General features: G+C 67.9%; 55 protein-coding genes (1 of these 55 cut by a window edge). 12 read left to right on the top strand and 43 right to left on the bottom strand.

Features of this window, described 5'->3' with window-relative positions; translation table 11 throughout:
- The 14 genes in view from ABE571_RS02700 to ABE571_RS02635 are tightly spaced (at most 43 nt apart) and all read right to left on the bottom strand, a layout consistent with a single transcriptional unit that may run on beyond the window.
- Positions 1 to 129: the beginning of a DUF3261 domain-containing protein gene (locus ABE571_RS02700; RefSeq protein WP_313219313.1), read on the bottom strand. 423 nt of this gene lie to the left of the window's left edge; only the first 129 of its 552 coding nucleotides appear in the window; its start codon is at positions 127 to 129; its stop codon lies off the left edge, out of view.
- On the bottom strand, positions 117 to 1,358 hold the full coding sequence (locus ABE571_RS02695; protein WP_313209496.1) for an NAD(P)/FAD-dependent oxidoreductase: 1,242 nt from the start codon (positions 1,356 to 1,358) through the stop codon (positions 117 to 119). The genes ABE571_RS02700 and ABE571_RS02695 overlap by 13 nt, the downstream gene beginning before the upstream one ends.
- 43 nt (positions 1,359 to 1,401) lie before the next feature.
- Positions 1,402 to 3,747, bottom strand: a complete 2,346-nt coding sequence (locus ABE571_RS02690; protein ID WP_346493137.1) for an MMPL family transporter — start codon at positions 3,745 to 3,747, stop codon at positions 1,402 to 1,404.
- Positions 3,740 to 4,360 carry an outer membrane lipoprotein carrier protein LolA gene (locus ABE571_RS02685; protein WP_346463428.1) on the bottom strand — a complete coding sequence of 207 codons (621 nt, stop codon included), beginning with the start codon at positions 4,358 to 4,360 and terminating at the stop codon, positions 3,740 to 3,742. The genes ABE571_RS02690 and ABE571_RS02685 overlap by 8 nt, the downstream gene beginning before the upstream one ends.
- Entirely contained in the window at positions 4,357 to 4,779 is a 423-nt protein-coding gene (locus ABE571_RS02680) for a thioesterase family protein (protein ID WP_313219306.1), read from the bottom strand. Before ABE571_RS02680 ends, ABE571_RS02685 begins: the two co-directional genes overlap by 4 nt.
- The gene (locus tag ABE571_RS02675) at positions 4,766 to 6,322 is read right to left on the bottom strand and encodes an aromatic amino acid ammonia-lyase (RefSeq protein ID WP_346463430.1); all 1,557 of its coding nucleotides are present in this window, start codon (positions 6,320 to 6,322) and stop codon (positions 4,766 to 4,768) included. Before ABE571_RS02675 ends, ABE571_RS02680 begins: the two co-directional genes overlap by 14 nt.
- Complete coding sequence (locus ABE571_RS02670; protein WP_313209506.1) at positions 6,312 to 7,259, bottom strand: acyltransferase; 948 nt, start codon at positions 7,257 to 7,259, stop codon at positions 6,312 to 6,314. The genes ABE571_RS02675 and ABE571_RS02670 overlap by 11 nt, the downstream gene beginning before the upstream one ends.
- Positions 7,256 to 8,041, bottom strand: coding sequence for a glycosyltransferase family 2 protein (locus ABE571_RS02665; protein ID WP_346493136.1), 786 nt, complete (start codon positions 8,039 to 8,041; stop codon positions 7,256 to 7,258). The genes ABE571_RS02670 and ABE571_RS02665 overlap by 4 nt, the downstream gene beginning before the upstream one ends.
- Complete coding sequence (locus ABE571_RS02660; RefSeq protein ID WP_346463437.1) at positions 8,034 to 9,719, bottom strand: AMP-binding protein; 1,686 nt, start codon at positions 9,717 to 9,719, stop codon at positions 8,034 to 8,036. The genes ABE571_RS02665 and ABE571_RS02660 overlap by 8 nt, the downstream gene beginning before the upstream one ends.
- On the bottom strand, positions 9,712 to 10,263 hold the full coding sequence (locus tag ABE571_RS02655) for a hypothetical protein (RefSeq protein WP_346472246.1): 552 nt from the start codon (positions 10,261 to 10,263) through the stop codon (positions 9,712 to 9,714). The genes ABE571_RS02660 and ABE571_RS02655 overlap by 8 nt, the downstream gene beginning before the upstream one ends.
- A 22-nt stretch (positions 10,264 to 10,285) precedes the next feature.
- The gene (locus ABE571_RS02650) at positions 10,286 to 10,543 is read right to left on the bottom strand and encodes an acyl carrier protein (protein ID WP_019185496.1); all 258 of its coding nucleotides are present in this window, start codon (positions 10,541 to 10,543) and stop codon (positions 10,286 to 10,288) included.
- 20 nt (positions 10,544 to 10,563) lie between these two features.
- Complete coding sequence (locus tag ABE571_RS02645; RefSeq protein WP_019185497.1) at positions 10,564 to 10,824, bottom strand: phosphopantetheine-binding protein; 261 nt, start codon at positions 10,822 to 10,824, stop codon at positions 10,564 to 10,566.
- Entirely contained in the window at positions 10,811 to 11,614 is an 804-nt protein-coding gene (locus ABE571_RS02640) for a lysophospholipid acyltransferase family protein (RefSeq protein WP_313209526.1), read from the bottom strand. The genes ABE571_RS02645 and ABE571_RS02640 overlap by 14 nt, the downstream gene beginning before the upstream one ends.
- Positions 11,607 to 12,341, bottom strand: a complete 735-nt coding sequence (locus tag ABE571_RS02635) for a beta-ketoacyl synthase chain length factor (protein ID WP_313209528.1) — start codon at positions 12,339 to 12,341, stop codon at positions 11,607 to 11,609. Before ABE571_RS02635 ends, ABE571_RS02640 begins: the two co-directional genes overlap by 8 nt.
- A gap of 180 nt (positions 12,342 to 12,521) precedes the next feature.
- Between ABE571_RS02635 and ABE571_RS02630 the strand changes: the two genes are divergently transcribed.
- Complete coding sequence (locus ABE571_RS02630) at positions 12,522 to 13,544, top strand: pteridine-dependent deoxygenase (RefSeq protein WP_346493135.1); 1,023 nt, start codon at positions 12,522 to 12,524, stop codon at positions 13,542 to 13,544.
- A 463-nt stretch (positions 13,545 to 14,007) separates the two neighbouring features.
- Here the strand turns inward: ABE571_RS02630 and cydB are convergent, their stop codons facing one another.
- Together cydB and ABE571_RS02620 are read right to left on the bottom strand one after the other, a co-directional pair.
- Positions 14,008 to 15,021: a cytochrome d ubiquinol oxidase subunit II gene (gene cydB, locus ABE571_RS02625; protein ID WP_313212568.1), complete on the bottom strand. Its 1,014-nt coding sequence runs from the start codon at positions 15,019 to 15,021 to the stop codon at positions 14,008 to 14,010.
- A gap of 1 nt (position 15,022) precedes the next feature.
- Positions 15,023 to 16,420: a cytochrome ubiquinol oxidase subunit I gene (locus tag ABE571_RS02620; RefSeq protein ID WP_313212569.1), complete on the bottom strand. Its 1,398-nt coding sequence runs from the start codon at positions 16,418 to 16,420 to the stop codon at positions 15,023 to 15,025.
- A 328-nt stretch (positions 16,421 to 16,748) separates the two neighbouring features.
- Here ABE571_RS02620 and ABE571_RS02615 point away from each other — a divergent pair, with 328 nt between their 5' ends.
- The 5 genes from ABE571_RS02615 to hemF all read left to right on the top strand — a co-directional run bounded on the left by ABE571_RS02615 (position 16,749) and on the right by hemF (position 22,825).
- The gene (locus ABE571_RS02615) at positions 16,749 to 19,115 is read left to right on the top strand and encodes a S9 family peptidase (RefSeq protein WP_346493134.1); all 2,367 of its coding nucleotides are present in this window, start codon (positions 16,749 to 16,751) and stop codon (positions 19,113 to 19,115) included.
- Between the two features lie 28 nt (positions 19,116 to 19,143).
- A complete protein-coding gene (locus tag ABE571_RS02610; protein WP_313212585.1) occupies positions 19,144 to 19,563 on the top strand; it encodes an NUDIX domain-containing protein in 420 nt (139 codons plus the stop codon).
- Between the two features lie 123 nt (positions 19,564 to 19,686).
- A complete protein-coding gene (locus tag ABE571_RS02605; protein WP_346465658.1) occupies positions 19,687 to 20,193 on the top strand; it encodes a hypothetical protein in 507 nt (168 codons plus the stop codon).
- Positions 20,194 to 20,244: 51 nt separating this feature from the next.
- Positions 20,245 to 21,876: a hypothetical protein gene (locus ABE571_RS02600; protein ID WP_346493133.1), complete on the top strand. Its 1,632-nt coding sequence runs from the start codon at positions 20,245 to 20,247 to the stop codon at positions 21,874 to 21,876.
- A gap of 52 nt (positions 21,877 to 21,928) precedes the next feature.
- The gene (hemF, locus tag ABE571_RS02595) at positions 21,929 to 22,825 is read left to right on the top strand and encodes an oxygen-dependent coproporphyrinogen oxidase (protein WP_313212573.1); all 897 of its coding nucleotides are present in this window, start codon (positions 21,929 to 21,931) and stop codon (positions 22,823 to 22,825) included.
- A gap of 87 nt (positions 22,826 to 22,912) precedes the next feature.
- Here the strand turns inward: hemF and ABE571_RS02590 are convergent, their stop codons facing one another.
- Both ABE571_RS02590 and polA read right to left on the bottom strand, forming a co-directional pair.
- A complete protein-coding gene (locus ABE571_RS02590; RefSeq protein ID WP_313212574.1) occupies positions 22,913 to 23,389 on the bottom strand; it encodes a YetF domain-containing protein in 477 nt (158 codons plus the stop codon).
- Positions 23,390 to 23,771: 382 nt separating this feature from the next.
- The gene (gene polA / locus ABE571_RS02585) at positions 23,772 to 26,543 is read right to left on the bottom strand and encodes a DNA polymerase I (protein WP_346493132.1); all 2,772 of its coding nucleotides are present in this window, start codon (positions 26,541 to 26,543) and stop codon (positions 23,772 to 23,774) included.
- Positions 26,544 to 26,640: 97 nt separating this feature from the next.
- Between polA and ABE571_RS02580 the strand changes: the two genes are divergently transcribed.
- Together ABE571_RS02580 and ABE571_RS02575 are read left to right on the top strand one after the other, a co-directional pair.
- Positions 26,641 to 26,922: a DUF2782 domain-containing protein gene (locus ABE571_RS02580; RefSeq protein WP_070470027.1), complete on the top strand. Its 282-nt coding sequence runs from the start codon at positions 26,641 to 26,643 to the stop codon at positions 26,920 to 26,922.
- Positions 26,923 to 27,005: 83 nt separating this feature from the next.
- The gene (locus tag ABE571_RS02575; RefSeq protein WP_346493131.1) at positions 27,006 to 27,245 is read left to right on the top strand and encodes a hypothetical protein; all 240 of its coding nucleotides are present in this window, start codon (positions 27,006 to 27,008) and stop codon (positions 27,243 to 27,245) included.
- Between the two features lie 50 nt (positions 27,246 to 27,295).
- Here the strand turns inward: ABE571_RS02575 and ABE571_RS02570 are convergent, their stop codons facing one another.
- The 3 genes from ABE571_RS02570 to ABE571_RS02560 form a co-directional block, all read right to left on the bottom strand.
- Positions 27,296 to 27,742 carry a universal stress protein gene (locus tag ABE571_RS02570; RefSeq protein ID WP_313212577.1) on the bottom strand — a complete coding sequence of 149 codons (447 nt, stop codon included), beginning with the start codon at positions 27,740 to 27,742 and terminating at the stop codon, positions 27,296 to 27,298.
- 75 nt (positions 27,743 to 27,817) lie between these two features.
- Positions 27,818 to 28,387 (bottom strand): sugar O-acetyltransferase, encoded by a 570-nt coding sequence (locus ABE571_RS02565; RefSeq protein ID WP_313212578.1) that lies wholly within the window; start codon positions 28,385 to 28,387, stop codon positions 27,818 to 27,820.
- Between the two features lie 49 nt (positions 28,388 to 28,436).
- Entirely contained in the window at positions 28,437 to 28,694 is a 258-nt protein-coding gene (locus ABE571_RS02560) for a hypothetical protein (protein WP_346493130.1), read from the bottom strand.
- Positions 28,695 to 28,917: 223 nt separating this feature from the next.
- On the opposite strand from ABE571_RS02560, the gene ABE571_RS02555 reads away from it, so the two are divergent.
- Positions 28,918 to 29,649, top strand: a complete 732-nt coding sequence (locus tag ABE571_RS02555; RefSeq protein WP_346493129.1) for a ThuA domain-containing protein — start codon at positions 28,918 to 28,920, stop codon at positions 29,647 to 29,649.
- On the opposite strand, the gene ABE571_RS02550 is transcribed toward ABE571_RS02555, so the two are convergent.
- The 7 genes from ABE571_RS02550 to rpmB form a co-directional block, all read right to left on the bottom strand.
- Complete coding sequence (locus ABE571_RS02550; RefSeq protein ID WP_346493128.1) at positions 29,650 to 30,204, bottom strand: hypothetical protein; 555 nt, start codon at positions 30,202 to 30,204, stop codon at positions 29,650 to 29,652.
- A 166-nt stretch (positions 30,205 to 30,370) separates the two neighbouring features.
- A complete protein-coding gene (gene uvrD / locus ABE571_RS02545) occupies positions 30,371 to 32,560 on the bottom strand; it encodes a DNA helicase II (protein ID WP_313212581.1) in 2,190 nt (729 codons plus the stop codon).
- A 34-nt stretch (positions 32,561 to 32,594) separates the two neighbouring features.
- The gene (bla, locus tag ABE571_RS02540; protein WP_346465648.1) at positions 32,595 to 33,596 is read right to left on the bottom strand and encodes a subclass B3 metallo-beta-lactamase; all 1,002 of its coding nucleotides are present in this window, start codon (positions 33,594 to 33,596) and stop codon (positions 32,595 to 32,597) included.
- 125 nt (positions 33,597 to 33,721) lie between these two features.
- Complete coding sequence (locus ABE571_RS02535) at positions 33,722 to 35,104, bottom strand: FAD/NAD(P)-binding protein (RefSeq protein WP_346493127.1); 1,383 nt, start codon at positions 35,102 to 35,104, stop codon at positions 33,722 to 33,724.
- A gap of 54 nt (positions 35,105 to 35,158) precedes the next feature.
- Complete coding sequence (cls, locus tag ABE571_RS02530) at positions 35,159 to 36,577, bottom strand: cardiolipin synthase (RefSeq protein ID WP_313212587.1); 1,419 nt, start codon at positions 36,575 to 36,577, stop codon at positions 35,159 to 35,161.
- A 155-nt stretch (positions 36,578 to 36,732) separates the two neighbouring features.
- A complete protein-coding gene (gene rpmG / locus ABE571_RS02525) occupies positions 36,733 to 36,900 on the bottom strand; it encodes a 50S ribosomal protein L33 (RefSeq protein ID WP_172407465.1) in 168 nt (55 codons plus the stop codon).
- 10 nt (positions 36,901 to 36,910) lie between these two features.
- On the bottom strand, positions 36,911 to 37,147 hold the full coding sequence (gene rpmB / locus ABE571_RS02520; RefSeq protein WP_019185625.1) for a 50S ribosomal protein L28: 237 nt from the start codon (positions 37,145 to 37,147) through the stop codon (positions 36,911 to 36,913).
- Between the two features lie 306 nt (positions 37,148 to 37,453).
- Between rpmB and ABE571_RS02515 the strand changes: the two genes are divergently transcribed.
- Positions 37,454 to 38,671 (top strand): glycosyltransferase, encoded by a 1,218-nt coding sequence (locus ABE571_RS02515; RefSeq protein WP_346465644.1) that lies wholly within the window; start codon positions 37,454 to 37,456, stop codon positions 38,669 to 38,671.
- Positions 38,672 to 38,932: 261 nt separating this feature from the next.
- Here ABE571_RS02515 and ABE571_RS02510 read toward each other — a convergent pair whose 3' ends face one another.
- The 13 genes from ABE571_RS02510 to ABE571_RS02450 form a co-directional block, all read right to left on the bottom strand.
- Positions 38,933 to 42,106, bottom strand: coding sequence for a CusA/CzcA family heavy metal efflux RND transporter (locus tag ABE571_RS02510; protein WP_346493125.1), 3,174 nt, complete (start codon positions 42,104 to 42,106; stop codon positions 38,933 to 38,935).
- A 35-nt stretch (positions 42,107 to 42,141) separates the two neighbouring features.
- Complete coding sequence (locus tag ABE571_RS02505) at positions 42,142 to 43,131, bottom strand: efflux RND transporter periplasmic adaptor subunit (protein ID WP_313211903.1); 990 nt, start codon at positions 43,129 to 43,131, stop codon at positions 42,142 to 42,144.
- Positions 43,128 to 44,408, bottom strand: coding sequence for a TolC family protein (locus tag ABE571_RS02500; RefSeq protein ID WP_346481574.1), 1,281 nt, complete (start codon positions 44,406 to 44,408; stop codon positions 43,128 to 43,130). Before ABE571_RS02500 ends, ABE571_RS02505 begins: the two co-directional genes overlap by 4 nt.
- Before the next feature lie 55 nt (positions 44,409 to 44,463).
- The gene (locus tag ABE571_RS02495) at positions 44,464 to 44,844 is read right to left on the bottom strand and encodes a DUF2946 family protein (protein WP_346493124.1); all 381 of its coding nucleotides are present in this window, start codon (positions 44,842 to 44,844) and stop codon (positions 44,464 to 44,466) included.
- A 99-nt stretch (positions 44,845 to 44,943) separates the two neighbouring features.
- Positions 44,944 to 46,731, bottom strand: a complete 1,788-nt coding sequence (locus ABE571_RS02490; protein ID WP_346482703.1) for a DUF885 family protein — start codon at positions 46,729 to 46,731, stop codon at positions 44,944 to 44,946.
- 173 nt (positions 46,732 to 46,904) lie between these two features.
- Complete coding sequence (locus ABE571_RS02485; protein ID WP_088432293.1) at positions 46,905 to 47,246, bottom strand: lipid-A-disaccharide synthase N-terminal domain-containing protein; 342 nt, start codon at positions 47,244 to 47,246, stop codon at positions 46,905 to 46,907.
- Positions 47,246 to 47,968: a glycosyltransferase family 2 protein gene (locus ABE571_RS02480; protein ID WP_313211908.1), complete on the bottom strand. Its 723-nt coding sequence runs from the start codon at positions 47,966 to 47,968 to the stop codon at positions 47,246 to 47,248. The genes ABE571_RS02485 and ABE571_RS02480 overlap by 1 nt, the downstream gene beginning before the upstream one ends.
- Positions 47,969 to 48,055: 87 nt before the next feature.
- Positions 48,056 to 49,021 carry an SDR family NAD(P)-dependent oxidoreductase gene (locus tag ABE571_RS02475; RefSeq protein ID WP_313211909.1) on the bottom strand — a complete coding sequence of 322 codons (966 nt, stop codon included), beginning with the start codon at positions 49,019 to 49,021 and terminating at the stop codon, positions 48,056 to 48,058.
- Between the two features lie 87 nt (positions 49,022 to 49,108).
- Positions 49,109 to 49,417: a helix-hairpin-helix domain-containing protein gene (locus ABE571_RS02470; protein ID WP_019185615.1), complete on the bottom strand. Its 309-nt coding sequence runs from the start codon at positions 49,415 to 49,417 to the stop codon at positions 49,109 to 49,111.
- A 35-nt stretch (positions 49,418 to 49,452) separates the two neighbouring features.
- A complete protein-coding gene (locus ABE571_RS02465) occupies positions 49,453 to 50,376 on the bottom strand; it encodes a ParB/RepB/Spo0J family partition protein (protein WP_313211910.1) in 924 nt (307 codons plus the stop codon).
- Positions 50,376 to 51,173, bottom strand: a complete 798-nt coding sequence (locus ABE571_RS02460) for a ParA family protein (protein ID WP_019185613.1) — start codon at positions 51,171 to 51,173, stop codon at positions 50,376 to 50,378. The genes ABE571_RS02465 and ABE571_RS02460 overlap by 1 nt, the downstream gene beginning before the upstream one ends.
- A gap of 201 nt (positions 51,174 to 51,374) precedes the next feature.
- On the bottom strand, positions 51,375 to 52,013 hold the full coding sequence (gene rsmG, locus ABE571_RS02455) for a 16S rRNA (guanine(527)-N(7))-methyltransferase RsmG (protein ID WP_313211912.1): 639 nt from the start codon (positions 52,011 to 52,013) through the stop codon (positions 51,375 to 51,377).
- A 50-nt stretch (positions 52,014 to 52,063) separates the two neighbouring features.
- Positions 52,064 to 52,663, bottom strand: coding sequence for a 4'-phosphopantetheinyl transferase superfamily protein (locus tag ABE571_RS02450; RefSeq protein WP_346493123.1), 600 nt, complete (start codon positions 52,661 to 52,663; stop codon positions 52,064 to 52,066).
- Between the two features lie 90 nt (positions 52,664 to 52,753).
- On the opposite strand from ABE571_RS02450, the gene ABE571_RS02445 reads away from it, so the two are divergent.
- Entirely contained in the window at positions 52,754 to 53,005 is a 252-nt protein-coding gene (locus tag ABE571_RS02445; RefSeq protein ID WP_123729793.1) for a GlsB/YeaQ/YmgE family stress response membrane protein, read from the top strand.
- A gap of 63 nt (positions 53,006 to 53,068) precedes the next feature.
- On the opposite strand, the gene xth is transcribed toward ABE571_RS02445, so the two are convergent.
- Complete coding sequence (xth, locus tag ABE571_RS02440; RefSeq protein WP_282262233.1) at positions 53,069 to 53,836, bottom strand: exodeoxyribonuclease III; 768 nt, start codon at positions 53,834 to 53,836, stop codon at positions 53,069 to 53,071.
- 258 nt (positions 53,837 to 54,094) lie between these two features.
- Here xth and ABE571_RS02435 point away from each other — a divergent pair, with 258 nt between their 5' ends.
- Positions 54,095 to 54,328, top strand: a complete 234-nt coding sequence (locus ABE571_RS02435) for a hypothetical protein (RefSeq protein ID WP_346482708.1) — start codon at positions 54,095 to 54,097, stop codon at positions 54,326 to 54,328.
- A gap of 163 nt (positions 54,329 to 54,491) precedes the next feature.
- Here the strand turns inward: ABE571_RS02435 and ABE571_RS02430 are convergent, their stop codons facing one another.
- A complete protein-coding gene (locus ABE571_RS02430; RefSeq protein ID WP_346482709.1) occupies positions 54,492 to 55,907 on the bottom strand; it encodes a coniferyl aldehyde dehydrogenase in 1,416 nt (471 codons plus the stop codon).
- Between the last annotated feature and the right edge of the window lie 98 nt (positions 55,908 to 56,005).

The raw sequence follows: 56,005 nt of genomic DNA, 5'->3' as shown, positions 1-56,005 counted from the left end.
CACCGGTTGCGGCAATGCCGACGGCGCCAGCTGCAGCGTGGGCAGCTGCACCAGCGGTGTGGGCATGCGGGTGCTGGCACACGCGGCCAGCAGCAGGCTCAGCAACAGGGTCAGGATCAGGCGCTGCACAGTTCCTCCAGCACGCGCAGGCGCCGGCCGCTGGCATCGGCAACATACGGGTTCTGCGTGTCCCAGGCGTAGCCGGCCAGGATCGAGGAGATCATGCGGCGTACCTCCGGCTGCGGATCGGGATGGTAGATGATCTTCTGGAAGCCACCGGCGTACCAGGCTTCGACAAAGCGACGGAAGGTCTTCACCCCGGCGCGCAGCGGCACCGAGAACGCCTGCTCCCAATCCACCGTCTCACCGGCATGCTCGCGCGCCAGGCACTCGCTGGCCAGCTGCGCCGACTTGAAGGCAATGGTCACGCCCGAGGAGAACACCGGGTCCAGGAACTCGCCGGCATTGCCCAGCAGCGCATAGCCCTCGCCCCACAACGAGGAGACATTGGCCGAGTACCCGGTGATGGTGCGCACCGGCAGCACCGCCCATTCGGCGTTGCTGAGCAGGCGGGTCAGGTTCGGGTCTTCGCCGACGATGGCCTGCAGCTTCTCCAGATCGGTACCGGGGTAGCGCTCGAAGAAACTCGGCTCGGCGACCACGCCCAGCGAGCAGCACCCATTGGAGAACGGAATCGTCCAGTACCACACGTCCACGTGCTCGGGATGGGTGGTGATCAGGATCTTGTTGCGGTCAAACCCCGCGCCGGCCGGAATGTGGTCACGCACGTGGCAGAAGATCGCGCCGCGCACCGGGAAGTTCGACGGCGACTCCAGCTTCAGCAGGCGCGGCAGCAGCCGGGCGAAACCGCTGGCGTCGAGGATGAAACCGGCCTCGATGGTGTACTCGCTGCCATCCGGGCGGCGCACCTGCACCTGTGCCGGGCGGCCGGGCTGCACCGAGAGCACTTCATCGCCGAAGCGCAGCGTGGCACCCATGCGCTCGGCACCGCGCGCCAGCACATCATCGAAGTCGGCGCGCTGCACCTGGTAGGTGGTGCCCCAGCCCGGCGAGAACTTGTCGCGGAAGTCGAACTCGGTGGTCGCTTCGCCGCGCACGAACGCGGCGCCGTTCTTGTACTGGAACCCGGCCTGCACCACATCCTGCAGCAGCCCGGCGGCCTCGATGTACTCCATGCTCTGCGGCAGCAGGCTCTCGCCGATCGAGAAGCGCGGAAACTGCTGGCGCTCCAGGATCAGCACCTGGCGGCCCTGCCTGCGCAGCATCGCGGCGGCCACGGAGCCGGCCGGGCCGGCGCCGATGACCAGGATTTCAGTACGTTCCACCTGCGGGTTCATCGATACATCCTTGATCAGTGCATGAAAGGAAAAACGCGGTCGCTCAGTGCGGGGCGTCGTGCGGTGGTGGGCGGAACAGCGGCGAAATCAGCCAGACCAGGCCGATGCCGAACAACAGGGTCAGACCGAACGCGCGCAGCGCCGGCGTGGCCGACAGCCCGAGCAGGCCGAACGACAGCCAGGTACTGGCCGCGCCGACGCACACGGCCAGCCAGGCACTGGCATCGCCGCGGTGCTCGATCAGGAAGATGCCGTAGTCGATGCCCATGCCCAGCAGCAGCATGAGCGCGAGTACGTTGAACAGCTGCAGCGGTTGCCCGAACAGGCCCAGCAGGGCCAGCGTCAGCGCACCGGCAACCAGGGTCGGGGCGAGCACGCGCCAGGCCTGCCCGCGGTAGCGCCAGTACAGCACCGCGAACACCAGCGCGATGCCGATCAGCAGCAAGCCGCTCATCAGCTTGCGATAGTGCTTGAGCAGCTGCGAGAAATCGGCGGTACGGTCGACCCAGCGCACCCCATCAATGCCCTTGGCCTGTGCTTCCAGCACAGCCAGTGCATCGGCGCGGGAGAGGTCATCGACCATCACCACCGAGGCCACGCCCTGCCCGACCGTCCCCAGCCACAGGTGGCGGAACGGCATCGCCGCCGGCGATGCGAGGAAGGCCTCGGCCTGCAGATCCTGCGCGGCATAGGCCGGGCGCAGCAATGGCTCGCCCACGGCCTCACCGACCCGGGCCAGCACCTGCGGCTCGACCTTGGCCGTCAGCGCGGCATCAGCATGCTGGCGCTTCTGCGAAGGCAGCCAATCGCTGATCGCGCGGTAGCCGCCGATCTGCTTGTCTGCTTCCAGCACGCGCAGGCGGTCGATCAGCGCTTCTTCGCGCTCGAGCACCTGCTCGGCGGTATCACCCTGGACCAGATAGAACTGCGCCGGGCTGGGCATGCCCAGCATCTGGCTGATGCGGATCTGCTGGGCGATCAGCTCCGGCGGCGACGACTGCAGGCTGCGCAGGTCATCGTTGGTCTGCAGGCGCGCGATGCCGATCGCCGAGAGCAGCGTCACCACGCCCAGGAACATCGCGGCCTTGCGCCCATGCAGGCGCGGCCAGCGCTCCAGCGTGGCGCCGAGCCAGCGGGCGAAGCCGGTACGACGGATTTCGCCGCCATCCAGCCACGGGAACCAGAAGATCACGGTCAGGAAGGCGGCGGCCAGGCCCACCACCGAGAACAGCGCCATCTGGCGCAGCCCCGGGAACGGGGCCAGCCCCAGCGCGAGATACGCCAGCGCGCTGGTCAGCAACGCCAGCCACAGGCCCGGCAGCAGATGCCGCAGCAGCTTCCAGCGACGGTCAGCCGGCTCCGCCTGGCGCGAGGCGAACCAGTGGATGCCGTAGTCCTCGGCAACACCGACCAGTGACGCACCAAACACCAGCGTCAGCACATGCACCTTGCCGAACACCAGCACCGTCACCGCCAGCGCGACACCGCAGCCGATCAGCAGCGAGGCGGCCACCAGCAGGATCGGGCGCAGCGAGCGGAATGCCAGCCACACCAGCAGCAGCACGGCGGCCAGCGAGCCCCAGCCGATCGTATTGATTTCCCAATTGGCCTGCACCGCAGCCGCCTCGGCATGCAGCGGCACACCGGCACGCAGCACCTCCAACCCCGGCGCCTGCCTGGCGGCGGCCTCGGCGGCGGTGTCCAGCAGCAGATCGATATGGCGCTCGCCATCGAGCTGGAACGCCGAACCGACCGTGTCGTACTGCACGATCGACCAGTGCTTGCCATCGGCCTCCAGCAGGCCGTCGTCGCCCATCTGCAGGCCCGAGCCCAGCGCGCGCTCCTGCCACCACTGCGGCCACAGCGACAGCGGATCCTGGCGCCATTCGGTCAGGCGCGGTGCGCCCATCGGACCGTACAGCGCCGCCAGTGCCGACTCGGCCAGGCCTTCGGTGGGCTCGTTCTGCAGCCGCTCGCGCTGTGCGCTGGTCAGCAGACGGTCGCGGTAGGGAGCGTAGAACGCACGCGCCTGATCGAACCAGCCTTCGATCGAGCCGCTCTCGTGGAGCAGCGCCTTGCCGTCGGCGCTGTCGCGCAGGGTGGTGCGGAAGGCCGCCTCGGCCGCCTTGGTCTGCGCCGCATCGGTACTGCCCAGCAGCACCACGATCTGGCGCGCATTGGCATCGGCGATGCGCCGGGTGACATCGGACAGCAGGCGATCATGCGCGTCCTGCGGCAGCAGCGCGAGGATGTCGGTGTCGATCCGCGATTCGCTCTTCCACAGCTGCCACTGCTGCACGCCCAAGCCGACCAGCACCAGCAGCCAAACGATGGCCAGCCAGCGCCAGAGGCGCTGCAGGCGGCCGTTCGAGGTCAGCACGTCATTCAAACCTGCGACCCTCGTCGGTGCTCAGCGTGGCCGGCGTATCGCTCATGCCGGCAAAATGGATGCGGGTGACATCCTGGTTGGCCTCGTTGATCTGGACCTCGCGCACGTAACGGTCGCCGCTCAGGGTGAGCTGCGCGAACACCTTGCCGAGCATCGCCGAGCGCGGGGTCAGCTGCATTTTCCAGGCGTTGCCAGGCAGCACCTCGACCTTGACCGTGAACTGGGCCGACAGCGCCTGCGCATCGCCGCTCATCAGCGCGAACATGATCGCGTTGACCGAGCGCATCGCCGGCTGCTGGCGGCCATCCAGTTCGACCCGGCTGCTGCCATCGCTTTGCCGGCTGAGGATGCGGTCACGGGTGACCACCACCTCGGACGGGAACGGCTTGAGCGTGGTCCAGATCACCCCGTGGTCCTGGGCCAGCACGAAGCGGCCCTGCGAGCGCAGCGGGTTCTTGAAGCCGGCGACCTGTTTCTCCTGGGTGAACTCGCCACGCAGCACGTCGACCTTGGCCACGCGCTGTTTGACGGCCTCCACATCGGTGGCGGCAAGCGCCGGGGCGACCACGGCCAGCATCACCAGCACGCACAGCGTGCGCAGCAAACGGTTCATTGCGGTTGCACTCCCAGACGCTCCCACAGCACCGGCGGGCACAGGTAGAGCATTTCATTGGTGGCCGCGTCGACCGCGACCTGGATGGTGTGGGCGCGGGTCAGCGTGGTACCGCTTTCCGCATCCACGATGTCGTAGGCGATCTTCAGGCGGTTTTCCCACTCGGTGATCGTGGCGCGCACGCGCAGCGCCTGGCCGTACAGCAACGGCCGGATGTACTTGACCCGCGCATCCACCACCGGCCACAGGTAGCCGGAATCGCGCATCTGCGGGTAGTCGTAATCGTGGCGCTGCAGCAGTGCGCAGCGCGCGATCTCGAAATACTTGAAGTAATTGCCATGCCAGACCACTTCCATGGCGTCGCAGTCATGGAAGGCCGGCGACAGCGTCACCTCGAAGCTCAGATCAGGCGTGGACATACAACTCCCAGCGCTGTGCGCGGATGTCATCCAGCAGGGCGCGCAGCTCGCCATCCAGCGCGCGGTCTTCCTCGATCAGCGCGATGCGCTCGGACAGGTCCTGGTACATCGCGGCCAGATCGCCGTGCAACGTCGCTTTCATGCCGACACGCTCGCGCAGGGCCACGCCCTGGCGGGCAGTGATCAGCAGCGCGGCGACGACCTGTTCGGTCAGTTCGATCACGCGCAGGCAATCGCGCGCGGCGATGGTGCCCATGCTGACCTTGTCCTGGTTGTGGCATTCGGTGGAACGCGAGAACACCGAGGCCGGCATGGTCTGCTTGAGCGCTTCGGCGGTCCACGCCGAGACACTGATCTGCAGCGCCTTCAGGCCATGGTTGATCGCGGCACGCTCACCGGTGGCGGCCGACAGGTTGGCCGGCAGACCGTGGTTGAAGCGCGCATCCACCACCAGCGCCATCTGCCGATCAAGCAGATCGGCCAGGTTGGCGATGGTGTTCTTCAGCGCATCCATGGCGAAGGCGATGTGGCCGCCATAGAAATGGCCGCCGTGCAGGATGCGCTCGCCCTCGACATCGATCAGCGGGTTGTCGTTGGCGCTGTTGAGTTCGGTTTCGATCAGCTGGCGGAAGAACGGCAGCGCGTCCTGCACCACCCCGATCACGTGCGGGGCGCAGCGCAGCGAGTAACGGTCCTGCAGCCGCTGTTCGTTGCGCGGCGGGCGATCGCTGTGCAGGTCCTGGCGCAGGCGCGCGGCGATCTGCGTCTGCCCCGGGTGCGGTTTGGCGGCGAACAGCATTTCATCGAAGTGGTGCGCGTTGCCGTCGCTGGCCAGCACGTTGAACGCGGTCAGGCGCGTGGCCAGCCTGGTCAGGTAATCGGCACGGTCATAGGCCAGGCAGGCCAGCGCGGTCATCACGGCGGTGCCGTTCATGATCGCCAGGCCTTCCTTGGGGCGCAGCCGCAGCGGGGTCATGCCGATCTCGGCCAGCACCTCGGCCGCCGCGCGGCGCGCGCCCTGGTACATCACCTCGCGCTCGCCACACAGCACCGCAGCCACGTAGGACAGCGGGGTCAGATCGCCACTGGCACCGACCGAACCCTCGGCCGGGATCAGCGGCAGCACGTCGTGGCGCAGCAGCGTGGCCAGGCCCTGCAGCAGCGGATGGCTGACGCCGGACATGCCACGCACCAGCGAGGCCAGGCGTGCAGCGATCACCGCACGGGTCTCCTGCGGATCCAGGAAACGGCCCAGGCCACAGCCGTGGTAGGTGAACAGGTGGTGCGGCAGCTCGGCCACCAGCGCCGGCGGAATGTTCACCGTGCACGAATCGCCGTAGCCGGTGGTCACCCCGTAGATGACGCCATCCTCGCGCAGCAGGCGATCAAGGAAATCCGCGCCGCGCTGGATGCGCGCGGTGAATGCCGCATCGTCGGTGACGACGGCCTGGGCCTGGCGCTGCGACAGCGCGACCACGTCTTCGATGGTCAGCGGCGCATCGCCGAAGCGGACGGAGGGTGCCTGATCGGCCTTACTTGCCATGAGATGCCTGATCCCAGAAGGGGAAGAAATTGAACCAGTCCAAGGGTGCCTGGGTGACCTGAACTTCCAGCCACCGGGCGAAATGTTCAGCCTGCGCGGTCAGCGCGGCGTCACGCGAACCGCGCGGCAATACGATGCGATCGGTGAACTGTTCAAAGCGCACCTGGTAGCCGCGGCCATGATGCAGGCAGGCCATGGTGTAGACCGGACAGGCCAGCGCCGCAGCGAGCACATAGGCGCCGATCGGGAACTGCGCGGTGTGGCCGAGGAACGAGGCCGGTACCGTGCGCCCGCCGCGCAGCGGCACGCGATCGCCGACGATGGCCACAAAGCCCCCCGCCTCGACCCGGCGCTGCAGCTCGACGGCGGTGGCCGGGCCCATGTCGGTCACCTGCAGCAGTTCCACCGAAGCCAGTGGATCGAGCCGCTGCATCAGCCGGTTGAAACGCTGCGCGTGCGCGGTGTGCACCAGCACGGTGATGTGGAAGCCGGGCACCTGCTCGGCCAGCACCTGGCACAACTCCAGGCAGCCGATATGCGCGGTGAGGATCAGGCCACCTTCGCGGCGCGCGATCCTGTCCAGCACCAGGTCACGCTGCAGATAGATGCGCTCGGGCGGATAGCGGCCGCCCAGGCCCAGCAGCTTGTCGAGCATGGTGTCGGCAAACAGCGCGAAGTGCTTCAGGCTCTGCCAGCGGCCCGGCGGCGTGGCAAACACGCCGGTGTGCGCCTGCAGACGCTGCAGATACTGCAACGAAGACTCGCGCGCGAGCCGGTTGGTCAGCCAGTGGCACAGCACCACCGGATACACGCACAGGCGGAACGGCCAACGGCCGAACCAGCGGTGTACCCAGCACAGGAACAGCACGCCGGCGGCCGAGGTCGACTCGCCGATGTCGGCCCAGTGCGGGGCGCTCCCAGGTGCAGGCGTGGTCATGGGCGAGGACCTGCGAGGCGTTGCCACAGCAGCCGCGGCGCACGCCACAGCATCCCGAAGAACAGGCGCGCGTGCATGCGGCTGATGCGTACGTTGTCGCGCCACACATCAAAGTGCGAGACGCCATCGCTGGGATAGGTGACGGCCGTCGGCACGTTGATCACCTTGACCCCGCGCCAGAACAACCGCACCAGGATCTCGCTGTCGAAATCCATGCGACGGCCGATGGTTTCCTCACCGATCAGGCGCGTCACCGGCGCCAGCGGATACAGACGGAAGCCGCACATCGAGTCGCGGATCTGCAGCGACAGTGTGTTGATCCAGACCCAGATATGCGTGGCATAACGGCCGTACAGGCGCGCCTTGGGCACGCTGGCATCGTAGGCGGGCGTGCCGCAGATCACCGCGTCCGGCTGCGCCTGCGACAACGCGACGAAGCGCGGGAGGTCACCGGTGTTGTGCTGGCCATCGGCATCGATCTGCAGCACGTGGCTGTAATCCAGACGCGCGGCCTCGGCGAAGCCGGCCAGCATCGCACCCCCCTTGCCCTGGTTGACCGGCAGCCGCAGCAGCGTCACCTGCGGTGCATGCGCGTGCGCCAGGGCATCGAGCACCTGCGCGCAGTCCAGATGCGAACCATCGTCCACCAGCAGGCACGGCAGGCCACTGGCAAGCACGCCCTGCACCACCGCGCCGATCGCATGCGCGTGGTCGTATACCGGGATCACCACCAACGGGGCGAAGGCCGGCCTGCTCACGCCACTACCGGTGTCATCATGCATCGCCGAACACCACCCGGCCGCTGGCATGCACGCCATGGTCGGAGACGTATCGGAAGCTCATCGCCGATTTGGCCGCGTCCCAACCCAGGCTCAGCTGCAGGCAGTCGCCCGGCCGCGCCACGTGCTGGAACTTCACCGCATCCATCCGTACGAACCGCGGCGGCATCGTGAAGGCGCTACGGCCGTAGTGGATTGCCCAGTCCAGCTGGACCACGCCGGGCAGGATCTTCGCCTGCGGGAAATGCCCGTCGAACGCGACCAGGTCAGGATCCAGAACGAACTGCAGCGACGCGGTGGTGTCATCGCGCTGCTGCCACTCGGCCATCGGCATCAACGGACGGAACAGCGCCGCCAGTGCCGCGGCGGTGACCTTGCCCTGCGCATTGAAGGGAAGTTCGTCGATGAAGCGCCAGCGGCGCGGCCGGGTCACCGCGTCATGGCTGCGGGCCAGATGCGCGCTGAGCTGCTGCGCCTGGCGGCGACGCTCGGCGTCATCCCACTGCGCGGCGCCCGTCGCCTGCGGCACCACCACGGCGGCCAGCTGTTCGCGCGCGCCCGGCAACACCAGCACGCGCACCTCCTGCACGGCCGGGTGCGCGCGCAGCTGCTGCTCGAGGGCATCCAGCGAGACGCGCCGCTCTTCGATCTTGACGATGCGATCGGCGCGGCCGAGCAGGCGGAAGCTGTGGCCGTCATCGGCCACGGCACGGTCCTGGGTCAGCCACCAGTCTTCGCTCGCCAGGTGCGGCGAGCGGACCGCCAGGCAGCCCTCGTCGATCCGCCAGGCGACGCCGGGCAACGGATGCCACTGCGGCCGCGCTGCACTCCAGCGCCGCCACGCAACGCCACCGGTTTCGCTGCTGCCGAAGACTTCGGTCGGGGCCACGCCCATCAAGGCGCGCACCTGCAGCGCCGCCTCGGTCGGCAGCGGACCGCCAGAGGAGAACACCGCGCGCAGCTGACCGCCCAGCGAGGACCAGTCCAGCTGCTCGGGCAGGCGTTTGAGATGGGCCGGGGTGGCCACCAGCACCGACGGCTGGCCGCCCAGCGCGCTGACCAGGTCTTCGTGGAAGAACCGGCGCGGCTGGATCGCGCGTCCGGCCACCAGCGGCCACAGCACCCGGAACAGCAGCCCGTAGATGTGCTGGTGCGAGACCGTGCCCTGCACCTGGGCGCCGTCGAACTGCTCGCCGAAGGCGGCCTGCAGCGCATCCACCTCGCGGGTCAGCTGGCGCATGCGTTTGACGATGGCGCTCGGCGCGCCGGTGCTGCCGGAGGTGAACACCACCAGTTCCAGCGCCGCGTCGTCCAACGGCTGCAGCACCTGCTCCGGATCGGCCGCCGCATCGGGCTGCAGCGGCGCATACCGGGCCGGCACGTCGCCGGCGAACCCGGCCACGCGCGGGCTCAGTCCTTCCAGCGTGGCCGGCAGGTTGTCACCGCCCAGGAACACACGCTTGCCGGCATGCCAGGCCCCCAACAGGGCGGCGGCGAAGGTCAGCGTGTCATCGAAATACAGCGCCCAGTCGGTGCCGGGGGCACGCGCGAACGCCTGCTGCCAGCACAGTACCTGCGCGCGGAACTGCGGGTGCTCCACCACGGTGTCGCCGGCGATGCCGACGATGCGGCCCGGGCGCGGGGCCAGCGCCAACCGGTCCAGTGCGATCCACTCAGCCATGGGCATGCGCCGCCTTTACCCGTCGCCGGACCAGCCATTCCCCGCCAAACAGAGCACCCATCATCACGTACGCCAACAATCCGTTGTAGAACGCCCAGACCTGGTTGGACGCCCACAGCGCCGTGGCCAGGGCCAGACTTCCGTTGAGAACAAAGAAGCCGCACCAGATCCACGTGACGCGACGGGTATAGATCACGGCGAACGGCGGCAGGTCCGGCTCACTCAGCCGCGCCAGGCGCTCCACGGCACTGGGCCCGAAGCGCAGGCTGGTGGCGAAGATGACCAGCATCACCGCGTTCACCAGCGCCGGGTACAGCTTCAGCGGCAGGGCCTGGTTGAAGGCCGTAGCCACCAGGGCGAGCACACCGGTGCCGAGTGCGGCCACCCACCACACCGGCTGGCGGGTGGTCAGCGCGCGCAGCGCGGCCAGGGTGAACAGCAGCAGCGACAACCAGCGCGGCTCGAACCGGCCCAGCGACAGGTAGACCACCAGCGGGTATGCCAGCGACAGCAACGCAAACGCCGCGACGCGTACCCGGACCATGGTCAGTCTTCAGCGATGGCCGTCAGGCGGCCGCTTGACCAGGCAACAGCCCGTGCACCACATCCACGATGTCCTGCACGGTGCGCACCTGCTTGAACGCTTCCGGCTGCAGATTGCGGCCGAGCAGCGGCTTGAGCTGCACGATCAGGTCGACCGCGTCGATGCTGTCGATGTCCAGGTCGTCATACAGCCGCGCGGCGGGCGTGATACGGCTCGGCTCGATCTCAAAGCTGTCCTTGAGGATCTTGACGATGCGCTCGAAAAGTTCGTTCTTGGTCATGGGTAAATCCTGACGCGCCGTTAGGACGGCTGGCGTGCGGCGACAAACTCGCTCAGGGCACGCACGCTGGAGAAATGGCGACGGGTCTCTTCCGAATCGGCTGACAGGCTGACACCGTACTTTTTCTGCAGGGCCAATCCAAGTTCCAGCGCGTCGATCGAATCCAGGCCCAACCCCTCTACAAACAAGGGCGCGGCGGAATCGATGTCTTCGGGAGTGATGTCTTCCAGTGAAAGCGATGAAATGATCAATTCCTTGATCTCGTGCTCAAGTGCCTGCACGGGTCGGGTCTCCAGCGAAGTCGAAGTAATGGGCAAGATGATCGGTCACACGCCTGGCCGCCAAGGCATCCCCCCTGGGCGCATCGCCGGTCTCGTTCAGAAACGGGGCAATCGGGAGATCCTCCCCGACTTCCAGCTGAACGTGAAATCGCCGTGATGGCACACGATACCATTTCTGGCCCTTGGTCAGGGTCAGCGGGGTGCAGGTGATCCGCACCGGGGTGATGTCCAGCCGGCCCCGCACCGCGATGTTGGCCGCCCCGCGCTGCAGGCGCAGCGGCTGTCCCGGCACGGTGCGGGTGCCCTCCGGGAAGATGACCAGGTTGCCGCCGGCCTGGACCGCCGCGATGCAGTCATCGATCAGGCCCGCTCCGTCGTCGTTGGAGACATAGCCGGCCGCGCGGACCGGGCCGCGCATGAACGGGTTGCGCGCCACGGCCTGCTTGACCACGCAATCGGCATTGGGCAGCTGGGCGATCAGCAGCACCACGTCGATCAGGGTCGGGTGGTTGGCCAGGATCAGCAGGCCGTTGCGTTGCAGGCGCTCACCCCCGCGGATCTCATAGGTCATCAGCCCGAGCCGGCGCATCAGGCCGACGTGCGTGGCGAAGCTGCCCTGGACCAGGCGCCGCGCCAGCACGCGCCGGCGCACCGGGTCGCGGATCAGCAGCAGCGACAGGAACAGCAGCCCGCCCAGCACCAGCCCGCCGAGCCCGAAGGCGGCAAAGCTCAGCCCCGTGCCCAGCACCCGCCAGGCATGGTTGATCCGGGCCGGCCAGCGCTCAGCCATGGCGTTGCCAGGTCCAGCGTTGGCCATCGGCCTCCAGCCCCAGCGAAGGCGCACCGGCCAGCAGGAAACGCAAGGCTTCCAGGCCATGCGGCAGACCGTCGGAGGGGCGATCCTCGCCGCCTGCCCCCCAACCCAGCGACAGCCGGGTGCCCGGACCGTCGGCCGGTCCCAGCCGCCAGCACCAGGCGAAGAACGGATCGGGCTCGTCGGCGAAGCCGGCGTAGATCGGTGGCAAGGGCGATTCATAGACCACCAGTCGCACCTCGGGCGCGCCATCGGCGAGCAGGCCGAAGGCCTCCATGCAGGCGGTCTCGACCGTGGCCCGGCCGGCCGCGAGGGCCAGATAGTTGCCGCGATGGCCGCGGGCGATCGAATACAGCGCGGCGATCGCGTTGTGCACCGACAGCCCGAAGCCGGTTGGCGACATCGGCTGGTCTGCGCTCAGGGTATTGAGCAGTTCCATCGAACGGGCCACGTCGCCATGCCGCGAGGCGAACACCAGCGGCACCTGGCCACCGTCGTCGGGCTGCTCGCACCAGCACGCGGTCTGGATCGCCATGCGCCCCAGCCGCTCGATCCGGCGGCGCTGCATGGCCGGCACTTCGGACAGCGCCGGCGTGTCCTCACCGGTCGGCAGCCAAGGGGCCTCTGCCCACGCCTGCCACTGCTCCCGGGTGGTGATGCCTGGCGCCCAGGCCGACCAATCCACTACTGAAAACTCGATCATTCACGCCAACATGATGGATGGGTACCAGGACGGGCACGAGCCAGGGTGGCCACGCGGATCGGCTCCCCATGCCAGCCGGACCGCGCCTGTCATCGACATCGTCCGGCGCCGGACGCGGTGCCGAGAAAGGAGCGCACGCTATCATGACACTCTCGGCACTGGCAGCATTCACATTCTGAAATGAGCAACATGATCGACCACGCAACGTCCCCGGCAATCGCTTTCCCTTCCTCCGGACCTGCGTGGTTCCATGTCGCCTACGCCCCGGCGGCGCACCGTGATGCCGCGCTGGCCGACCCGCAGACGCTGGCGGTGTTCGGCTTCGGCCTGCGTCACGCCGCGCTGGACGACCCGCGCTGGCTGCAGGTCCCGCTGGCCGAACAGGGTCCGGCGCAGATCGAGGTCTGGCGTGGCGGCACGCCGGTCGCGCACGGCACCACCGATGGGGTGCGCTGGTCGCACACCGACAGCCTGCTGTTCGGGGTGCTGGAGATTGACGAGGTCGACAGCGATATCGAGTCCGCCGCAGCCGAGGCCTATGCGCGGATGAGCGCGTTCCTGTCGCGCTGCGGCTATCCGCATCTGCTGCGCACCTGGAACTATCTGGACGCAGTGACCGAGGGCGATGGCGACGATGAACGCTACCGACGTTTCTGCGTGGGCCGCGTGCGGGGCCTGCGGGAACTGGATGAAGCCGCACTGCCGGCGGCAACCTGCATTGGCCGCTTCGACGGTGAGCGCCGGCTGCAGGTGTATTGGCTGGCAGCCCGCGAGCCGGGCCTGCCGCTGGAGAATCCGCGTCAGGTGAGCGCGTTCCGTTATCCACGCCAGTACGGGCCGCAGTCGCCGAGTTTTTCGCGGGCGCTGTTGCCGCCGTTGGCAACGGGGTTGCCGTTGCTGCAGTCCGGGACGGCGGCGATCGTGGGGCATGTGTCGCAGCACACGGGGGCGGTGGATGAGCAGTTGCGGGAGACGTTGACGAATCTGCAGAGTCTGGTGGATACGGCGCGCGGTCAGCGGCCGTCGCTGTCACCGGCGTTGGGGTCGACGTCGGTGCTGAAGGTGTATGTGCGGCGCGCGGAGGATATGGCGGCGGTGGCGGCGCAGATGGCGGCGCTGCCGACGGCCCCGCCGTTCGTGGTGTTGCATGCAGAGGTGTGCCGGGCGGAGTTGCTGGTGGAGATCGAGGGGCTGCACGGCTGAGTCAACAGCCTTGGTTTGCCGGGCGCGCCTGGCCTGGGTCGGTGTGGGTGGGGTGTCGGGACCCGCTGCAAGTACGTCCTTGTAAGCTCATGTGTTGCCATCCATGGCAACACATGGTCCCGCCACCCCACCCACACCGACCCTTCGACAGTTGGCTGGTGCGCATCGGAAAGATCAACGGCAGGTCGAATCGGCCGCCTGACGTTTCTTCTTGATCAATCAAGCAGCTTTCATGCTGGGGTAGAGCCGACCGTTGGTCGGCTGCTCTTGACCCGTTTTTATGCGGTTGACTCTTCCCACCGACGACGCAGACCTTTCAGGGCGAGGGCGGTCGGACCCTGCCGGGACCGTCGGGCGCCATGGATGGCGCCCGTCGAGCCCCCAGGGATGGGTTTACGGCGCGTCCCGGCAGGGTCTGACCGCCCTCGCGCACACGGAACCGGGAATAGCCACCGTGCTTTCCTCAGTGATACCCCACATCCGCCCGCACCTTGCCGCGGAACACCCGGTACGACCAGGCCGTATAGCCCAGGATCACCGGCAGCAGGATCACCAGCCCGACCAGGCTGAAGCTCAGCGACGAGGCCGGCGCGGCGGCCTGCCACAACGTCATGCTCGGCGGCAGCAGGTACGGCCACATGCCCAGCACCAGGCCGATGAAGCCGAGGATGAACAGGGCCAGCGTCAACAGGAACGGCGGCAGATCGCGCTTGGGATGCATCGCGCTGCGCCACAGCGCGGTGGCGACCGCCAACGTCAGCAACGGCACCGGCGAGAGCCACCAGAAGTTGCCATCGCTGAACCAGCGCGCCATCAGGCGCGAATCCAGGAACGGCAGCCACGCGCTCACCAAGCCCATGAACACGATCACCGCCACCACCAGCGGGCGGGTCAAGGTGCGTGCGAAGGTCTGCTCGCGGCCTTCGGTCTTGAGGATCAACCAGGTGCTGCCGAGCAGCGCGTAACCGAACACCACGGCTGCGCCGGTCAGCATCGAGAACGGGCTGAACCAGCTGAAGGCGCCGCCGACATAGCGGCCATCCACGACCTGCAGGCCCTGCACGAGTGCGCCGAGGATCACGCCCTGCGCGAAGGCGGCCAGCAGCGAGCCCAGGCCGAATGCCACGCTCCACAGCTTGCGCGAGCGGTGCGCCTTGAAGCGGAATTCGAAGGCCACGCCGCGGAACACCAGCGCGACCACCAGCAACAGGACCGGCAGGTACAGCGCCGACAGCAGCGCCGCGTAGGCCTTCGGGAAGGCCGCCATCAGCCCGGCCCCGCCCAGCACCAGCCAGGTTTCGTTGCCGTCCCAGATCGGGGCGGCGGTGTTCATCATGATGTCGAGCTGTTCTTCATCCTCGGCCATCGGCGCGAGGATCCCGATGCCAAGCACGAAGCCATCCAGCACCACGTACATCAGCACACCAAAGCCGATCACCGCGAACCATGCCACCGGCAGCCAGGTCGTCATCTCCATCTCAGCGCTCCTCCAGCGGTTCATCGGCACCGGACAGCGGCCGCGCCGGGGTGTGGCTGCCGGCATCCAGGGCCGGGGCCGGGTCATGCGGCTTGGGACCGGTGCGGATGATCTTCACCAGGTACCAGACACCCCAGCCGAACACGAACGCATAGCCGACGATGTACACGCCCAGCGAGAGCGCCGTCATCCACGCGCTCTGCGGACCCACGGCATCGGCGGTGCGAAGCACGCCATAGACCACCCACGGTTGCCGCCCCATCTCGGTCACGAACCAGCCGGAGATCAGCGCGATGAAGCCACTGGGCAGCATCCAGTTCCAGCCGCGGATCAGCCAGCGCGACTGCAGCAGTTTGCCGCGCCACCACTGGAACGCCGAGACCCAGGCCAGCAGCAGCATCAGCGTGCCCAGCCCGACCATCACCCGGAACGCAAAGAACACCGGCACCACCGGCGGCCGGTCGCTGGCTGGCACCGAGGTCAGCGGATCGAACGTGCCCTCCAGCGAATGGGTGAGGATCAGGCTGCCCAGGCGCGGGATCGCGATTTCGTAATCGTTGCGCTCTGCCTTTTCATTGGGCACCGCGAACACCACCAGCGGCACGCCCTTGCCCTCGCCTTCGGAATGCCAGTGCGCTTCCATCGCCGCGATCTTCATCGGCTGGTGCTTGAGGGTATTCAGGCCATGCATGTCGCCGACGAAGATCTGTACCGGCACCGTCAGCGCGGCGAAGCCCACCGCCGCCAGCAGCATCTTGCGGCCGGCTTCGCGGTGCACGTCCTTGCGCAGGTACCACGCCCCCACGCCGCCGATCACGAAGCACGTGGTGATGAACGAGCCCAGGGCCATGTGCGCCAAGCGGTACGGGAAGGACGGGTTGAAGACGATCTGCCACCAGTTCTGCGGGTGCACGATGCCATCGACCATCGCGTAACCGGCCGGCGTCTGCAGCCAGCTGTTGGAGGACAGGATCCAGAACGTGGAGACCAGCGTGCCCAGCGCCACCATGCAGGTGGAGAAGAAATGCAGGCGCGGCGAGACCTTGCCCCAGCCGAACATCATCACGCCCAGGAAGCTGGCTTCCAGGAAGAACGCCGTGAGCACTTCATAGGTCAGCAGCGGGCCGATCACCGTGCCGGCGACCTCGCTCAGCCGGGGCCAGTTGGTGCCGAACTGGAAGGCCATGACGATGCCGCTGACCACCCCCATGCCGAAGGAGACCGCGAAGATCTTCTGCCAGAAGAAATACAGCTCGCGCCAGACCGGATTGCCGGTGCGCAGCCAGCGCGATTCGACAAAGGCCAGCCAGCTGGCGGTACCGATCGTGAAGGCCGGGAACAGCACGTGGAAACTGATGACGAACCCGAACTGGATCCGGGACAACAACAACGCGTCCAAGAGACGCCTCCGACTGGCTTCTGAAATCCGCACCAGTCTGGGCCTGTATCCGTGAAAGGCACATGCGACCCGGTGACGCGCTGCTTCACTTTGTCGCAGGTGGGTCGGGCGCTGGGCCCCCATACCCTTTCCGGCGAATGTCCCCCGGCGTCGGCCTGCGGCCGCCCCCTCCTCCTTTATTTCGCCTCCAAGGGTATGGGGGCCCAGCGCCCGACCCACCGACCACCGTTTGCCTTCCGCATGAGCGCACGCCCATGACCTGTGGCCCCTTCCTGCGGTCCTTGCGGCTGCTACGCTTGCCGGGTTTTCTACTACGGTGCCGCCCGCAATGCCCAGAACGCTGCCTTTGTCCCTGCTGCTGCTCGCCGCCCTCGGCGGGACCGCCCACGCGGCGCCCACGCCGATCACCATCGAGCAGGCCATGGCCGACCCCGACTGGATCGGCCCGCCGGTCGAAAGCGCGTGGTGGTCCTGGAACAGCCAGCAGGTCGAGTACCAGCTCAAGCGCAACGGCAGCCCGGTGCGCGACACCTTCCGCCAGCCGGTGGCCGGCGGCGTGGCCGCACAGGTTGGCGATGACCAGCGCGGCACCCTGGATGTGGACAGCCCGGTCTACGACAGCGCGCGCCAGCGCTCGGCCTTCGTGCGCAATGGCGATGTGTTCGTGCGCGACCTGCGCAGCGGCGCGCTGACCCAGCTGACCCGCAGCACCGAGAAGTCCGGCGCGGTCAATTTCGCCCGCGACGGCGGCGTGATCTGGCGCACCGGCCAGAACTGGTTCCATTGGACCGCCGCCGCCGGCGTGCAGCAGGTCGCCAGCCTGAAGGCCGAGAAGAATCCGGACGACGCGCCCAAGGCCGATACCCTGCGCGAGCAGCAGCTGCGCACCCTGGCCACGCTGCGTAACGATCGCGCCCAGCGCGAGGCACTCAAGGCGCAGGAAGCCAGCTGGCGTCGCGCCGATGGCACCCGCGCACCGGGCCCGGTGTATCTGGGCGCGGATGTGGAGATCGTCGACAGCGTGCTCTCGCCGGATGCGCGCACGCTGATCGTGGTCACCAAGCCGAAGAGCTTCGATGAAGGCCGCGGCGGCAAGATGCCCAAGTACGTGACCGAGTCGGGTTACGAAGAGTTCGAAGAGACCCGCACCCGCGTGGGCCGCAACGACCCGGAGCCGAACGCGCTGTGGCTGGTCGATGCCGTCGCCGGCACGGTCAAGCCGCTGTCGCTGGACGGCCTGCCGGGCATCGGCACCGACCCGCTGGCCGCGCTGCGCAAGGCCGCCGGCAAGGACGCCCTGAAGGGCAACCGCCCGGTGGAAGTACTCGGTGGCCCCGGCGCGCCCGGCATCCGCTGGAGCGCCGATGGCCAGCAGGCCGCGATCATGCTGCGCGCCAACGACAACAAGGACCGCTGGATCGCCAGCGTGACCCCGGCCAGCGCCAAGCTGGAGACGCGTCATCGCCTGACCGACAGCGCCTGGATCAACTGGAGCTTCAACGATTTCGGCTGGTCCAACGACAACCGCACGCTGTGGCTGCTGTCCGAAGAATCCGGCTATTCGCACCTGTACACCCAGCAGGGCACGGCCAAGCCGCAGGCACTGACCGGCGGCAAGTGGGAAAGCTCGATGCCGGTGCCCAGCGCCGACGGCCGCGGCTTCTACTTCCTGTGCAACCAGCAGTCGCCGGGCGACTACGAAGTGTGCACGGTCGACACCGCCAGCAAGCAGGTGCGTGAGCTGACCTCGCTCAACGGCGTGGAAGACTTCTCGCTGTCCCCGGATGGCCAGCAGCTGCTGGTGCGTTACTCCGGCGCCTACCTGCCGACCCAGCTGGCCGTGGTGCCCGCTGCCGGTGGCCAGGCCAAGGTGCTGACCGACACCCGCACGGCCGAGTTCAAGGCGCGCGAGTGGATCCAGCCCAAGCTGGTACAGGTGCCGTCCAAGCACGGCGCGGGCGTGGTCTGGGCCAAGTACTACGGACCGGAGACCTTCGAGCCGGGCAAGCAGTACCCGATCGCCATGTTCGTGCACGGCGCCGGCTATCTGCAGAACGTGCACCAGCAGTACCCGGCCTACTTCCGTGAGCAGATGTTCCATAACCTGCTGGTGCAGAAGGGCTACGTGGTGCTGGACATGGATTACCGCGGCAGCGCCGGCTACGGCCGCGACTGGCGCACGGCGATCTACCGCAACATGGGCCACCCGGAACTGGAAGACTACAAGGACGGCCTGGACTGGCTGGTCGCCACCAAGCAGGGCGACCGTGACCACGCCGGCATCTACGGCGGCTCCTACGGCGGCTTCATGACCTTCATGGCGCTGTTCCGCTCGCCGGGCACGTTCAAGGCCGGTGCCGCGCTGCGCCCGGTGGTCGATTGGCACCAGTACAACCACGGCTACACCGCCAACATCCTCAACACCCCGGACATCGACCCGGAGGCGTACCGCAAATCGTCGCCGATCGAGTACGCCGACGGGCTGCAGGACCACCTGCTGATCGCGCACGGGATGATGGATGACAACGTGTTCTTCCAGGATTCGGTCAACCTCACCCAGAAGCTGATCGAACTGCACAAGGACAACTGGTCGATCGCGCCGTACCCGCTGGAACGCCACGGCTATGTGCGTGCCGATTCCTGGCTGGACCAGTACAAGCGCATCCTCAAGCTGTTCGAAGAGAACCTGAAGTAATCCAGCGATGACGTCGGTGCCCACTGACGTGCAGCACGCCGCGGCGACGATCGATATCGTCGCCGCGGTCGTTTTCGATCCCGACGGCCGCGTACTGGTGGTGCGCAAGCACGGCTCGGACACCTTCATCCAGCCCGGCGGCAAACCCGAGCCCGGCGAAGCGCCCTTGGCCGCGCTGGCGCGCGAGCTGGAAGAAGAACTCGGGGTCACGGTGGACCCCGCCAGTGCCGTGCCGTTGGGCCGGTTCGAGGCCTGGGCGGTGCACGAAGCCGGACACCGCGTACGGGCCCACGCCTATCTGGTGACGGTGACCGGTTCGCCCCGCGCACAGGCGGAAATCGCCGAACTGGCCTGGGTGCCGCTGCGCCCGCCGCATGGCGTTTGCTTGGCACCGCTGAGCGCAGACCATATCCTGCCCGCGGCCGCGAACGCGGTGGCTGGGACCTAGACGTCGCGGCCTGCCCAACCAGGACACCGGATGTCAGCCTCGCTTCCCCCGCAATTGCCTTCCTGCACGCCCCGCCCCAGCAGGGAGGGTGCGCCTGCGTTTCTCGCCCCCCTGCTCAAGTCCGTGCTGCTGGTCTGCCTGGTCACGGCCGCGATGTGGGGGGTACTGGCCCTGATTGCGATCCCCCTGTCAGGCTCGGAGGCGCTGCAGGCGCTGCTGGCCGATGAGGACCTGCACTGGCTGCCTGGCTCGCTGCGCTGGCTGCTCACCCACCCGGTGCTGGCCAACGTGCTGCTGTGCGTGTCGAGCCTCTTGGGCGTTGCCGCATGCTGGGGCATGCTGCGTCGCTGGCGCTGGGCATGGGCACTGTTCATCGTGCTGCTGGCGGTCACCGCCGTGCTCAACGTGGTCGCCGCGTGGCTGCTGGACGATGCGTTCCGCCACCTGCTGGCGCAGATACCCGGTGACACCCTGTCGATCGAACTGCTCAAGCTGCGCAGTGAGCTGCGCGTACAGCGCGTGATCTGCAGCGGCCTCGCCGGCGTGACCGCACTGGCGTTCGCGGTGCTGCAGGGCTGGCTGATCGTGCGCCTGTGCGCGGCCGATGTACGTGCGCTGTTCCGCCGCTGACCTGTTTCCCGCAGCGCCACGGTGCGCTGCACGACCTGCAAGGATGATCGTGTGACTGTTTCCCTCCCCCTTCTGCGCCGCCACGGCTGGCGCGCGACCCTGTTCACCCTGCTCACGGCGGTCAGCCTGCCGGCGGCGGCCCAGGCCATGGTCTGTGGCACGTTCGTTGCCAAGGACAGCGGCACCACGTTGACCCTGCACAGTGCGAACGAGGCGGTGCGGCAGATTCCCGGCCAGGCGCCCGAGCCTTACCTCCTCAGCCGCCTCGGCGACGAACTGAAGCTGGCCGACCTGGACAACGGCGGCGTCAGCTCGCTGAACGTGCAGGAGGGCGGTCGCCTGCTCAGTGACCGCTTCAACGACTACCGCTTGCAGAAGGCGGCCACATGCCGCCGCGCGACGGTGTTCCCGGCGGCATCGTGCCGGGCCGAGATTGGCACCTGCCTGAACGACACGCTCTTCGCCAGCAACGACCGCCTGCGTCAATGGTGTCGGGAGGATGTGCCGGCTGCCTGCAAGCGTCTGCTGGCCAATTTCCAGTCCGAAGCGCGCGAGGCCAGGACGCTGGCGACGACCCGGGACGATGCGCCGGAGCTGCCCGAGCCGGAGGTCTGCAAACCTGCGTCCACGCAGTACGACCAGGCTGCCTGTCTGGAGGCCGCGCGCGACGCGATGGGGCAAGCGCTGGCCAAGGCGCTGCTTGGCGGGCTCAGCGCAGCCAAGGCGTCACCGCTGCCGGCCATACAGCTCGATGAGATCACCACCCTGTGCCGGGCACAGACCGGCGGCACGTTCTGCGCCAACGCTGCCGAGGCGTTGTGGGACGCCGGCCGCCTGATCCCGGCCCGCGATGCACTGCAGCGGGCGTGCACCCTGGGCAAGGACCCGCGCGCCTGCGAGCGTGCGGCGCCGCTGGCCACGCTGGAGGCCAAGGCACTGACCCCGGTGGCAGCCACCGCCCTGCCCTGCGGCAGCTATGTCGCCAGCCAGGGCCTGATGGACCATCTGCCGTTCGGCGATGGCGGCATGCTCGACAGCGGCTTCGGCGGCAAGCTGCGCGCGCGGCTGGTCGATGGCGACATCCGTGTGCGCCATGACCAGGGCGACGACTTCGTGTTCAAGCGCCTGGCCAACGGCAACCTGATCGGCATGGACAGCTGGAACCGCTTCAGCTATTACGAGCGCACCGGCGAGGCGCAGCAGTGCAGCGCGCCGGTGGTCTTCGTCGAAACCCCGCTGCCGCAGGATTGCCCGACCTTGGGCCGCGAGGGCGGTGCGCAGGCGTGCTGCGCGGCCGGCAAGCTGCAGGGCTGCAATGCCGCCGGTCACCAGCTGGCGCTGCGCAACCGCTGGGCCGAGGCGGCGCCGTTCTATCTCAAGCTCTGCGCCGCCGGGGTACGCGAGGGCTGCGAGAACCTGGCCAGCGTCTACGAACACACCGGTGACGAGGCGCTGCCCGAGCAGATGGCCTCGATCTGCGCCAAGGATGGAAACGGCACGCACGTGGCCTGCGATGTGCACGCGACCCGCAACTGGGGCCTGATGCGGGTCAGTGCCGGGCTGGAACAGATCGCCGAGCGCATGGCGACCGAGCCCGATGCCGAGGCAGACGACGCCGCACCGGCCGAGGCGCCCGCCGCGGCGAAGAACAGCAAGAGCAGCACCCGCAAAAGCGGTCACTGAGCGCCAGTGAGCACACGCAGGCCGTGCACCGGCCTGCGGTAAAGTAGCGCCCATGAACGACTTCGACCGCGTCCGCGCGTATCTGACCGACCTGCAGGACCGCATCTGTGCGGCGATTGAAACCGCCGACGGCCAGGCCCGCTTCACCGAAGATCTCTGGCAGCGCGCGGAGGGCGGCGGTGGCCGGACCCGCATCCTGCGCGATGGGGCGGTGTTCGAGCAGGCCGGGATCGGGTTCTCCGATGTGGCCGGCACGCGCCTGCCGCCATCGGCCTCGGCGAACCGGCCAGAGTTGGCCGGCGCGTCATGGCGCGCGACCGGCGTCTCGCTGGTCTTCCATCCCGCCAATCCCTACCTGCCGACGACGCACGCCAACGTGCGCTACTTCCGCGCCGAGCGTGATGGCGTGGCGGTGGCCTCGTGGTTCGGAGGCGGCTTTGACCTCACTCCGTTCTACCCCATCGACGAAGACGTGCGGCACTGGCACCAGGTTGCGCACGATCTGTGCGCGCCCTTCGGCGAAGAGCGCTATGCGGCGCACAAGCGCTGGTGCGATGAGTATTTCTTCCTGCGCCACCGCAATGAAACGCGCGGCGTGGGCGGGTTGTTCTTCGACGACCTGCATGGCGACTTCGAGCGCGATTTTGCGTATCTGCGTGCGGTCGGCGATGGTTTCCTGGATGCCTATCTGCCGCTGGTCGAGCGCCGCAAGGACACGCCGTATGGCGAGCGCGAACGCGAGTTCCAGCTGTACCGCCGTGGCCGCTATGTCGAGTTCAACCTGGTCTATGACCGCGGCACGCTGTTCGGGCTGCAAAGCGGTGGGCGCAGCGAGAGCATCCTGATGAGCCTGCCCCCGCGCGTGCGCTGGGAATACGGTTTCCAACCTGAAACCGGCAGCGACGAAGCCCGCCTGGCCGACTACCTGGTTCCGCGCGACTGGGTGTAACCCAGCGCGCCACCGCATGGGCCGGCATGGATTTCGCATGCGGTGCATGGGTGGCACCCGTCGGGTAGAGCCACCCATGGGGTGGCTCTACGCCTTCTTCGGCACGATGGTGATGTGCCCGTTGATCTCCAGCACCGCCAGGGCGACATCGTCGATGGACAGGCAGCCCTGCTGACGCATCGCTGCGTCCAGATCGGCCGGGGTCACGAGCTCGCGCTTGAGCACGGAATCGAGCACCTTGCCATCACGGGCGATCAGGATCGGCTCGCCTTCGACCAGCGTTTCCACGCGCCGACTGCGCGTGCTGAGCCAGCCCACGCCGTAGTTGATCGAGATCAGGGTCGCCGCCAGCAGCAGGCCGCCGCCCAGGGAGGTGTCTTCGCCAAGCAGCGCGTTCTGCACCGCGTTGCCGAGCAGCACGATCAGCAAGACATCGAACGGGGTGATCTGGCCCAGCGCGCGCTTGCCGGAGAGCCGGACCATGCCCAGTACCACCGCGTACACCACCACCGCGCGCAGGATGAATTCCCACCACGGCATGGCCAATGCAAACAGGTCGCTCATGCGGTTCTCCCCGGGTCCAGCCCACAGCATGGGCCGCGCGCAGGGCAAACGGCAATCGGCAATCGGCCGCGCGGGGTCTCTCGTGCGGCGGGCTGCGCGGGGTTTTCGGCGCCACAAATAAAAAGCCCCGCCAACCAGGGGGAGGTTAGCGGGGCCGGGGAACGGGTGCTTGGGGAGGAGCCCCCGTTCCGAGATCTGCTCCAGGGGATGGGAGAGATCCACAACAGGCATTGCGCCTGTCGAGGTCTATCAAAGCACTCCGAACATTGATAGTTCGTGAAGGGGCCCAATTAATTCGGGCCTCCTCCCAGAAACATTCATCCAACAGTCAGATTATCGTGGCGTACTGAACCAATTCAGCCTTTTGACTGTGATTCAGGCCTCAATGGGCCTCATCCCAGTTGTCGCCCACGCCCGCATCCACCACCAACGGTACACGCAGTTCGGCGGCCGAGGACATCAGTTCCACGACTTTCAAACGCAAGGTATCGAGGAAACTACTTTCGGTTTCAAAGACCAGTTCATCGTGCACCTGCAGAATCATCTTGGCCTGGTCGCCGTGATCCTCCAGCCAGCTGTCCACCTTGACCATGGCGCGCTTGATGATGTCCGCCGCGGTGCCCTGCATCGGGGCATTGATCGCGGCCCGTTCAGCACCGGCGCGCAGGCCCTGGTTGCGGGCGTTGATGTCGTTCAGGTACAGACGGCGGCCGAACAGGGTTTCCACATAGCCCTGGTCGCGGGCCTGCTGGCGCATCCGCTCCATGAAATCGCGCACGCCCGGGTAGCGGCTGAAGTACAGCGCCACGTAATCCTGGGCCTGGCCGCGGTCGATGCCCAGGTTGCGGGCCAGGCCGAACGCGCTCATGCCGTACATCAGGCCGAAGTTGATCGCCTTGGCGGCCCGGCGCTCGTTGGAGGTCACCTCTTCCAGGCGGCGGCTGAAGACTTCCGCCGCCGTCGCCCGGTGCACGTCCACGCCCTGCTCGAACGCCCGCACCAGGCCGGGGTCCTCGGAGAGGTGGGCCATGATCCGCAGCTCGATCTGCGAGTAATCGCAGGCCAGGATCTTGCGGCCCGGCGGGGCCACGAATGCGCGGCGGATGCGGCGGCCATCCTCGGTGCGGATCGGGATGTTCTGCAGGTTCGGGTCCGATGAGGACAGCCGACCGGTGGCGGCGCCGGACTGGTGGTAGCTGGTGTGTACCCGCCCGGTGTCCTGGTTGATCATCTCCGGCAGCTTGTCGGTGTAGGTGCTGCGCAGCTTGGCCAGCCCGCGGTACTCCAGGAGCACCCGCGGCAGTTCATGCTGCTCGGCGATCGCTTCCAGCGCCTCTTCGTTGGTGCTGGGCTGGCCCTTGGGGGTCTTCACCAGTGCCGGCAGCTGCAGTTCGTCGAACAGCACGGCCTGCAGCTGCTTGGGCGAATCCAGGTTGAAGGTGCGCCCGGCCAGCTCGGTGGCCTTCTGCTGGGCAGCCAGCATGCGCGAGCCCAGGTCCTGGCTCTGCCGGCGCAGTTCGGCCATGTCGATGTGCACGCCATTGGCTTCGATGCGGGTCAGCACCGGCACCAGCGGCATCTCGATGTCGCGGTAGACGCTGTCCAGCGAGGGCGTGGCCTGTAGTTGTGGCTGCAGGGCGTGGTGCAGGCGCAGGGTCACGTCGGCATCTTCGGCGGCGTAGCGGCAGGCTTCGTCCAGGCCCACCTGCGAGAACGAGATCTGTTTGGCACCCTTGCCGGCCACCTCCTCGAACTTGATCGTGGTGTAGCCCAGGTAGCGCATCGCCAGCGAGTCCATGTCATGGCGCGTGGCGGTGGAATTGAGCACGAAGCTCTCCAGCATGGTGTCGTCGTGGTACCCCTGCAGGTTCACGCCGTGGCGGCGCAGCACGTGCAGGTCGTACTTGCCGTGCTGGCCAAGCTTCTTCTTGGAGGGGTCTTCCAGGGCAGGACGCAGCGCGGCCAGCACCTGCTCGCGTGGCAGCTGGGCCGGCGCGCCGGGGTAATCATGGCCGACCGGGATATAGGCGGCCCGGCCCGGCTCGACCGCCAGGCTGATGCCGACCAGATTGGCGCGCATGGCGTCCAGCGCGTCGGTCTCGGTATCGAACGAGATCAGCTCGGCATCGGCCAGGCGCTGCACCCAGGCGTCGAGCTGCTCGGTGGTCAGCACCATCTCGTACTCGCCGGGGGCGGAGAGCGCCGGGTCGACCGGCACCACCGCCGCCTCCGGCGTGGCACGGGCGTAGCCGGCCGCGGTGCCACGCAGGCTGACCGGGGCCTCGCTGGCAGCGGCCGGGGCCGGCACGGGACCGCCCAGCTCCTTGAGCGCCTGGGTGAAGCCGTAACGCAGGTACAGCTCGCTCAGCGACGGCACGTCCGGCTTGCGCAGTGGCAGGGTCTGCGCCGTTACCTCCAGCGGCACATCGGTGCGGATCGTGACCAGCTCGCGGTTGAGCGGCAGGCGCCCCAGCGCCGCGCGCAGGTTCTCGCCGATCTTGCCCTTCATGGTCGGGGCCGCCGCCATCACCCCATCCAGGTGCTGGTACTCGGCCAGCCACTTGGCGGCGGTCTTGGGACCGCACTTTTCCACGCCGGGCACGTTGTCCACGGCGTCGCCCATCAGTGCCAGCAGGTCGACGATCTGGTCGGCGCGCACGCCGAACTTCTCCATGACCGCCGCGTCCGAATCCATGCGGCTGCCGGTCATGGTGTTGACCAGCTCGATACCCGGGCGGACCAGCTGGGCGAAGTCCTTGTCGCCGGTGGAAATGGTCACCTGCAGGCCATCGCGGTGGCCCTGCAGGGCCAGCGTGCCGATCACATCATCGGCTTCCACGCCGGGGATGCGCAGGATGCTCAGGCCCAGCGCCTCGACGATGCGGCACATCGGCTCGATCTGCGGGCGCAGGTCGTCGGGCATCGGCGGGCGGTTGGCCTTGTAGTCGGCATACAGGTCGTCACGGAAGGTCTTGCCGGGCGCATCGACCACGAAGGCGACGTACTCGGGGCGCTCCTTCAAGGTGGCGCGCAGCATGTTGACCACGCCGAACAGTGCGCCGGTGGGTTCACCGTGTGCGTTGGTCAGCGGCGGAAGCGCGTGGAACGCGCGATACAGGTAACTGGACCCGTCAATCAGGACTAATCGGCTCATGGGGCGATTCTACGCGCCCGGCCCTGACCGTCGTCGGCACCGGCCTCACGATCCATCGGGCATAATCAGGCCCTCTTCGCCCAAGGACTCCCGGCCCATGAAGATTCTGTTGCTCGCAGGCGTGCTCGCGCTGGCCGGCTGTGCCACCGGTGGTGGCGGCAGGCCCCCGGTTGATGTCACTGGTGCCGATGTGGTCAAGACGGTGCAGGACAACGGCGACACCATCGAGGAATACCGGGTGGGCGGCCAGCTGCGGATGGTCAAGGTGACCCCGTCGCGCGGTGCCCCGTTCTACATGTACGACCAGAACGGCGATGGCCGCATGGACAGCGACAAGGACGGCGTCTCGCCGGTGTATTGGAAGCTCTACAGCTGGTGATTCCGGGCGTCGACCGCACTGCCGCCCCGTGACCGCACGGGGCCGGCAAGGCGCTGACCCCCGTCCCCGCTTGCCCACGCTCGATGACTACACCCGAACGCCGCCACGATCCAAATCCGGCTGAACTGCGCGCCGGCCTTACTGCAGAGCAACGCCAGGCGGTGGAGACGCTGGAGCATTTCGGCTGGCAGCTGCGCTTCGTGCGCCGCCCGCTGTTCCGCGACCCGATCCCGGTGCTGTTCGACCGCAGCGGCGAGCGTTATGTGGTGCTGCAGCCGGAGGGCACGCTGGATGAATCGCAGACGTTGAAACTGCGCGATTGAGGGGCACTGAGGGGCACTGCCGGCCAGCGGCCGGCACTACCGCTTCTCCGTTATCGGATGACCAGCACCGGTACCGTGCTGCGTGCCAGCACTTCGGCGGTCTGGCTGCCGAGCAGCACGCGGGTCACACCACGGCGGCCATGCGAGGTCATCACGATCAGGTCGCTGCCGCGCTCGGTGGCGGTATCGATGATGCCGTCGGCGGCATAGCGGTCCAGCACATGCACGGTTTCAGTGCGCAGGCCCTGCGCCTCTGCGGCGGCCTTGGCCGGCTGCAGCACCTTCTGCGCGGTCTCTTCGCGATCGGCTTTGTATTCGGGCGTGTTCATGTAGCCCACGCTCCAGCCCATCGCGTCGTACATACCGACGGCCCATGGCTCGGAGACGGTCACGATATCGACCTCGGCATCGAGGTCCTTGGCCAGCTCCAGGCCCTTGGCCAGGCCTTTCTCGGCCAGCTCCGAACCATCGGTGGCAATCAGGATGCGCTTGTACATGGCAGAGCTCCTTGGGGTGGGCAATGGGAACATCACCATTGCACACCCGGTGTGGACGCAGTGCCTTGAGCTGGATCAATCGCCGTGGCCGCGGGCAGGCACCGCCCGCGCCGGATTGCCCACCACGGTCGCGCCCGCAGGCACGTCGCGGGTGACCACACTGCCCGCGCCCACCACCGCGTCATCGCCGATGGTGACGCCGGGCAGCACGATCGCGCCGCCCCCGATCCAGACATTGCGCCCGATCCGGATCGGCCTGGCCGACTCCAGGCCTTCCGCCCGCGCCTGGGGATCACGCGGATGGTCGGCGGCGTAGAGCTGCACTGCCGGACCGATCTGGGTGCCATCGCCGATGCTGACCTCGGCCACGTCCAGGATCACGCAGTTGTAGTTGAGGAACACGCCCTGCCCCAGGCGGATGTTGTAGCCGTAGTCGCAATGGAATGGCGGCCGGATCACCGCGCCTTCGCCGACCGCGCCGAGCTGCTCGCGCAACAGCGCGCGGCGCACGGCCGGGCTTTCGGCCAGGGCGGCGTTGTAGCGGACCATCCAGACCTTGGCGGCGGCCATGTCGGCCTGCAGCGCCGGATCACCGGGGCGGTAGGGCAGCCCGGACAGCATCTTTTCTTTTTCGCTCGGACCCATGTGGCCTCCCTCAGACAGAGGGTGATGATGCCGGTTGGCCGCTCGCGTGTCAGCGCGTGCCGCGTCGCGTGCCCAGCAGCGCCACCAGTGCGAAGACGATGCCGCTCAGCCAGAACCACAGTGTTGCCTGGCCGATGCACACCACGCTAGGCTGCGGCTGGCAGCGCAGGCGCAGCAGATCGAAGTCCCCACCGTCGGCCAGGCAGGTCTGCGCGTGCTGGAACAGGGCCAGCACCGGCTCGGCCCAGCCTGCCGACCATGTCAGCAGAACCAGTGCAGCAAGCAGATACGGAATTCCCTTGTTCACGAGTGCGCTCCCAGCGGACAGGGGCAGACTCTGGGCGCCGGCCGGGGGAGCGACAAGCGGCACGCGACGAACTGTGTGAAATCCGGGATGAGCCGGGGGCGATCGGGGATGAAGCGAGGCGCCCTGGCCCACCACAACACGGATAGCGCAGGCATGCGCTGCCTGGGATGCCTGTGCTGCAGCGCAGGACGGAGACGGGCAGCGCCCATGACAGACTTCGCGCATGCGCCCTCTGCTCATCGCCCTGCTGTGCTCGCTGGCCCTGCTGCCGCTACCCGGCCTTGCCGCCGCGCCGGGTCCGGACCGCGTGCTGATCTTCAGCCGCACCGCCACGTTCCACCACGACTCGATTCCTGTGGCCGTGGCAACGCTGCGCGAGCTGAGTGCCGAGGCCGGCATGACGGCGGACCCGAGCGACGATCCCCGGGACTTCCGCCCCGACAACCTCGCCCGCTACCGCGCCGTGGTCTTCGCCAATACCACCGGCGACGTACTCGACGCCGCGCAGCAGGCGCCGATGGAACAGTTCATCCGCAACGGCGGCGGCTTCATGGGCGTGCACGCCGCGGCCGACACCGAGTACGACTGGCCGTGGTACGGCGAACTGGTCGGCGCGTGGTTCCACAAGCATCCCAAGGGTCTGCAGGAGACGCTTGTGCAGCCCGAACGTGACGGCAGGCCGTCAGGCCCGGCGTGGCCGATCCGCGATGAGCTTTACAACTACCGGCGCAATCCGCGTGGAACGGTGAAGGTCATCGCGACAGTGGACGAATCGCGTTACGACGGCGGCACCATGGGCGCCGATCATCCCATCGCCTGGTGCCGGCCCTTCGATGGCGGCCGCAGCTGGTACACCGGGCTGGGCCACGACGCGGCGGTGTATGCCGACCCGAATGTGCGGGCGCAGCTGCGCCGTGGCCTGCGCTATGCAGCAGGCCACGCGCCGGACTGCTGATCAGGCGGTACGCACCACGCGCGCGCCTTGGCACAGCGGGTAGCTCGCCAGCAGATCGGCGATGCGCGCGTGCAGGGTGTCGAACGAGGCGCCATACAGATACAGCGCCGTCTCGGTCGGGCCCTGCCACCAGCTGCAGATCTCGCCGTGGCCTTCGATGCGCTCGACGATCTGTTCAAACACATAGTTCGAGTCGCACTGCTCATAGACCTCATCGGGCAGATCGGTGCCGTTGAGATACAAGGCCAGGCCTTCGGTGACGCCGAACGGTTGATCGGGGGTGCCTTCGCGCTGGATCAGCGAGCCCTTCGGCGCTCCCAGCTGCTCCAGCAGCTCGATCACGCCAGGCAGCGAGGCCGGATCGTTCAACGCGATCTCGATATCGCCGTAATCCACTTCGCCTTCTTCGCTCAGCGCGGTGCCACTGCCGGTGATCTCGCCCAGCTCGGCACTGCCCAGCAGCGCATCCAGCGGATCTTCGAACAGCTCATGGCGATGCTCGGGCTGGAGCCTGGCGTTCAATTTGACGGTGAGGTGCAGCGGCGAATCGGTCATGGCGGGGGCCTGCGCGAAAGGAATGCCGCCATTGTAGTGCCGGCCGCTGGCCGGCTCCCGACAAAGGATGCCGCCCGTTGCAGTGCCGGCCGCTGGCCGGCTCGCGACAACGCCGCGGCAAGGAGCAGCCGGCCAGCGGCCGGCACTACCGGATCACGAGCGCTGCTCAGAGCACCGTCAAATTGGCATACGCCATCACCAGCCACTTGCTGCCGGCCTCGATGAATTCGACCTGCACGCGGGCGTGCTGGCCGCTGCCTTCGTAGTCGGTGACCATGCCTTCGCCGAACTTGGGATGGTTGACCATCGCGCCCAGCTTGAGTGGCGGTGCTTCCAGCGCCGCGTGGCCCATCACCCGGTTGGCACCGAGCGAGGTGCCACGCGAGACCTGCACCTTCGGGCGCACTTCATTGACCAGCTCACGCGGGATCTCGCGCAGGAAGCGCGAGGGCACGTTGTAGTTGTCCTGGCCATGGATGCGACGCGATTCGGCGTAGCAGAGCACCAGCTTCTGGCGCGCGCGGGTGATGCCCACGTACGCCAGGCGACGTTCTTCTTCCAGCCGGCCGCTTTCTTCCAGCGAGCGCGCGCTCGGGAACAGGCCGTCTTCCATGCCGGCCAGGAACACCAGCGGGAACTCCAGGCCCTTGGCGGCGTGCAGCGTCATCAACTGCACGCCCTCTTCGCCGGCCTGGGCCTGGCCTTCGCCGGCCTCCAGCGAGGCATAGGCGAGGAAGGCGACCAGCTCGCTCATGTCCTGGGTTTCTTCGACATCGTCTTCGCGACGCACGAAGCGCGAGGCCACCGAGACCAGTTCGTCCAGGTTGTCCGCGCGCGATTCCGAATCCAGCGCGTTGCGACTTTCCTTGGACCAGTGCTCGCGCAGGCCCGAGCGCATCAGCACATGGTCGATGCGTTCGGCGAGGGTCATCGTGTCGGCTTCAGCCTGGAGCTGATTGACCAGCACCAGGAAGCCGGCCAGCGCGTTGCGTGCACGTGCAGCGAGCTCATTGCCCTGGGTGGTCAGCATGGTGGCCTCCCACAGCGAAATCGCGTGGGAACGGGCCAAGCGGCGCACTTCATCCAGGGTGCGGTCGCCGATGCCACGCGTCGGCGTGTTGACCGCGCGCTCGAAGGCCGCGTCATCGTTGCGGTTGGTCATCAACCGCAGGTACGCCAGCGCGTCCTTGATTTCGGCACGCTCGAAGAAGCGCATGCCGCCGTACACGCGGTACGGCACCTGCTCGGAGAGCAGGGATTCTTCGAAGGCACGCGACTGCGCATTGCTGCGGTAGAGCACGGCGACATCGCCGTAGCTGCCGCCATCACGCACCCACTGGCGCGCGCGCTCGACCACGTAACGCGCCTCGTCCATCTCGTTGTAGGCCGCATACAGATCGATCGGATCGCCGTCGCCGCTGTCGGTCCACAACTCTTTGCCGATACGGTCCGGGTTGTGCGCGATCACCGCATTGGCCGCGCCGAGGATATTGGCGGTGGAGCGGTAGTTCTGCTCCAGGCGGACGGTCTGCGCACCCGGGAAATCCTTCAGGAAGCGCTGCACGTTCTCGACCTTGGCGCCGCGCCAGCCATAGATGGCCTGGTCGTCGTCGCCGACCACGAACACGTGGCCGGTATCGCCGGCGAGTACGCGCACGAAGGCGTACTGGATGGCGTTGGTGTCCTGGAACTCGTCCACCAGGATTTCGCGGAAGCGCGAACGGTAGTGAGCCAGCAAGGCCGGGTTGTCGCGCAGCAGTTCATGCGCGCGCAGCAACAGTTCGGCGAAATCGACCAGACCGGCGCGATCGCAGCGCTCCTGGTAGGCGATATACGCCTGGCGCATGGTTTCCAGCCACGCGTCATGCGGCTCGGGCTGGATATGCTGCGGGCGACGGCCCTCGTCCTTCTGCTCGTTGATCCACCAGGCGATCTGCTTCGGCGGGAACTTGCCGTCGTCGATCTCCAGCTGCTGGACCACGCGCTTGACCAGCCGCAGCTGGTCGTCCGAATCCATCACCTGGAAGCTGTCGGGCAGCTTGGCGTCCTGGAAATGCAGGCGCAGCAGGCGATGGGCCAGGCCGTGGAAGGTGCCGATCCAGGCGCCACGGCTGCCCTGCGACAGCTGCAGGTCGATGCGGTGACGCATCTCCCCGGCGGCCTTGTTGGTGAAGGTCACCGCAAAAATGCCATGGGTCGGCACGCCGCAGACTTCATTGAGCCAGGCGATGCGGTGGATAAGCACGCGGGTCTTGCCGGAACCGGCACCGGCAAGCACCAGATGGTGGCCGGGCGGGGCGGACACAGCTTCGCGCTGGGCGGGGTTCAACCCGTCGAGCAAGTGGGAAACATCCATGTCCCCATTTTACGCCCTCTGCACCCTCCCTGCGTCAGGGCGCGCGTCCGGCGGCTTCCTCGGCAAGCCGTGTGTCCAGCTGGGTGTGCCCCATCTGCGCGTAGCGACGGCAGGCGCCTGGCTGGACCAGCGGGGTGGCTGCGTCGCCCTGCAGACGGATGAACAGGTTGCTGCCCAGGGGATGCGGCGTCACATGCACGTCGCAGGGTAGCGCCGCCAGCGTATCCAGACCGCGCCGGAAGGCCTCCACCATCTGCGGGTGATCGAGATAGCGGTACTGGGCATCGGAGATCGCACTCACGCTGTCGGTGTAGGCGATGTCCAGGCAGCGCCCTGCCTCGCAGGACCGCCAGGTCCAACTGGTGCCGCCCGGCGCGTGGCCCGGGGTGGCATGGGCGGTCAGCGCCAGCGGACCGACGCGGACGACCTCGTCGTCGCCGATGGCCATGACCTCGGCCACCGCTGGAAATGCCGAGCCTTCCTCAAGGAACTGCGGATCGCTACGATCGCTCCGGCCGTTACGCAGGGTGGCCACAGCGGGCGAGCGTGCCAGCAGCGGTGCGCCGGTGGCCGCCTGCAGGTGCGCCAGGCCGGCGGCGTGATCGTAATGCTCGTGCGAGTTCAGCAGATACTTCACGTCCTGCGGATCGAAGCCAAGCGTGCGGATATTGGCCTCGATCAGGGGGCCGGCGGGCGTCGTGCCGCCATCGATCAGCACATGGCCCTGATCGGAGGTCACCAGCACCGCAGCCAGCCCACAGGTGCCGACATACCATGTGTTGCCGAAAATGCGCCGCGGCGGGGCGCGGTCGTTCCATCCCTCCATCACGCTGGCGCCCGCCGGGCAGGCGGGAATGTCGCGCAGTGCGGTGACGGCGACGGGCGCCGCGACCGTCGCATCGGTCGAGGCAGCGGGATCGACCGGGGCGTGGCGCTGGCAGGCGGCCAGAACCAGTGTTGCGCCCAGCACGACGAGCGGGCGCCATGGGGTCGTCGCCGTGACACGGGGGGCGGTCCTGTCGGGACGTAGCGTCATGGTCATTTCCTGTGAGAAAGACACGAGCCTAGTGCCGTCGTCATGCCGCCACCACCGAGCCGTTCGAGGGGAAGGCATGAGGTGTTTGTGTGCCTCGCGCACGGCCGCGAGGCACGGTGTCGCAGTCAGCCCACCGCGCGCAGCGCGGCCTGCTGGGCCTGCATCCGCAACTCGGGAATGGCCAGGCTTTCCCAGAGCGTGCCGATGCGCAGGCTGCCCACCACCAGCACGCGGGTCTGACGCTGGCCGTCGGCACCGAGCAGTTCGCCGTTCTCCACCGAGGTATCCAGCCCCAGCCCGTGCGGACCAGGCCGCGCATGCCCATCGGCCAGCAGCTGCTGGATCAGTGGATTGCGCATGCACAGCGCGCGGGTTTCCACGCCGGTGGCATTGATCACCGCGCTGACCGTCAGTGGCGGCAGGCCGCCGGCCGGGCCGTGCCCGTGCAGCTGCAGCCCGCCTTCCTGCACCAGCAGCGTGTCCAGCCGGGCGCGGTGGCGCTGCAGCTGGCCGCTGCGCTCCAGCTCGCTGACCTGGGCATGCACCGATTCGGCGATGCGGTGGCGGTGCACGTCCCAATGCCGCACCACGTGGCGCAGGAAACGACGCTGGTCGGCCTCGCCCAGGCTCAACCACAATGCCTGGCCCATCGGCCGGATGCGGTCCATGACGCTTTGCCAAGGGATGCCCTGCGCCACGGCGGCACGGGCCTGCCCACGCAGTTCACGCACGCGCTGACGCAGCGACATCGTCAACAAGGGCTGCGGATCGAAGGTGACCGCTGCGCCGTGCGCCTGTGGCAATGGCAGCAGCGCATGTCGCGACAGCACGAAGATGCGCCCGCGGTGTCCGGCGGCCGCCAGGGCCACCACGCTGTCGGCCATGCTCAGGCCCGAGCCGATGATGGCCAGATCGTCATCGCCGGCCAGCACGCGCACGCCGTCGTAATCCCAGGCCTCCACCGCCTGCGCCGGCGGCAGGGCATCGGCACCGGGCACCGGCAGTGGTCGCATGCTGTTGCCACAGGCCAGCACCACGCGCTGCGCGCGCCACACCACGTCGTCGTCGAGCCGCAACTGCACACCGTGTTCGGTCGGCTCCAGCGCGAACACTGGCTGCTCGACCACCTCCAGCACTGCCACGCTGCGCTCGCACGCCTGTTCCAGGCGCTCACGCAGGTAGGCGGCGTAATGGCGGCGCGGCACGAACTGGTCCGCCAGCACCTCGCGCGCCACATCGGCAATCGCCTGGCTGTCGATCAGGTAATCGAGGAAATCCGCAGGCTGATCGGGCAGCGCGCTCATCTTGCCGGCCGGCACGTTGAGCAGGTGCTCGGGCCAAGGCGTGGCGTAGGCGATGCCTTCGGCCAGCGCCGAAGCCGGCTCGAACAGCACGATGCGTGACGGTCGCGGAGCATGGCGCAGGGCCTGCAGTGCAACGAGGACGCCGGCAGCGCCGCCGCCGACGATGGCCAGATCACACTGGCGGTGGGTATCGGACGCAGTCATGCCTCGATTGTAGGCGATGCGCGTGGACCGGCCGTCCACGTGCGTCACAGCGGGCTACATCAAGGCATCGGCCAGCCGTGCGATGCCTTCGCGGCTGCGCTTCCACGCCGGCCGTTGGCGCCACGTCGCCAGATCGAGCTGACGGGACTGCTCGAGATAGTCGGCTTCGATCTGCGCCAGCTGCCGCACCATGCCGGGGTCATAACAGAGCATGCCGATCTCGGCATTGAGCGCGAACGAGCGGATATCCAGGTTGATCGAGCCGACCAGGGCAATGTCTTCATCGACGGTCAGGTGCTTGGCATGCAGGAAATGCGGTTCGTACAGCGCGATGCGCACCCCGCTGCGCAGCAGCTCATCGTAGTAGGCCTCCTGCGCCCAGGAGGTCAGCCGCTGGTTGGTGCTGGCCGACAGGATCAGCTGCACCTGCACGCCGGACAGCGCTGCGATGCGCAGCGCACTCAAGGTCGCTTCATCGGGAACGAAGTACGGCGTGACCAGCACGATGCGCCGGCGCGCCAGATGGATCAGCGCGTTCACCGCATCGCGCGCATTGCTGAAGGGGTATGCCGGGCCACTGGGCAGCAGCTGGGTCGGCACATCGGCCGAGCACACCGGCACGGCGGTGAGCACATCCAGGCGTTGCCCGGTTTCCATGTACCAGTCGCTGGCGAACACCGCTTCCAGGTGCGCCACCACCGGCCCGCGCACGCGCGCGACCAGCTCCTTGTTCGGGAACCCGGCGACGAACTGCGCGCGTGCCAGGTTCTGTGAGCCGATGTAGCCGACGCGGTTGTCGATCACCGCGATCTTGCGGTGGTTGCGCAGGTCCATGCGGCCACTGCGCCGCCAGCGCAGACCACCGGGCAGCATCGCGCGCACGTCGACACCGATCGCCTGCAGGCGATGGCGATAGTGGCGCAGCCCACGCTTGGCCCCGACTGCATCGAGCAGCACGCGGCAATGCACACCGCGCGCGGCCGCCCGCTGCAGCGCCTCCACGATGGCCTCGCCGACGGCATCGTCGAACATCAGGTAGTACAGCAGGTGCACGCGCTCACGGGCCTGGTCGATGTCTTCGATCAGGGCCTGCAGCGAGGCGTCATAGTCATTGAGCAGATCCACCGCGTTGCCGTGGATGGGCATGAAATCGCCCTGGCGCTCGATCAGCGGCACGATCTCGGCGGTGGCCGTCTCCGGCGGCGGCGTCCAGCGCAGCGGCGGCTGCAGCGCCTGCTCCTCGCGGATCACCTGGGAGGCCTCGGCCTGGCGCTGCACGCGCTGGCGCGACAGCCACGGGTGGCCGAACAGCAGATACAGCGGCAGCCCGAGCAGCGGCACGAAGCCGACCAGCAGCAGCCAGCTGCGCGCGGCACCGGGCGTGGTGCGGCTGGGAATCCACAACAGCGCGGCCAGCCGGATCAGCCAATCCAGCATCAACAACCACGAACCCAGCAGCCACTCGAACAGCATCGCGTCGCCCGTCGGGAGGGAAACGCATTCTGCCATGGGCCGCTGCATGCAACCGGTCGTGCCGGCCGCTGGCCGGCGCCACGTATCGCCGGCCCAACAAAAAAACCCGCCACGAGGGCGGGTTTTTCGTCGGGAAGCTCAAGAACCCTTGCGGATTACTTGATCTTGCCTTCCTTGTACAGGACGTGCTTGCGCACGACCGGATCGTACTTCAGGAATTCCATCTTCCCGGGGGTGTTCTTCTTGTTCTTGTCCGTCGTGTAGAAGTGGCCAGTGTTGGCCGTCGAAATCAGACGGATCTTATCGCGCTTGCCTGCCATGATCGTTTACTCCTCAGACCTTTTCGCCGCGCGAACGCAGCTCAGCCAGAACGGAGTCGATACCGTTCTTGTCGATGGTGCGCAGGGCATGCGCGGAAACACGAAGCTTGACCCAGCGGTTTTCGCTGGCAACCCAGAAGCGGCGCTCGTGCAGGTTGGGCAGGAAACGACGGCGGGTCTTGTTGTTGGCGTGCGAGACGTTGTTACCCGTCTGCACTCGCTTGCCGGAAACTTGGCATACGCGGGACATTGCGCACCTCGATAAAAGTAGTTGTCAGCCCATAGCCCGGGCGACGGCGGCCTCGACGGTTTCCCGCCACACGTCATGAGAATCAAAGGGTTACGCTGTCGAGGGCGGACCGGATGACGTGTTCCCGGCCGCCGATCCAGAGATTTCTGGACACAGCGAGCCGCGCATTATGCCGCAGGCCGGTGGCTGGCGCAAGTTGTCCACAGGGCCATGGTGGTCTGTCAGTGCCGGGACGGCCTCCCGTGTTCGCATCGCCACCCACGGGCGATGGCGATACTGGCCGCCCCTTTTCCCCTGGACCCCTCGATGCGGCTGCTGGCACTTACCTACGGCACCGAAGGCGACACCCGCCCGCTGGTCATGCTCTGCCACGGCCTGATGGCCGCCGGACACGAGGTCATGCTGCTGGCCGAGGGCGGCACCCTGGGCAGCGCGCGCGCCCTGGGCGTGCCGCACGCCGCGCTGGAAGGCGACATCCACGACGAGGTGGTGGCGCTGGTGTCGCGTGGCAACAACACGCTGGCCGCCTCGCGCGGACTGGCCCGGATGGCGCGCCGGCACGTGCCGGCGTGGACCCGGCAGGCCGATGCGGCTGCCGCCGGGTGCGATGCGGTGCTGACCGGTGGGCTGGCCGCCTTCGTGGGTATGACCGTGGCCGAGCGGCATGGCCTGCCCGCGATCGGGCTGGGCATGATCCCGCTGACGCCCACGGCCGCCTTCCCGTCCCCGTTCCTGCCCCGGCTGCCCCTGCCGGGTGTGCTTAACCGGCTCAGCTACGGGCTGGTCAACCAGGCGGTCTGGCGCACCTTCCGGCAGCCGATCAACCAGGCCCGGCACGCGCTGGGCATGTCGCCGCGACGCAGCCTCTGGCGCGACCTGCCGATGCTCTACGGCATCTCGCCCAGCCTGCTGCCGCAACCGGCGGACTGGCCCGCCAACCATCGCATCTGCGGCCAATGGCGCCTGCCGGACAGCCCCTGGCAACCACCGCCGGACCTGCAGGCCTTCCTCGATGCCGGGCCCGCCCCGGTGTACCTGGGCTTTGGCAGCATGACCGGCTTTGATCGCGACCGCGTGCTGCCAGCGCTGCTGGACGCCCTGGCACCCCGCCGGGTGCTGCTGTTCCCCGGTTGGGCGGGGCTGCCCAGCACCCCCCTGCCCGCCCGCGTGTTCGTGGTCGGGCCAACCCCACACGAGGCGCTGTTCCCGCGCTGCGCGCTGGTGATCCACCACGGCGGCAGCGGCACCACGCATTCGGCCTGCCGGGCCGGGGTGCCATCGCTGGTGATGCCGTTCGCGGCCGACCAGTTTTTCTGGGCGGCGCGGTTGCAGGCGTTGGGCGTGGCGCCGGCGGCGTTGTCGCCGAAGCGGTTGGATGCCAACACGCTGGCGCGGGCCATTGGCTTCGTCGAACACGCCGGAACGCGTGAACGGGCTGCTGCTCTGGGAAGGGCGATGGGCATGGAAACTGGCGTGGCCAAAGCAGCCGATCTAATCCAGCAATGGCTGGCAGGAAATCGATAAACGCCAAGTGGATGAGGCGGCCTCAAGGTGTGACCCCGCCATTTGACCGCCATGGCAACGGACTGCTGTAGTGGCCACACGACCCCGCCCTCGCCGTCGTCATTCAGTTGGCTAAACGGCTTGGGACGAAAAAACCGCCGAACGGCGGTTTTTTCATGTCAGTTGCCTCACTGGATCCAGACCGGGAAGAAGCCCATCGACAAGCCAGCGCATTGGTGAGGCAGCCAGGTCCGCACGTGGCATCACGTGCGGACCCACCCTTCAAACCGCGTCAGGCCCCTTCCGGTGCAACCACCGATACAGCACCGGCAGCACCAGCAACGTCAGCAGCGTGGACGAGAGGATGCCGCCGATCACCACGGTGGCCAACGGACGCTGCACCTCCGAGCCCGCACCAACATTGAAGGCCATCGGCACGAAGCCGAGCGAGGCCACCAGCGCGGTCATCAGGACCGGGCGCAGACGGCCCAAGGCACCTTCGCGCACCGCCTGCGGCAACGGCATGCCGTGCTCGCGCAGGCTGCGCACGAAGCTGATCATCACCAGGCCGTTGAGCACCGCCACACCGGACAGCGCGATGAAGCCCACGCCGGCCGAGATCGACAGCGGAATGCCCCGCAGGGCCAGCGCGAGCACGCCGCCGGTGAGCGCCAGCGGCACGCCACTGAACACGATGGCCGCATCCTTGACCGAGCCGAACGCCCAGAACAGCAGGGCGAAGATGATCGCCAGCGTCACCGGCACCACGATCGACAGGCGCTGGCTGGCCGAAATCAGCTGCTCGAAGCTGCCGCCGTATTCGATCCAGTAGCCGTTGGGCACCTGCACATCGCGCCCGATCGCCTGCTGCAGATCGCCGACAAATCCACCCAGGTCGCGGTCGCGCACGTTGGCGGTGACCACGATCCGGCGCTTGCCGTTCTCGCGGTTGATCTGGTTCGGCCCTTCGCTGTTGCTCAGCGTCGCCAGCTCACGCAGCGGTACGGTGCGTGCACTGCCGCTGGTCCAGCTGCCGGTGCGGCTGGACTCGTCGGCGTCGTCGGCCAGCGCCGTCTCCAGCGACACCGGCAGGTCCGCCAGTGCGGCCGGGTCCTGGCGCAGTGCTTCGGGCAGGCGCACCACGATGTCGAAGCGGCGGTCACCCTCGAACAACTGCCCTGCCACCTGCCCGCCCACGGCGGTGGCCACGGTCGATTGCACCTGGCCGGGATTCAAGCCATAGCCGGCCAACGCAGTGCGGTTGGGGGTGACAGTCAGCAGCGGCAGGCCGCTGGTTTCCTCCACCCGCACGTCGGCCGCGCCCGGCACCGTGCCGGCTACCGCGGCAATGCGCTTGCCGACCGACAGCAGCGTCTCCAGGTCATCGCCGAACAGCATCACCGCCACGTCGGCACGCACGCCGGAGATCAGTTCGTTGGTACGCATCTGGATCGGCTGGGTGAACTCGTAGTTGTTGCCGGGCAGCTGCTCCACCGCGTCTTCCAGCTCGGCCAGCAGCGCGGCACGCGATTTGCGTGGATCCGGCCAGGCCTTGCGCGGTTTCATCATGATGAAGGTATCGGCGACCGAGGGCGGCATCGGATCGGAGGCGACTTCCGGCGTGCCGATCTTGGAGAACACCTTGTCCACCTCGGCGAACTGCACCAGCCGGTTCTCGATCTGCTTCTGCATCTCGATCGACTGGGTCAGGCTGGTCCCGGGGATGCGCATGGCGTGCATGGCGACATCGCCTTCGTCCAGGTTTGGTACGAACTCGCTGCCCAGCCGCGTCGCCAGCAGACCACAACCGATCACCAGCACCAGCGCACCGGCGACCATCCAGCGGCCGCGCCGCAGGGCAAAGGCCAGCATCGGCTCGTAGCGCCGGCGCACCCAGGCCATCAGGCGGTTCTCCTTCTCCTGCACACGGCCACCGAGGAACAGCGCGATCGCGGCAGGCACGAAGGTCAGTGCCAGCACCATCGCACCGGTCAGGGCCAGCACCACGGTGATCGCCATCGGGTGGAACATTTTTCCTTCCACGCCGGTGAGCGCGAAGATCGGCAGGTACACCGCAGTGATGATGCCCAGCCCGAACAGGCTCGGGCGGATCACCTCGGCGGTGGCGCTGGCGGTTTCGGCGAAGCGTTCGTCGCGGGTCATGTCGCGGCCGAGCGCGTGCTGGCGTTCGCCGAAGCGGCGCAGGCAGTTCTCGATGATGATCACCGCCCCGTCGACGATCAGGCCGAAGTCCAGCGCGCCCAGACTCATCAGGTTCGCCGACACGCCACCGCGGGCCATGCCGGTCAGCGTGAACAGCATCGCCAGTGGAATCACCGCCGCGGTGATCAACGCCGCCCGGAAGTTGCCGAGCAGCAGGAACAGCACCACGATCACCAGCAAGGCGCCTTCGATCAGGTTCTTGGCGACCGTGGCGATGGTGCGGTCGACCAGCGCGGTGCGGTCGTAGCTGGCGGTGACGGTGACGCCCTCCGGCAGACTGGCCTGCGCCTGCTGCAGACGCGCCGCCGCGGCCTGGGCCACATCGCGGCTGTTGGCCCCGATCAGCATCACCACCGTGCCCATCACCACTTCATGGCCGTTCTGGGTGGCCGCGCCACTGCGCAGCTCCGGGCCGTCCTGCACCTGGGCGACGTCGTGCACGTGGATCGGCACGCCTTCACGGCGGGCCAGCACGATGTTGCCGATCTCCTCCAGGTTGGCGACCTGGCCGGGAATGCGGACCAGGAACTGCTGGCCGTTGCGTTCGATGTAGCCGGCGCCGACGTTCTGGTTGTTGGTCTCCACCGCCTGTGCCACGTCCTCCAACGTGAAGCCCAGCGCGCGCAGGCGGGCCGGGTCGGGGGTGATGTGCACCTGACGCTGGAAGCCACCGATGGTGTTGACCTCGGTCACGCCGGGCACGTTGCGCAGCTGCGGCCGGATCACCCAGTCCTGCAGGGTGCGCAGGTCGGTGGCGGTGTACGCCGTGCCATCGGCCTTGCGCGCCTTGGGATCGGCGTCGATGGTGTACATGAAGATCTCGCCGAGGCCGGTCGAGATCGGGCCCAGCTGCGGATCCAGGCCGTCGGGAATCTGCGATTTGACCTGCTGCAGGCGTTCGGCGACCTGCTGGCGGGCGAAGTAGATGTCGGTGCCGTCCTTGAAGACCACGGTCACCTGCGAGAGCCCGTAGCGCGACAGCGAGCGGGCCTGCTCCATCGCCGGCAGGCCGGCCATCACCGTCTCCACCGGGTAGGTGATGCGCTGTTCGGTTTCCAGCGGCGAGTAACCGGGGGCCGCGGTATTGATCTGCACCTGGACGTTGGTAATGTCCGGGGTGGCATCGATCGGCAGCTTGGTGAAGCTCCAGCTGCCGATGACGATCAGCACCAACGTCAGGGCCATCATCAACCAGCGATGGGCGATGGCGGCGCGGAGGATGCGCTCAAGCATGGGAGCGCCCTCCGTGTGCGGGGCGCGGCAACGCATCAATGTTCATGCGATGCCCCTGCCTTGCCGATGTCGGCCTTGACCACGTAGCTCTGCTCGACCACGACGTCTTCGCCGACGGCCAGGCCACTGAGCACTTCGACCTTGCCGGCATCGCGCGCCCCCAGGGTCACCGCACGCGCGGTGTAGGTGTCCCCTTCGCGCACGAACACCACGTCTTTGCCGTCCATCGTCTGCAGCGCGCTCAACGGCACCACCTGCGCGGCCGGCGTGGTGGCCACCACGATGCGCGCCTTGACGGCCGCACCGGGCCGCCATTGGCCGTCGTCGTTGCGCAGCGTGGCGCGCGCGACCGTGCTCTGGCTGGCGGTCGCGGTGCCGGGCAGCACGCGTTCCAGCGTGGTGGCCTGGCTGACGCCGTCGGTCATGCGTGACACGGTGACCGGCACGCCGGCGGTGATGTGCTGGGTGTCGTTGCCGAAGATATGCAGGTCCACCCACAACGTGGACAGATCACCGATCTCGAACAACGGCGTGCCCTCGCCTGCCACCCCACCGACCTGCGCCTGGCGCGCGAGCACCACGCCACCGATCGGTGCGGTCACGGTGTAGGTGGTGAGGCTGAGGTTGCTCTCGATGCTGGCCACTACCTGGCCGGCGCGCACGCGGTCGCCCACATTGGCGCGCAGCGAACGGATCGGGCCGGGAAAGCGCGCCATCACCTGGGCAACGCGGCCATCGACCGGGGTCAGCAGCCCCTGCACATCGTGTTCGTCGGCGATGGTGCCGGCGACGACAGGTGCCACCCGGATGCCCGCCTGCTCGGCCATGGCCGCGGCGATGGTGGTGCGTTCCGGGGCGTCGTGATCGTCGTGGTCATCGTCGTGCCCAGCCTCACCATGGCCGGCGTCCTCGTCGGCCGCGTTGGCCGGCGCCGCAGCGGGCTCAGCGCCGCCGCAGCCGGTGAGCGCCATCAGCGCGATCAACAGGCTGGCGGCCAGCGCGGTACGGGTCTGGGAAAGGGTCATCGGCGGTCCTCCGTGGACACGGTGTCGGTGGCGGCGACCATGCTCTGGCCGGTCAGGCGCTGGAGTTCGATCAGGGCGGTCTGTGCGGCGATGGCCGCGTCGAGCTGGCGCTGGCGTGCGTCGATCCGCATCGCCTGCAGCTGGGCCCATTCCATGTAACTGATCGCGCCGGCACGCCAGGCCTTCTCGGCAGCGTTCTCGGCACGCTGCAGCTGCGGCAGCACGTCGCGCGCCATGCGGGTCACTTCCAGCCGCGAGGTCAGGTAGCGGCCATGCGCTTCGGCGAGGGTGGCGTACAGCTGCAGCGCGCGCGCGTCGCGCTCCACGCTGTTGAGCGCCAGTTCGGCCTCGGCCGCACGGATCTCCGGGTCGGCACGGCGCACGCTGCCCAGCGGCAGGCTGAAACCGGCGACCAGGGAGGTGTCGCGGGTATCGCGCGAATTGCGCACGCCCACCTGCCAGCTGACATCGGGCCGTGCCTGGGTGCGGGCCAGCTGCACCTGCGCTTCGCGGATGCGACGCTCACCGGCCAGCACCGCCAGTTCCGGGGTGCGCTGCAGTTCCTCGGCGAGCACGGCGAAGTCCTGCAGCGCGGGCAGCTGCATGGGGTCGCCGGTGACCACGTCGAAACCGGGCTCACGCTGGCGCCACAGTGCGGACAGCGCCGCACGCGCGGACTGATCCATCTGCCGGGCGCGATCGCGGTCCAGCTCGGCCTGGGCCTGCATCGCCTGCGCGGTCAGCAGCACCGACTCGGGCGAGGCACCGGCCTGCAGGCGCAGTCGCGCGGCGGCGACGGCGCGCCGGCGCTGCTCGATATCGGTCTCGGCGATGCGCAGCTGCTGGCGCGCGTCGGTCACTGCCAGATAGCGGCGGGCGACCTCGGCCATCAGATCCAGCCGCGCGGTTTCGCGCTGCGGGGCCAGGCTGTCCAGATTGGCCTGGGCCACGGCGCGGCGGGCATCCAGCTTGCCGCCGCGTTCCAGCACGCCGGCCAGGGTGACGGTGACTTCGGCGGCATCGAAGCCACGGGTGTCACCGCTGCCGAGTGCGTTCTCCAGCTCCACGCCAAGGGTCAGCGGGGGCGACAGGCCGGCCGCGTCACGGCGGGCTTCCCACACCGGGCGCTGCGCCTGCGCCAGGCGCAGGTCGGGGTGGTACTGGGCGACGCGCGCGATGGCGTCGTCGAGGGTCAACGGTGCAGCAGGTGTCGTGCCCTGTGCGTACACGCACGGCACGAACGCAATGGCAGCCAAGGCTGCCAGACGCATCCACATGGGAGTCTCCAGAAAGCGATCAGAGGGCAAACGGCGGCCGCGCGGCCGCAGGGCATCAGATCGCTATCGGAGGACGCAGCAGGTTCTCGGGCGGTTGGGTGCGCAGTTGCGCGATCAACCCGGCAGGGACGCCGTGGCTGGGCGCGGCGGGCAGGCTCCAGGCCATCGCGGCCATCGGCAGCACGCCGCCGTGGCCATGGCAGTGGCCGCAATGCACCAGGGCATGCAGCCAGTCTTCGTTGCCGTCGTCATCGCCCGGTACATCGGCGGCGGCGTCATCCAGGCTGCCATGCACGTCGCTGCTGTCCGCATGCACGCTCAGGTGGATATCGACCAGGGCCGAGGCCAGCGAGCTGCCGAACACGCCCACACCGACCACCACCAGCATCAGCAGGCGGAGCAGCAGGGACGGACGCGGGCGGGCACGACGGAACATGGCCCGCAGGGTAGCCGGGCGTGAAGCCGTTACACAATCGCAGCCCGGCCGCTTGGTTCACGTTGGCCGGGGCCGGCGCGATGGCCGGCCCCGCGCACCTCAGCTGGCCGCAGCCTTGCGCTGGGCGATGAAGGCCTGGATCTGTTCCTCCAGGACCGGCAACGGCACCGAGCCCTGGCTGAGCACCGCGTCGTGGAAGGCCTTGACGTCGAAGCGGTCGCCCAGCTCCTGCTCGGCCTGCGCGCGCAGGCGCACGATCGCGATCTCTCCGAGCTTGTAGCTCAGCGCCTGGCCCGGCCAGGAAATGTAGCGATCCACTTCGGTGGTCACTTCGTGCTCGCTCAGCGCGGTGTGGTCGCGCAGGTAGGAAAGCGCCTGCTCGCGGGTCCAGCCCTTGTGGTGCACGCCGGTATCGATCACCAGGCGCGCGGCGCGCCACATTTCGTAGGTCAGGCGGCCGAAATCCTCGTACGGGGTTTCGTAGATGCCCATCTCCACGCCGAGCTTCTCGCAGTACAGGCCCCAGCCTTCGCCGTAGGCGGAGATGTAGTTGTTGCGGCGGAACGCGGGCTGCTCGCCCTGCTCTGCCGCCAGCGCGCCCTGCAGGGCATGGCCCGGATCGGACTCGTGCAGGGTCAGCGCGGGAAGGTTGTACAGCGGCCGCGCCGGCAGGTTGTAGGTGTTGAGCCAGTAGGTGCCCATGCCACCGCGGCCGGCGGTCCAGAACGGGGCGATGTCCGGCGGCACCGGCACGATGGTGAAGCGCGCACGCGGCAGCGTCATGTACTTGCCGATCACGCCATCCACGCGCTTGGAGATCCACGCCGCACGATGCAGCAGCTCATCCGGGGTCTTGGCGTAGAACTGCGGATCGGTACGCAGGAAGGTCAAGAACTCGGCGAAGCTGCCCTTGAACTCGACCTGCTGGATGATGCCGTTCATCTCGGCCTGGATACGTGCGACTTCCTTCAGGCCGATCTCGTGGATCTGCTGCGGGGTCAGGTCCAGCGTGGTGTATTCGTGGATCTGCTGCTTGTAGTACGCCTTGCCGCCCGGCATCGCCTCGGCGGCCAGGGTGGTGCGCGCCTGCGGGACGTACTCGCTGACGAAGAAGGTGCGCAACGTGCCGAACGCCGGCACCACGCTGCCGCCGATGGCCTGGCGCGCCTGTTCCTGCAGCTGCGCCTGCTCGGCGGCCGGGATGCTGGCCGGCAGCTTCTTGAATGGCGCGTACAGCGGCGACTGGGTCGGGTCCTTCAGTTCGGACACGGTGGCGATCGAGACCTCGCGGCCATCGAGCACTGCACGCGGCACGCTGAAGCCGCGCTTGAGGCCGGCACGCATGTTCTCGGTCTGCTGCTCGAAGTAGCGCGGCACATCGTTCAGGCGCGCGATGTAGTTGCGATAGTCCTGCACGGTCTTCATCTCGCGCCGGGCCATGAAGGACAGGTTGGACCAGAACGAGGAGTCCGCGTTGAACGGCATTTCGTAGGCGCGCAGGCGGACATCGGCAGCCAGGTTGAACACCTGGTCGCGGTAGATCGCGTAGTTGATGCGGTTCTCGGCCGAGAGTGCCTGGGTGTCGACCTTGTCCAGCTGGGCCAGGACGTCGTCCCAGACCTTCAACCGGCCCTGCTGCGCGGCGGCGCCGACATCGGGCATGCGGGTGGCGTTGGCCGGGCCGTCGCCGTCTTCGCTGGCTTCACCACCACCGGCTTCGCGCCAGGCCCATTCCTTCTCGTAGATGGCACGGAACTGCGCGTCGGCAGGGCTTTCAGTGGCCAGGCTGGCCGGGGCGGCAGCCGGGGCGGCCGGAGGCGCAGCCAGGGCAGTGCCGGCGGGAAGGGCCAGGGCGAGCAGCAGCGCAGCAACGAGCGGTGATTTCACGGTCAAGGGTTCCCGAGGGACGGCAAACCCCGATCATGGCACCCGGCGAAGGGGCTGCGCATGGATCAAAGGTCCTGCCCGCCCCGCGGGCAGGACCGGGGACCGGCCGCAGGCTGGGACCCCAGCGCCGAAGGCGCGAGGTAGCCACCGACCGTGGGTCGGTGGGCACGCCCTCAATGCGCTGCCTTGTCCCGCTTCCAACCACGGTGCGCGATATCCAGCTTCAGGCTGTACAACGCGGTGAAGGCCGGGAACAGGTTCTGCAGCACGCCCACCGAGTCCTGCTTGGCCGAGAACAGGAAGTAGCTCAGCGTCATCAGGCTGCCGACCACGCTCATGTACCAGAACAGGCGCGGGATCACCGGCTTGCCGGCGCGGCGCGAGGCAACGAACTGGACCAGCCAGCGCCCGCCGAACATCAGTGCGCCGGTGTAGCCGATCAGCTTCCAGCCGGTGACGTGCAGGCCGGTCCAGTACAGCCAGGTCAACGGCTGGTCGAGCCAGTGCAGTTCCATCAGCGTTCTTCCACGGCGGTGCGCTTGCTGCGCGTGATCAGCCAGGCGACCCCGCGCAGGTCGCGGATGCCGACCAGGGCGCGGCCGAGATTGTTGTACTTGGATACGCCCGCGGTGCGATGCCGATGATTGACCGGCACGCTGATGGTCTTCCAGCCGGCACGCTGCATCAGCGCCGGCAGGTAGCGGTGCATGTGGTCGAAATACGGCAGGTCCATGAACGCGGCACGCTCGAACAGCTTGATGCCGCAGCCGGTATCGGGCGTGTCGTCGCGCAGCATGCGCGCGCGGATCGCGTTGGCCCACTTGCTGGCCCAGCGCTTGCTGCCCGAATCCTGGCGATTGACGCGCCACCCAGCGAACAGCTTTACCTCGCTGGCGGCGGCAGCGCGCGCGGCGAGCAGCCCGGGGATGTCGGCCGGATCGTTCTGGCCGTCACCGTCCAGGGTGGCGATCCACGGCGCGCGCGCGTGCTTGACGCCGTTGCGCACCGCGGTGCTCTGCCCGCTCTGGGTGACATGGTGCAGCACCCGCAGTTCCGAGGTGGTGGCCTTCAGGGCCTGCAGCACCGCCAGGGTGTCGTCGCGCGAATGGTCGTCGACATAGACGATTTCGAACTCGATCCGTCCGCGCAGCGCGGTGGTGATCTCGTGGATCAGGGGCGTGACGTTGTCGCGTTCATTGAAGACCGGGACGACGACCGACAACTGGGGTTGGCTCATGGTCGGACTCTGCGAATGGCCAGGATCGAAAAAGAGCGCGCATTTTCCGCACCCGAGGTTATCCGAAGATGAATGGGTCCGCGTGTGTCAGGCGTGAGCACCGAAATAATCGCGGCACCAGGCCACCACCGGCGGCAGACCGCGCTCGATCGGCATGGCCGGCGCGTAGCCGAACGCGTCATGCGCCCGCGTGGTATCGGCCATGGTGCGGACCATGTCGCCCGGCTGCATCGGCTTGTAGACCTTCTGCGCTGGACGTCCGGCGGCGGCCTCGATGACACCGATGAAGTGCTCCAGCTCGATCGGCGTGTGATTGCCGAGATTGAAGACGCGATGCGGAACGACCTCGCTGGACGGATGCGCCAGCGCGCCGAGGATACCGTCCACGATGTCGGAGACATGTGTGAAGTCGCGCTGCATTTTTCCGTCGTTGAACACGTCGATCGGGCGGCCGGCCAGCACCGCGCGCGAGAACAGCAGCGGTGCCATGTCCGGGCGGCCCCACGGGCCATACACGGTGAAGAAGCGCAGGCCGGTGGCATGCAGGCCGAACAGCTGGGCGTAGGTGTAGGCCATCAGCTCGTTGGCGGCCTTGGTCGCGGCGTACAGCGAGCGCGGCTTGTCGATGCGCTGGTCTTCGGAGAACGGCGGGGTCGCCGAATCGCCGTACACCGAGCTGCTCGAGGCATACACCAGATGGGCCACGCCGCGATGGCGGCACAGCTCCAGCATGTTGACGAAGCCGGTCAGGTTGCTGTCGACGTAGGCATGCGGGTTCTCCAGCGAGTAACGCACGCCGGCCTGTGCGGCCAGATGGATGACCCGGGTCGGCTGGACCTCGTCGAACAGCGCGGCCAGGCCGTCGCGGTCGGTCAGGTCGAGCACGCGGATGTCGGCGTCCGGGCACAGCGCGGCCACGCGATCGCGCTTGATCTGCGGATCGTAGTAGTCGTTGTAGTTGTCCAGGCCGACGACGCGCTCACCGCGCGCGAGCAGGGCCTTGCAGGTGTTGGCACCGATGAAACCGGCTGCGCCGGTCACGAGAATCGTCATGGGGTCCGTCCGTCATACTTGCCACGTATCAATACAGTGCTTTCCCGGGACGCCCGCGTGGCGTTGCACACGTCCCGATGGTCCGCTTCACCAGAGGCTGAGCGGCGCTTCCTTGGCCAGGGTGGCCTTGCGTTCCTTGCTGAAATCCCACCACGGTCGCGGCGCTTCGCCCTGCATGAAACGCAGCACCGACAGAAATACATCGATCACACAGGGGTCGTGCATCACCCCGGTGCGCAGACACAGCTGCGCGTACATGTCGTAGGCATCGCGGCCGCGCAGATGCGCTGGCACGCGGATGCCGATCAGACGGAGATCTTTCTCACAGGCCGGCCCGACATTCGGCAGGTCGGTCAGACGCAACAGATGGTTGCGGTCGACCTTGGTGGGGTTCATTGGTTGGGGGAAATCCTCTGACGCCTGCGGGGGACTCAGCCCTTCTGTGCGCGAAGTCGGTCGAGCACGCCATCCAGCGTGTCCAGGTCGGTGTAATGGATGATCAGCTTGCCCTTGCCGCCACGGCCATGGGCAATCGCCACGCGGGCGCCCAGCGACTCGGACAACTCGGTTTCCAGCGACGCGATATCGGCCTGCGGCGCGGCGGCGGTGGGCTTCTTGCGCAGCGCGCCGGGCACTTTGCCAGCAGCGAACTGCTGCGCGCGGTGTTCCACTTCGCGCACCGACCAGCCCTGGTCGGCCGCTTCCTGGGCCAGCTTGCTGGCCAGTTCCGGCGCCAGGGTGAGCAGCGCGCGGGCATGGCCCATTTCCAGCCGGCGGGTTTCCAGCAGCAGGCGGATCGCGATCGGCAGCTCCAGCAGGCGCAGCAGGTTGGACACCGCCGCACGCGAGCGGCCAACGGCCTGGGCGGCCTCGGCATGGGTCAGGGCGAACTCGCTGATCAGCCGCTGCAGCGCTTCGGCTTCCTCAAGCGGGTTGAGGTCTTCGCGCTGGATGTTCTCGATCAGCGCCATCGCGATGACGGTGCGGTCTTCCAGCTCGCGCACCACCACCGGCACTTCGTCCAGGCCGGCCAGCTGCGAAGCGCGCCACCGGCGTTCGCCGGCCACGATCTCGAAACTGTCCGGGCCCAGCTGGCGGACCAGGATCGGCTGGATCACGCCCTGCGCCTTGATCGACTCGGCCAGCTCGGCAAGCTTGGTCTCGTCCATGTCGCGGCGCGGCTGGTACTTGCCCGGCTGCAGATGGCCGACCGGCAGCTTGCGCAGGCGTTCGCCCGGCAGCGGTTCAACCACGGCCGCCGCCTGCACCTGTGTCACCGCCCCCTTGGGCCCCAACAGCGCGTCGAGGCCGCGGCCGAGGCCGCGTTTCTTGCCGAGGGCAGGCTTGGTGCTCATCAGGCGGTCTCCATGGCCTTGTCGGCCTTCTTGCGTTGGTTGTTGCGACGGATGATCTCGCCGGCCAGGCCGAGATAGGCAACGCCACCGCGCGAGGCACGGTCGTACCCGACGATGCTCTGGCCATGGCTGGGTGCCTCGGCCAGGCGCACGTTGCGCGGCACGATGGTGCGGAACACCTGCTCGCCGAAGTGCTCGGTCAGCTCGGCCGACACGGCATTGGCCAGGTTGTTGCGCACATCGAACATGGTCCGCAGCACGCCCTCGATCTCCAGCGCGGGATTGAGGTTGGCACGCAGTGCTTCGATGGTTTCCACCAGCGCGCTCAGGCCTTCCAGCGCGTAGTACTCGCACTGCATCGGCACGATCACCGAATCGGCGGCGGCCAGTGCGTTGAGCGTCAGCAGCGACAGCGCCGGCGGGCAGTCGATCAGGATGTAGTCGTATTCGTCGCGGATAGGGGCCAGCGCGCGCTTGAGGCGCTGCTCGCGCTCGCTCTGGTCCATCAGCTGGATCTCGGCGGCGGTCAGGTCGATGTTGCCCGGGAGCAGGTCGAAGCCTTCCGGGGTCTTGACCCGGACCTCGGCCGCAGTGCTTTCGCCCAGCAGCAGATCACAGGTGGACGCGGCGACTTCACGCTTGTCCACGCCGCTGCCCATGGTCGCATTGCCTTGGGAATCGAGGTCGACAAGAAGCACGCGCTTGGGTGCAGCAGCCAGGGAGGCGGCCAGATTGACGGCGGTCGTGGTCTTGCCGACGCCACCTTTCTGGTTGGCGATGGCGATGATGCGGGCCATGCGGGTGAGCCTCATCGGCAGGGAGTGGGACTGGTCATTATGCGTATATGGGGCGTGTCATGCACTGTGAGATGCGCGGAAGGCACGCGCCGCAATACCGCAGCGACGCCCACGGGCATGCCGATGGCGCCGCGTGGGGCCACCGCAGGAGGGGGGCGGGACGACCGTGGGGCGGGCGATGCAGGCGGTGAGATCACCGGCTCACGGGCCGGTGACCACCACCAGATGGCGCTCGCCGGTCAATCCGGGGACGCTCAGCGGCACCACCTTCTCCACCGCCCAGCCGGCCGGCAGCTGCGCGATCTCGTCGTGCGGGTACACGCCTTTCATCGCCAACAGGCGGCCACCCGGGCGCAGCAGATGCCCACCGACCCGGATGATCCCGGCCAGGGTATCCATCGCGCGGGCGGTCAAATGGTCATAGGCGGCCGGTTCGGCCAGCGCCTCGGCGCGCGACTCGGCCACGCGGGCGTTGCCCAGGCCCAGCTGGCGCACAGCCTCGCGCATGAAGCGGGCCTTCTTGCCGTTGCTCTCGACCAGGGTCACCTGCAGCTGCGGGCGCGCGATCGCCAGCGGGATGCCCGGCAGCCCGGGGCCGGTACCCAGGTCGGCCAGGGTGCCGGTCTCCAGGTACGGCTGCATCGCCAGCGAATCGAGCAGATGGCGGGTGACCATCTCCAGCGGGTCGCGGATGGCGGTCAGGTTGTAGGTGCGGTTCCAGCGGTCGAGCAGGGTCAGGTAGGTCAGCAACGGCGGTGCCAGCGCGGCGTCCAGCTGCATGGCGGCCAGGCCGCGCTCAAGCGCATCGGCCACGCCGGCGGGGAGGGTGTGTTCTGTCATGGCACCATTATCGCAGGTCGGTAGAGCCGACCGTTGGTCGGCGCCCCATCTCACATCGCATGCCAGGCCAGCGCCGCGCGGAAATCATCGGCTGCCTGCCACTCATGCAGGTGCCAGCGCTCGGCCGGCCCCAGTTCCGGATCGCACCAGGCCAGATGCAGGCCACCGTCGATGCCGGGCGCGAGCTGCAGCCGGTGCAGACCGAAGGAGATGCCCTGCCCCTGCGCCTTCAACAGCGCTTCCTTGGCGCACCACACGCGGAAGAACCAATGGTTGCGGGCGTTCTCGTCCAGCGATTCCAGCCAGGCGATCTCGGCCGGGTGGAAGAAGCGCTGCACGATTTCCAGCATCCGTGGCCTCGGGCGCAGCGGCTCCAGGTCCACGCCGAGGCGGACGCCTTCACCGAGGGCGACCAGCAGCTGCCCATGGCTGTGGCTCCAGCCGGTCCCGATATGCGCCAACGGGCCATGCAGCTCTGGCCGGCCGCGCGGGTCGCGCTGCAACGGCACGTCCTCCGGCGCCCCGCCCAGCTGCTCGGCCAGCAGCACCCGGGCCTGGGGCTCGCCCCGGGTGCCCGGCACATGCGGCAGGCGCCAGACCGTGACCGGGCCGAAGCGCCAAGGGCCGTCCAGCGTCGCCGGCAAGGTCATGCCACGGCTCCGCCATCGCGGCTGCACGACGATTTCACAGGGTGTGCCGTCCACTGCAGGGGTTGCAACCGCACAGAGGGAGTCAACGTTATGGGCATCATCATCTGGTTGATCGTCGGCGGCATCGTGGGCTGGCTTGCCAGCATCATCATGAAGCGGGACGCGCAGCAAGGCATCATCCTCAACATCGTGGTCGGCATCGTCGGCGCATTGCTGGCCGGTTGGCTGTTCGGCGGTGGCATCAATGAAGCGATCACCATCCGCACGTTCCTGTTCTCGTTGATCGGCGCAGTGATCCTGCTCGCGATCGTGAATCTGTTTACGCGCAGGAACGTGCGGTAACGAACGCACGTACAAGGTTTGATCGACAAGGCCCGGCACTGCCGGGCCTTGTTGTTTCCGCGGTCAGCCCAACTGCACCCAGGCCGGGGCATGGTCGCTGGGGCGCTCCCAAGTGCGCGGCTCACGGTCGATGCCCGAGCCCAGCGCGCGCGCCTTGAGCGCGTCGGAGACCAGGGTCAGGTCGATGCGCAGGCCCAGGTTGCGCCGGAAGCCGGCCGCCCGGTAGTCCCACCAGCTGAACACGCCCTCTTCCTCGCTGTGCAGGCGGAAGGCATCGTGCAGGCCGAGCTGCAGCAGCTTGTTCAGGGCACCGCGCTCGGCGGTGGAGGTCAGGATGTGGTTCTCGTTCCAGACCAGCGGGTCGTGCACGTCGCGGGCATCGGGCGCGATGTTGAAGTCACCCATCACCACCAGCTCCGGGTACCTGGCCAGCTCGGCCTCGACCCAGGCATGCACGGCCTCCAGCCAGCGCAGCTTGTAGGCGTACTTGTCGGTGCCCACGTCCTGGCCGTTGACCACGTACAGGTTGATGATGCGCACGCCGTTGACGGTGCCGGCGATGGCGCGCTTCTGCTCATCCTCGAAGCCGGGGATGCCGATCTGCACGTCCTGCGCCGGTTCCCGCGAGAGCAGCGCGACGCCGTTGTAGGTCTTCTGCCCGGCAAACACGCTGCGGTAGCCCAGCCCGGCCAGCACCGCGTCGGGGAACTTGTGGTCCTCCATCTTGGTTTCCTGGATGCCGACCACGTCCGGCGCGAACGCCGTGAGCCATTGTTCCAGGTGCGGCAGGCGCACGTTGAGCGAGTTGACGTTCCAGGAGGCGATTTTCATGCGCGCCATTCTACCGGTAGCCACCGACCGTTGGTCGGTGGAGCCGGTAGTGCCGGCCGCTGGCCGGCAGCCTCTCGCGTCCGGGCACGCAGATTTTTGCCGCACGCCTGCGTCTCCCGCTAGGCTCTGGCCCACCCCCGCTAGCGCAGATATCCCATGAACGCAGATGCCTTCGTAGCAAAATGGTACGCGGAGAAAGCGAACCTGCTCGCCATGGCATGGACCCCAGGCACGGCGTGCGCAGCAAGGATTGCCGCGATGGACCTGTCGTCCGAGCAGACCCAGCTGTTGCGGGAGATGCTCGACGTCTTCGCCACCGACACCCTCTACACCCTGCTGCTCGGGTTGGATGGCAGCGCCGCGCTGGGCGGCGACCAGCGCCACTACACCCTGCTGGACGAGGACGGTTCGGTGATTGCCGAGGAAGGCGATCTTGAAGCTGCGGCCTATGCGTGGTTCCACGAAGGCCGATCGTCACAGCCGGGGCGTTGATCGTTCTTTTCTCAACGTCAAGCTCGAGCAGGCCCGATGCTTAGGCACGGCCGCGTGAGCCGAATAGACGTGGTAATCGGCTCACCAGCGCATCGGTTCGATTTTTTGCGCGGGACCCGGGCAGCCGAGCAAGTCTCGACGTTACCGTGCAACACGCTAAGGTTCACCGCACCATCATCTTCAACATCCCGGCGATCTTCGAATACGGCGGCTTGAGCAGATCGCTGGCGGCCCAGCGCGACTGCCACAGGATCGGCAGCTGCTTGCTCATCGCATCGAATCCGGCGCGCGCGTGGTACGCGCCCATGCCACTCGGGCCAACACCGCCGAACGGCAGCCCATTGACCGCGAAATGCAGCAGCGTGTCGTTGACGGTGACGCCGCCGGCCACGACCTGCGCCAGCACCCGTTCTACCTGCACACGTTCGTGACTGAAGATGTACAGCGCCAACGGGCGGTCACGGGACTGCACCGCCGCGATGGCGGCGTCCAGATCCGGATACGCGCAGACCGGCAGGATCGGACCGAAGATCTCCTCGCGCATCAGGGCCAGATCGGCCGGCGGATCGAGCACGATGGTCGGCACGATCAGCCGCTCGCGCTGCGCACGCTCGGGATCGACCGTCGCCAGTTCGATCACCGGCACGCCCCGCGCGCGGGCTTCATCGAGATAGCCACGCAGGCGCTGGTACTGGCCGTCGTGGATGATCCGGGTGTAATCGGCGGTGTCACTGAAATCGCCATAGCGCGCCTGCACCTGGGTCTGCAGCTGCTGCACCAGCTCGCGCTGGCGATGGCCGTCGATCAGCACGTAGTCCGGCGCGATGCAGGTCTGGCCGGCATTGAAGAACTTGCCGGTGGCCAGGCGCGCCGCCGCCTTCTCCAGCGGGTAGTCGCTGCAGACAATGGCGGGGGATTTGCCGCCCAGTTCCAGCGTGAGCGGGGTCAGGTGCTCGGCAGCGGCCGCCATGACCTTGCGGCCGATGGTGGTGGAGCCAGTGAACACCAGGTGATCCAGCGGCGAGCCGGCCAGGGCGCTGGCGAGGTCTCCATCGCCCTGCACGACCGCCACGCGATCGGAGGGGAAAACCTCGGCCAGCAGGGCCTGCAGGAAGGCGCTGGTGTGCGGCGTGTGCTCGGACGGCTTGAGGATCACGTGGTTGCCGGCGGCGATCGCGGTCGCCAGCGGAATCAGGGCCAGGTTGACCGGGTAGTTCCACGGCGAGATCACCCCGACCACGCCCAGCGGCACCGGCCGGGTCTGCGCGCGCGCCGGCCAGAACCGCCAGCCGACACCGACCCGGCGCGGCCGCATCCAGCCGCGCAGATGGCCGCACAGATGATCGATGTCGCCGAGCACGGTCATGCCATCGGCGATCAGCGATTCGTGGGTGGAGCGGTGGCCGAAGTCGGCCGAGATCGCCGCGGCCATTTCCGGCAGGCGCGCCTTGAGGGCCGCGCGCAGGCGCTGCAGGTCATCGCGGCGCTGTTCCAGCGTCGGGCGATTGGCCTGCCAGGCGGTGCGCAGGGCGTGCAGGATCGCGGGAAGCGCGGCGGGATCGGTGTGGGCATCGCTCATGGCCCGACTATAACGGCAGGCTGCGTGAGAGCGGGTCAGGGTAGTGGGGGGGGGGGGGGGGGGGGCGGGCCCCCCGGCAGCGACCGGGGGGGAGGGAC

The organism is Stenotrophomonas sp. TWI273 (genome assembly GCF_039674765.1).
Lineage (GTDB): Bacteria > Pseudomonadota > Gammaproteobacteria > Xanthomonadales > Xanthomonadaceae > Stenotrophomonas.
The sequence above is the reverse complement of the archived record's forward strand: the minus strand, read 5'-3'. Positions and strand labels throughout refer to the sequence as shown.

Bases quoted from the DNA above. Each gene is read 5' to 3' on its own strand.
- ABE571_RS02695 (WP_313209496.1), bottom strand. From the start codon at position 1,358: ATGAACCCGCAGGTGGAACGTACTGAAATCCTGGTCATCGGCGCCGGC.
- ABE571_RS02685 (WP_346463428.1), bottom strand. From the start codon at position 4,360: ATGAACCGTTTGCTGCGCACGCTGTGCGTGCTGGTGATGCTGGCCGTG.
- ABE571_RS02680 (WP_313219306.1), bottom strand. From the start codon at position 4,779: ATGTCCACGCCTGATCTGAGCTTCGAGGTGACGCTGTCGCCGGCCTTC.
- ABE571_RS02675 (WP_346463430.1), bottom strand. From the start codon at position 6,322: ATGGCAAGTAAGGCCGATCAGGCACCCTCCGTCCGCTTCGGCGATGCG.
- ABE571_RS02670 (WP_313209506.1), bottom strand. From the start codon at position 7,259: ATGACCACGCCTGCACCTGGGAGCGCCCCGCACTGGGCCGACATCGGC.
- ABE571_RS02665 (WP_346493136.1), bottom strand. From the start codon at position 8,041: ATGCATGATGACACCGGTAGTGGCGTGAGCAGGCCGGCCTTCGCCCCG.
- ABE571_RS02660 (WP_346463437.1), bottom strand. From the start codon at position 9,719: ATGGCTGAGTGGATCGCACTGGACCGGTTGGCGCTGGCCCCGCGCCCG.
- ABE571_RS02655 (WP_346472246.1), bottom strand. From the start codon at position 10,263: ATGGTCCGGGTACGCGTCGCGGCGTTTGCGTTGCTGTCGCTGGCATAC.
- ABE571_RS02650 (WP_019185496.1), bottom strand. From the start codon at position 10,543: ATGACCAAGAACGAACTTTTCGAGCGCATCGTCAAGATCCTCAAGGAC.
- ABE571_RS02640 (WP_313209526.1), bottom strand. From the start codon at position 11,614: ATGGCTGAGCGCTGGCCGGCCCGGATCAACCATGCCTGGCGGGTGCTG.
- ABE571_RS02635 (WP_313209528.1), bottom strand. From the start codon at position 12,341: ATGATCGAGTTTTCAGTAGTGGATTGGTCGGCCTGGGCGCCAGGCATC.
- ABE571_RS02630 (WP_346493135.1), top strand. From the start codon at position 12,522: ATGAGCAACATGATCGACCACGCAACGTCCCCGGCAATCGCTTTCCCT.
- cydB (WP_313212568.1), bottom strand. From the start codon at position 15,021: ATGGAGATGACGACCTGGCTGCCGGTGGCATGGTTCGCGGTGATCGGC.
- ABE571_RS02615 (WP_346493134.1), top strand. From the start codon at position 16,749: ATGCCCAGAACGCTGCCTTTGTCCCTGCTGCTGCTCGCCGCCCTCGGC.
- hemF (WP_313212573.1), top strand. From the start codon at position 21,929: ATGAACGACTTCGACCGCGTCCGCGCGTATCTGACCGACCTGCAGGAC.
- ABE571_RS02590 (WP_313212574.1), bottom strand. From the start codon at position 23,389: ATGAGCGACCTGTTTGCATTGGCCATGCCGTGGTGGGAATTCATCCTG.
- polA (WP_346493132.1), bottom strand. From the start codon at position 26,543: ATGAGCCGATTAGTCCTGATTGACGGGTCCAGTTACCTGTATCGCGCG.
- ABE571_RS02580 (WP_070470027.1), top strand. From the start codon at position 26,641: ATGAAGATTCTGTTGCTCGCAGGCGTGCTCGCGCTGGCCGGCTGTGCC.
- ABE571_RS02575 (WP_346493131.1), top strand. From the start codon at position 27,006: ATGACTACACCCGAACGCCGCCACGATCCAAATCCGGCTGAACTGCGC.
- ABE571_RS02570 (WP_313212577.1), bottom strand. From the start codon at position 27,742: ATGTACAAGCGCATCCTGATTGCCACCGATGGTTCGGAGCTGGCCGAG.
- ABE571_RS02565 (WP_313212578.1), bottom strand. From the start codon at position 28,387: ATGGGTCCGAGCGAAAAAGAAAAGATGCTGTCCGGGCTGCCCTACCGC.
- ABE571_RS02555 (WP_346493129.1), top strand. From the start codon at position 28,918: ATGCGCCCTCTGCTCATCGCCCTGCTGTGCTCGCTGGCCCTGCTGCCG.
- ABE571_RS02550 (WP_346493128.1), bottom strand. From the start codon at position 30,204: ATGACCGATTCGCCGCTGCACCTCACCGTCAAATTGAACGCCAGGCTC.
- uvrD (WP_313212581.1), bottom strand. From the start codon at position 32,560: ATGGATGTTTCCCACTTGCTCGACGGGTTGAACCCCGCCCAGCGCGAA.
- bla (WP_346465648.1), bottom strand. From the start codon at position 33,596: ATGACGCTACGTCCCGACAGGACCGCCCCCCGTGTCACGGCGACGACC.
- ABE571_RS02535 (WP_346493127.1), bottom strand. From the start codon at position 35,104: ATGACTGCGTCCGATACCCACCGCCAGTGTGATCTGGCCATCGTCGGC.
- cls (WP_313212587.1), bottom strand. From the start codon at position 36,577: ATGCTGTTCGAGTGGCTGCTGGGTTCGTGGTTGTTGATGCTGGATTGG.
- rpmB (WP_019185625.1), bottom strand. From the start codon at position 37,147: ATGTCCCGCGTATGCCAAGTTTCCGGCAAGCGAGTGCAGACGGGTAAC.
- ABE571_RS02515 (WP_346465644.1), top strand. From the start codon at position 37,454: ATGCGGCTGCTGGCACTTACCTACGGCACCGAAGGCGACACCCGCCCG.
- ABE571_RS02510 (WP_346493125.1), bottom strand. From the start codon at position 42,106: ATGCTTGAGCGCATCCTCCGCGCCGCCATCGCCCATCGCTGGTTGATG.
- ABE571_RS02505 (WP_313211903.1), bottom strand. From the start codon at position 43,131: ATGACCCTTTCCCAGACCCGTACCGCGCTGGCCGCCAGCCTGTTGATC.
- ABE571_RS02500 (WP_346481574.1), bottom strand. From the start codon at position 44,408: ATGTGGATGCGTCTGGCAGCCTTGGCTGCCATTGCGTTCGTGCCGTGC.
- ABE571_RS02495 (WP_346493124.1), bottom strand. From the start codon at position 44,844: ATGTTCCGTCGTGCCCGCCCGCGTCCGTCCCTGCTGCTCCGCCTGCTG.
- ABE571_RS02485 (WP_088432293.1), bottom strand. From the start codon at position 47,246: ATGGAACTGCACTGGCTCGACCAGCCGTTGACCTGGCTGTACTGGACC.
- ABE571_RS02480 (WP_313211908.1), bottom strand. From the start codon at position 47,968: ATGAGCCAACCCCAGTTGTCGGTCGTCGTCCCGGTCTTCAATGAACGC.
- ABE571_RS02475 (WP_313211909.1), bottom strand. From the start codon at position 49,021: ATGACGATTCTCGTGACCGGCGCAGCCGGTTTCATCGGTGCCAACACC.
- ABE571_RS02470 (WP_019185615.1), bottom strand. From the start codon at position 49,417: ATGAACCCCACCAAGGTCGACCGCAACCATCTGTTGCGTCTGACCGAC.
- ABE571_RS02465 (WP_313211910.1), bottom strand. From the start codon at position 50,376: ATGAGCACCAAGCCTGCCCTCGGCAAGAAACGCGGCCTCGGCCGCGGC.
- ABE571_RS02460 (WP_019185613.1), bottom strand. From the start codon at position 51,173: ATGGCCCGCATCATCGCCATCGCCAACCAGAAAGGTGGCGTCGGCAAG.
- rsmG (WP_313211912.1), bottom strand. From the start codon at position 52,013: ATGACAGAACACACCCTCCCCGCCGGCGTGGCCGATGCGCTTGAGCGC.
- ABE571_RS02450 (WP_346493123.1), bottom strand. From the start codon at position 52,663: ATGACCTTGCCGGCGACGCTGGACGGCCCTTGGCGCTTCGGCCCGGTC.
- ABE571_RS02445 (WP_123729793.1), top strand. From the start codon at position 52,754: ATGGGCATCATCATCTGGTTGATCGTCGGCGGCATCGTGGGCTGGCTT.
- xth (WP_282262233.1), bottom strand. From the start codon at position 53,836: ATGAAAATCGCCTCCTGGAACGTCAACTCGCTCAACGTGCGCCTGCCG.
- ABE571_RS02435 (WP_346482708.1), top strand. From the start codon at position 54,095: ATGGACCTGTCGTCCGAGCAGACCCAGCTGTTGCGGGAGATGCTCGAC.
- ABE571_RS02430 (WP_346482709.1), bottom strand. From the start codon at position 55,907: ATGAGCGATGCCCACACCGATCCCGCCGCGCTTCCCGCGATCCTGCAC.